We start from the raw sequence: 57,671 nt of genomic DNA, 5'->3' as shown, positions 1-57,671 counted from the left end.
CTCGATGCGAACGGCAACGTGGTGACGGCCGGCGGTCGTGTGCTGACGGTGTGCGCGCTCGGCAAGGACATCGCCATCGCCCGCGCCAATGCTTACGGCGCGGTGGCGAAGATTCACTACGAAGGTGGTTTCTGCCGTCGCGACATTGCGCATCGCGCGCTGCATCGCGCCTGATATCGCCGCGCTTTTGTTCGCTTGAAGCCCCGGTCTTCCGGGGCTTTTTCTTGGTATTTACGGCCTCGTCGACGACGGCGATCCGCCGAAGCGCATCACGCCTGCTCCGAGATCCTCTTCAGGCCGCGCAATACATCGCCGAAATCGGCTGTGACTTCGGGCCCGATCACGTCCGCCTCGGGGCCGGTGATCCGCGTCGCATACGTCACCCTCGCCGTGCGTGGCGTGAGCGCCTCGATGCGGTGTTCCACGATCACGCGCGTCTCGTCGATCACCGTTTCATCGGTGAAGCCGCCCTGCTCCTCAACCGCAATCAATGTACTGACGAAGGCGTCAGTTCCCGGTGGCTGCATGGTGAAGGTGGTGCCCGTGATGAAAGGGCCGTGCAGCTCGATACGCTCGATGCCGGCGTTCCAGCGCCTCCACCCGGGCACATCCGCCAGCACGGACCATATCCGCGCGGGCGTGGCGTCGATCTCGATGCTCTCTTCATGCGTCCACATGACAACTCCTGTAAGTGGTGGAACGCGGGGCGTTCCGTGATGGCGGCTCAGCCGGGGATTTCGGGCTCGACCAACTGGGCCAGATGCAACAGCGACTCCTGCCAGCCGAGGTAGCAGCCGTCGACGGGAATCACGCTGGGAATGCCTTCCTGCACGATGTTCAACTCGGTGCCGCAGGTCACCCGCTTCAGGGTGATCGTGGTCTGCATCTCGCCGGGCAAGTTCGGATCATCGAAGCGGCAGCTGTAGCGAATGCGCTCACCCGGCACGAGTTCGTGGTACGTGCCGCCAAACGCGTGGCTTTGGCCATTGGTGAAGTTGGTGAACGACATCCGGTACGTGCCACCGACCTTGCCATCGAGTTGTTGCACGTTGCCGGTAAAGCCGTTCGGTGGCAGCCAGCGCGCCATCGCGTCGGCATCAAGAAAGGCGCGGTAGATCTTCTCGGGCGTGGCGCGAAGTACGCGATGCAGCTTGACGGTTCCGGTGCTCATGCGAAGGGCTCCTGGGCAGGGATCGGCGAGCCGCTGAATGGCCCGTCATCAATGCGACGAACGACGACACACCGTTTCGACATTCTTGTTCAATCGCGCCGACGCAGCGTGACATGCGTGGCGCGTTCACCGGCGACGCTGTCCGCGCACGCATAGCCCAGCGCCGGCAAGTCCAGGCCTTGGAACAAGGCTTCGCCATGACCCAGCAGCAACGGGCGCACGGCGAGATGCAGTTCGTCGAGCAGTCGCGCCTCAAGATACTGGCGGACCGTCGCCACGCCGCCACCTACGCGCACGTCGAGATCGCCGGCCGCGGCGCGCGCCTGTTCCAGCGCGGCATGGATGCCCTCGGTGACGAAGTGGAACGTGGTGCCGCCTGCCATGGTGAGCGGTGCGCGCGCGTGATGCGTCAAGACGAACACGGGCACGTGATACGGCGGCTCGTCGCCCCACCATCCCTTCCATTGGTCATCCGGCCACGGACCGCGAACCGGTCCGAACATGTTGCGTCCGAGGATCCACGCGCCGATGCCGTTGAAGCCCTGTTCGGCCATGGCGTTGTCCACGCCGGTCTCGCCGTCGCTGCCGCCGTGCATCCGCTGCCAGGCACGCGTGGGAAAGAACCACTCCATCAGCGCCATGCCGCCGACGCCAATGGGATTGTCCAGGTCCTGGTCGACGCTGGCGCCGTAACCATCGAGGGAAACGGCAAAACTCTGCACGCGAAGTTTCGACATGATCTGCGGCCCATGGGGAAGTGATCGAGCATGCGACGCATCACAGGCGGCGATTTCGACACGGTTCGGCGCAAGCGGCCATCGCGGCGCGCAGCATGACAGAAAGCGTGTCAACGACGTGAAAGGCGTAGCGGGTAACGCCGTGAATGCCGAACAGCCTGCTCCGGTCTGGCGCACGTGACGGCGGCCTGGTCCCCGCCGCGACGACTGCTATGCTGCCCGCGAGCCGCCACATCAAGACTGCGCATGAGCCAATTCAACCTGCTGGGAAGCCGACGTTTCGCGCCATTCTTCTGGACGCAGGCGCTGGGCGCGTTCAACGACAACGCGTTCCGCAATGCGATGGTCATGCTGGTGGCGTTCCAGATGGGACTGGATGACAAGACGGTGTCGCTGTACACCAATCTGGCGCCCGCATTGTTCATCCTGCCGTACTTCCTGTTTTCCGCCACGGCTGGCCAGCTGGCGGAGAAGTACGAGAAGTCGTGCATCATCCGCTACGTGAAGTTGTTCGAGATTGCCGCCATGGTGATTGCGGCCGTGGGCTTCTACACGCACCACACCACGCTGCTGCTGGTGGTGTTGTTCCTGATGGGGCTGCACTCCACCACCTTCGGGCCGATCAAGTACGCCATCCTGCCGCAGGCGTTGAAGCCGGAAGAGCTCGTCGGTGGCAACGGCCTGGTGGAGATGGGCACCCAACTGGCGATGCTCATCGGCATGATCGCCGGCAATTCGCTGATGCTTATCGCCGGCTACGGTCCCATCGCCGCATCGGCCACCACCATTCTCGTCGCGGTGCTTGGCTATCTGGCGAGTCGCCGCATTCCGCCCGCGCCGGCCACCGCGCCGGACTTGGTGTTCAACTGGAATCCCATCACCGAAACCGCGCGCGTGCTTGGCATCACCAAGAGCGATCGTCGCGTGTTCAACGCGGTGCTCGGCATTTCGTGGTTCTGGTTCTTCGGCACGGTGTTGATCGCGCAGTTGCCGAACTACACACGACTCAACCTGGGCGGCGACGGCTCGGTCAACACGTTGGTGCTCACGCTGTTTTCTCTCGGCACGGGCGTCGGTGCGCTGCTGTGCGAGCGCATGTCGGGGCGTCGCGTGGAAGTAGGCCTGGTGCCGCTGGGCGCGTTTGGCCTGACGGCGTTCGGCGTGGATCTTTATCTCGCGCATCCGCACTTGTCCACCGTGCATGGCCTGGACTGGATGGGCTTCGTGCGCAGCGCCGGAAGTTGGCGCGTGATGATGGACCTCACGCTGATCGGCGTGTTCAGCGGTTTCTACGTGGTGCCGCTGTTCGCCTATGTGCAGGCACGCACGCCGCGCGATCGCCTGTCGCGGGTCATCGCCGGAAACAACATCCTCAATGCGCTGTTCATCTGCGTGGCGTCGGGTTTCGGTCTGGCACTTGGCGCGATGGGTTTGAGTGCGGTGCAGATCTTCCTCGCGGCTGCCCTGCTCAACGTGGCGGTGGCGGCGTACATCTTCACCATCGTCCCCGAATTCCTGATGCGCTTCATCACCTGGGTGCTGGTGAACACGCTGTACCGCGTGCGGGTCGACGGCCTGGAGAACATTCCGGAGGAAGGGCCGGCCCTGCTCGTGTGCAACCACGTGAGCTTCATGGACCCGCTGTTGTTGATGGCGAATCTTCGTCGGCCGGCGCGCTTCGTCATGTACTACAAGATCTTCAACATCCCGGTGTTGAAGTTCGTGTTCCGCACCGCCAAGGCGATTCCCATCGCGGGACAAAAGGAAGATCCTGCCGTATTGCAGCGCGCCTACGACGCGGTGGATGCCGCACTTGCTGACGGCGAACTCGTCTGTATTTTTCCCGAGGGCGGCTTGACTAAGGACGGCGCCATCGCGCCATTCCGTCCGGGCGTGGCGCGAATCCTGGAGCGCCGCCCGGTGCCGGTGGTGCCGCTGGCCTTGCGTGGGCTGTGGGGTAGCGTGTGGAGCCGGCGCGATTCGATGATGCACCGCGCGCGCCTGCCGCGTCGCTTCCGCGCACGCGTGGAACTGGTGGCCGGTGCGCCTTACGCGCCGGTGGACGTGCAGTTGGACACGCTGGAAGCGCGCGTGCGGGAATTGCGCGGCGACTTCGCCTGACGGTTTCGTTAACGCTCGCGCATAGGCTGCGCGAGCGCCTGTTTGCTCAGGCCATCCAGCCCGCGAGCACCATCAGCGCGACCACGCTGAGCCAGGCCAGCAGCGCGCGCAGCAGGGCGCCGCGCAGGCGGATCAGTTCGCCCAGGGTGTCGATGCGCTCCTCGGCGTAACCGTCGCCGGCTTCGATATCCACCTGCACGTCGGCACGCGCGGCGGCACCGAGAAAACCAGGGCCCTCCACATACCAGCTGTTGGGCGATTGCTGCTGGTGCCAGCGCTTCCACGCGCCGATCACCGCATCCCAGTGGCCCACCAGCGCCAGGGTGAAGACCATCAGTTGCGCAGGCAGCCAGTCGGCCACGTTGGCAAAGGCGCGCGCGGCGTTGCGTGCGGCGCCGTCCAGGTGAAGGGTCTGGTCGCGGCCGAGCGTTTGCGCGAGGCGATAGAGCAGCGCGCCGGCAGGGCCGAGCAGGAAGAACCACAACAGCACGCCGAAGCGCCGGCGCAGCGCGGCGTAGGCGGTGGCTTCGCCGAGTGCCACGGCGTTCCAGCTCACCGGATCGCCATCATCGGAAAGCGCCTGCGCGGCGGCCTCGCGCGAAGGCTGGTCGGGTGCCTTGATGATGGCTTCAAGATCCGCTTCGTACGCGTGCGGACCGAAGCAGTACAACAGCACCAGCAGCGAGAAGATCAGGCGAAACAGTTCGCTGCCCGGCAACAGGCTGATCAGCCAGATCGCCACCAGGCAGAGCACCACCGGCACGCCCAGCGTCACCGCGACGCGCGCAGGGCCGCTGGTGTCGCCCAGTTGCGCCACCCAGCGTCGGAATCCACCGTCGCCGCGCCAATGCACGAGCTGCGGCATGACATGCACCAGGCCCAGTGCGATGAGTGCGGATAGCAAACTGACAGCCATGAACGCGTTTCTCCCTGTCGACGGGCGCATTGTAGGACAACGCCGTGACGGCTCAGTGGGTGCGATGGCCGTCGTGTTTTAGCTCGTCGTTCCAGGCGGTGTCCGCATGACGGCCTGGAAAAGCTGAGCGGAATTTAGCGCGTGCGTTGCGCCGCCAAATCGTCCAGCTCCAACCCCGCCTGCTGACGCAGCCAGTGTTCAAGCAAGCGATAGGACACCGACAGCGGCGGCGAGGGCAGGAAGCTGCCGTCGGCAATGCCGTCGACGATGTCCTGCGGCGTAAACCAGCGCGCTTCTTCCAGTTCCTGGTCGCGCAGGCGGATGGTGCGCGACACGGCCTTCGCCGTAAAACCCACCATCAACGATTGGGGCAACGGCCATGGCTGGGACGAGTGGTAATGCACCTCGCCCACGACGACACCGGATTCCTCGGCCACTTCACGGCGCACGGCATCTTCCAGTGCTTCGCCTGGCTCCACGAAACCCGCGAGCGTGGAGTAACGACCCTTGGGCCAGCCGGCTTGGCGGCCGAGCAGGCAGGCGCCCTCGTGTTCCACGATCACGATGACGGCGGCGTCGGTGCGCGGGAAATGCATGCGCCCGCATTCGGCGTTGGTGCATTGTGCGCGGTGGCCCGAGGCGACCAGCACCAGTGGCGAGCCGCAGTACGGGCAATGGCGCGTTTCGCGCTGCCAATGCACCAGCCCCTTCGCGTAGGCGAACAGGCCCGCTTCATCGGCGGGCAGCAGCAGCCCCACATCGCGCAGGCCGGCGCGGCGCGCGCTCAGTGCCTGCTCCAGTGCGGCGGCGCGATGCTCGTCGTCCACCGCCAGAAGAAAGGTGGGGCGTTCGTCGTTCAAGCCGAGGAAGCTGGCTTTCACGTCGCCCAGCAGGTGTTCGCGCTCGGCGCTGTCGAGCCAGCGCAGAGCCGCACCATCCGTTTGCAGATAGGTCTGGCCCAGCGGATCGATCAGCACGTAGCGCGCGCGATCGGACACCGCCTGCTCGTTCACCCACATCGACTCATCGCGCCGCTCGGCGACGCGATCGAGGATCAGGCTGAGTCCCGCGAAGGTATTGGGTCGCGACAAGGTGATGCGATCCATGCGGTGACGGCTCTCAGGTGGAGAAGGAGGAGCCGCAGCCGCAGGTGGTCTTGGCGTTGGGATTGCGGATGACGAACTGCGAGCCGCTCAGGCTTTCCGAATAATCGATCTCGGCGCCGGTGAGGTATTGCAGCGACAACGGGTCGACCAGCAGCGTGACGCCTTCGCGGTCGATCGCGAAGTCGTCTTCGGCGCGCGCTTCGTCGAAGGTGAAGCCGTACTGGAAGCCCGAGCAGCCGCCGCCGGTGATGTACACGCGCAGCTTCAGCTCCGGGTTGCCCTCTTCCTGGATGAGCTCGTGCACCTTGCGGGCCGCAGCCTCGGTGAACACCAGCGGGCTGCCGGCGCTGCGGTAGTCGGGAACGATGGGGAGGGGGACGACGGTATCCATGATGCTCAAGTGGGGATGCGACAACGCGTACGCAAGGATACCGCGATCAGGCCGGTACGGCTTCCGCGTCCCTCAGGGAGGGCGACGGCAGTTCGCGCGGCAGCTCGCCGGCCTGGTGGCTGATGCGGCCGTTCACCTGGGCGCCGGCGGCCATTTCCAGCGTGTGGTAGTGAACGTCGCCGACCACGCGGGCTTCCGGCGCCAGTTCCAGGCGTTCGGTGGCGTGGATGTCGCCGCGCACATGGCCGTTGATGATGGCGTGGGGCACGCGGATCTCGCCCTGCACATGGCCGTTTTCGCTGAGCGTGAACACGGCGCCGGCTTCCTCCGCGAGTACTTTTCCCACGATCTGTCCATCCAGGTGCAGGGCGCCGCTGAAGCGCACGTCGCCTTCGATGAGGGTGCCGCGGGCGATCAGGCTGGTGTCGTGGCTGGTGGGCGCGCGCTCGCTGCGCTTACGGTTGAGCATCTTGTTCCCCTTGGCTGGGTGTGAGGTGGCCGGACAGCGCGTCACCCCAGGCGACCGTGCGTGTCACCGGGTCGTCCCCGGTGGGCTGGGCCTTGATGATCAGGCGAGTGGGCCGGAAATCGGCGGGCAGCACAATGGTGCCCTGCAATTGTTGAAAGTATTTGAAGCGGAACGGGATGCCGTCGTGCTGGGCCGAATCGCCCAGGGATGCCCAGTCGATCTGCACCACTTTGTCGCCGCGCAGGCCTTCGACGCTCACTATCGCGTTGCCGGTCACGTCGTCGCCGCGCTTGGCGTTCTGGGTAAGGCTGAGGGTGAGGTTCCAGGCGTGGGAGTTGTCCACTGGCTGCAGGCGCACTTCCTGCACCTTGAGCCCTTCTCGCTGGGCGTCGCCGCCGGTGAGGCGGGAGTAGAAGCCCAGGTCGGCGCGCAGGCCGCTGATTTCCTCTTCGCGCTCGGCCAATGTCTTGCGCAGGGAGCGGGTAGCGATGTCGGTCACTTGGCCGGCACGCTGCAGGTTGGTCACCTGCTGCTGGAGGTCGTCGTTCTGGCGAGCCAGCGCCTTGAGCTGGCGTTCCTCGCCGGCGGCCGGCGTGGTGTGGCGGGCGATGCCGCCGACCACCAGGGCCACCAGCACCAGGCTGACCAGCCAGGCCGCGCCCAGCCACAGCGCGCGACGCCGCCCGACGGACGCGTCGTGCGGACGTACCACGAAGCGCGGCGGTGGACGTGAAACCATGCGCGGCTTTCCCGGGGGAAAACCAACGTATAGCCCTGCCGTGTAGAAAGCGTCAAGGAACGGCGGCACGCTTTGGGCCGCCGTCCGGGAGTGCCGAATGGCCGATCAGCTGTCGATCTTGGACTGCAGGTAGCGCTCGGCGCTGAGGTCCTTGATCAGGCTGAACTGGGTTTCCAGCCAGTCGATGTGTTCTTCCTCGTCGTGGAGGATGTTCTTGAACAGGTCGCGGCTGACGAAGTCGGCAATGCTCTCGCTGTGGACGATGGCTTCGCGCAGATCCTTCACCGCGGCCATTTCCAGGTCCAGGTCGCCCTGCAGGCATTCCACCGGATTCTCGCCGATGCGCAGCTTGCCCAGGTGCTGCAGGTTCGGCAGGCCATCGAGGAACAGGATGCGCTCGACCAGGTTGTCGGCGTGCTTCATTTCCTCGATCGACTCCTTCCTCTCGTGCTCGGCCAGCTCGTCGTAGCCCCAGTCCTTGTACATGCGGTAATGCAGCCAGTACTGGTTGATCGCGGTCAACTCGTTGTAGAGGACCTTGTTGAGGAATTCGATGACCTTGGCGTCGCCCTTCATGGGAAGTCTCCTTGCAGCGCAGAAGACGACTATACGGCGTCTTTTTCAGCCTTGTCGGAACGAGAATGACTAAGAGTTGCGCATGCAAAAACGCGCAGCCAAGGCCGCGCGTTTCAGGAAAATCGTGAGGTCCGCCGGGTCAGGCGATGGCGACCACCGGCAGCGACGAAAGCACCTGCTGCACCGCCTTGTCCAACGTGGCGCGGGCTTCCTGTTCGCAGCAACCGCAGCAGTCCGAACAGCCGGTACGCGCCTGCAGCTCGGCAAACTGATGGACGCCCTCGGAGGCGGCTCGGCGGATGTCGCCGTCCGTGACGGCGTTGCACATGCAGATATACATGGCACATATGGGAACGCAAATGCGAATGATTGTCAACTCAATGCTCGGGGGTGGATCGGCGGGTGCGTTCAGGTGCCATCTGGGTTGGCCAACTAGCTGCTGCGGGCCAGATGGGCAAGCGCACTCAGGCCTCGCGGCCAAACCTTGGCTTGGCCATGGGTTTTTCGGGCAGGCCTTGCGATGTCGGCCGCCCGCTGGCGCGAGAAGCCATGACGTCCGAGGTCGTCGGCAAGGCGCTTCGCGCAAGAAGATTTCTAAGGACGATTCGGGCCAATGCGAAGAAACAGGAAAACCGCTAACGCAGCGCTTCTGGAGAGTGCGCGTGAGACGCCCGAAGGTTCGAAAGGCGGAGAAGGCAGGTCTCTTTAAGGCCTAAAGAGACATGGTGGCTATGGGTGGACTCGAACCACCGACCCCAGCATTATGAGTGCTGTGCTCTAACCGGCTGAGCTACATAGCCTTGGGTGCCGCCCGCCCTTGCATCGACGCGGTGTCGACCAGGCAGGGCCCGGCAGTGTAGTGGCCCCCGATCCCGGGTTCAAGGGGTGCGGTTGCTCCACCTTCCTGCGCTGTGCTTGAATCGACCATGAGCCATGGCGGTTCTGGTTGTTCGTCGTACCCGCCGGGTTTCAGGAGGCAACATGATCGACGTCGATGGTTATCGTCCGAATGTAGGCATCGTTCTGCTCAACGCAGACGGCCGGCTGTTCTGGGCGCGTCGCGTCAATCGGGATGGTTGGCAGTTTCCCCAGGGCGGCATGCGCAGCGATGAAACGCCGCTTGAAGCCATGTACCGCGAGCTGGAAGAAGAGACCGGCCTCGCCCCCCATCATGTCGAAGTGATCGGTGCCACGCGCGGCTGGCTGCGCTATCGCCTGCCCAGCCGTTACGTTCGCCACCACCAGCACCCGACCTGCATCGGCCAGAAGCAGGTGTGGTTCCTTTTGCGCCTCGTGGGCAATGAAGAAGCCTTGCGCCTGGATGCCTGCGAAAAGCCCGAGTTCGATCACTGGCGCTGGGTGGATTTCTGGTACCCGGCCGCACACGTCGTGAACTTCAAGCGACAGGTGTATGAGCGCGCGCTACGTCATTTTGCCCCCTTGGTGGAATCGCTCCTCAGCGTGCAGTTAGGCGATCTGCCGCATCGCGACGTCTCCGCTGCTGGCGATACCCCGCGCAAAGGCAAAGCCGCCGCCTGATCTTGGCCGGTTACCTCGGCACTTTCTCTTCCTCGTTCGTCAACAGCGCCAGTTCGCGTTGGAAATGTGCGTGCGGTATCTGAGCCGCCGCTGCCTTGCTGCGCGCCCCAAATAATCGACGCGCTATTCGCTGGTCATGGGACGGCTCCTTTGAGCCATCAACACGAACACGCCGTGCCGAATTTCCGTTGAGAACGGCTAGCGGAAGCCATGGAGATCTTCTGCGCGAATCGATAGTGCCGCAGGTTCCGAAGATTGTGGCCTCCCGGTTGCAGCCCAGTGATCCGTATGTGCGGCAAGACACATGGGTGCTGCCCATGCATTGATCCGGTATCGAGATCAGCGAAGCGGATGCTTGATTCCGGCCCATGTAATGGATCGATTCAATTCAATAAAGAGTGATGTCCCTCTGCAATGGCATGCCGCCCGCATTTTCATCAGACGTCTTCTCGGATTATTCCGATGCATTCGCCATTCGGAGCGAATTTGCCGCGAGAGCAAACGAATAATCATTAGAGCACTCCCGCATTTTCATAATTGCCCGCCAGCACGACGTCCTATTCACTACGCAAACGCCGAAGACTGATTAACCGACTGTTCTGCCACGTGCTCCAGCGAGCCAGGCTTCCAGCGTGACGAGAAACCGGGAGGCCGAGAGGCGTGAGCCATCGGCGGCAATATTTGCGGGAGGGGACAATCCATGAAAGACCGTATGCAATCACCGGTGCTGCAGCACCGGGTGTATCCGCTTGTGGGCGCAGCGCCGTCGCGCCGCCGGCTGGCAGCAGGTATCGCGCTGGGCCTGGCATTGATTTATATGCCGTCCACGGGCTTTGCGCAGGACGCTAATCAGCAGACGGAAATGTCTTCGTCGGCGTCGGCAAAGAAAGATGCCAAGGCTGATGAAAAGAAAAAGGTCGACGACAAGAAAGACGTCCAAAACCTCGATGGCGTTACCGTCACCGGCATTCGCGCCAGCCTTGAGTCGTCGCAGTCGTTGAAGCAGAACGCGAGCCAGATCGTGGATTCCGTCACCGCGACGGACATGAACGCCTTGCCCGACCGCAGCGTGACTGAAACCCTGCAGCGCATCAGTGGCGTGACGGTGGATCACTTCCTGGCCGACAACGATCCGGACCATCCCTCGTCCGAAGGCAGTGGGGTGCTCATCCGCGGTCTGCCCTACGTGGCCAGCCAGCTCAATGGTCGCGACAGTTTCTCCGCCAACAACGGCCGTTCGCTGGGTTTCGAGGACGTGCCGGCCGAACTGATGGCTGGCGTGGACGTCTACAAGAACCCGTCGGCGGAGCTGATCGAAGGCGGCATCGCCGGCACGGTGAATTTGCGCACGCGCATGCCATTCGATAACCCGGGCCAGGTGATCAGCTTCTCCACCGGCATCAATGAAGGCGACATGGCCAAGAAGAGCAAGCCATCGGCGTCGTTCCTGTACAGCAACCGCTGGAAGTCGGACAGCCTCGGTGAGTTCGGCGCACTGTTCGACGTGTCGTACTCGGAACTGGCGTCGCGCAACGACGGCATCCAGACCAACCCATATGTCATGCGGCCCAACGCGACGGACACGGCGTACTACGCGCCCAATATCGCCGCCGGTTCGCCTACCAGTACGGTGTACGTGCCGGGCGACATCAACTGGCTGGAAATGCAGATGCAGCGTCGGCGCATCGGCCTGTACGGCGCCCTCCAGTGGCGCCCCACCAACGATCTGGAGTTCTACTCGCAGTTCTTCCGCTCCGACTACAACCTGGAGTGGGACCAGCACAACGTGCAGACGAACGAGAGCGCGTACAACAACGTGCTGCCTGCGCCGGGCACGGCGTTCAACTACAACAGCCAAGGCATCTTCCAGAGCGGCACCATCGCGTCCAACGCGTGGCGCGGAGACCCGTCGATGGGCATACCCGACGGCTATGTGAACTACTACACCGATAACCGCATCCAGCACCAGCACACGCGCACCACGGACTGGTCGAACGGCTTCAAATACAACATCAACGACCACATGCTGCTGAGCGGCGACTTCCAGTTCGTGAAGTCGACCAGCGACATGCAGGACTTCTCGGTGTTCGGTCAGTTCTACATGCCGCCGGCCCAAGTGAGCGTGGCCGGCACGCCGAGCCTGACCCTGGCCGATCCCAGCTATCTCGCCAACCCGGGCAACTACTATCTCGGCGCGGCCATGGATCACCTGGAGTACGACTACGCCGTGCAGCGCACGGCGCGCCTGGACCTGGAGTACAACTTTCAGGACAGCCATTGGCTGCAGTTCTTCCGCGTCGGCGTGCGCGCCACCAACCGCGATGCGTCCAGCAACAACACCGGTGGCAATTACAACTGGGGTCCGATCAGCCAGATATGGAGCGCGTCGAACTACACATCGACGGGCCTTGACTGGTTCAACCAGATTCCTTCCTGGATGTCCCAGCAGTATTCGATGTCCAACTTCTACCGTGGTGCGAAGTTGCCGACCACGCTGTGGTTCCCGAGCTATGCGCTGGTGAGCAACTACGCGAAGGCCATCCAGGCGCTCTATGCAATCGAATCGCCCGGTGGCTGGCAGGCGCAGGTCCCGGGCCTGCCGGGCGAAAACAATCATCAGGACGAAGATACCAAGGCCATCTACGGCTCCCTGTATTTCGGCAGCGAGGACGCGTTGGGCATTCCCTTCGACGGCAATATCGGCCTGCGCTACGTGAAGACGGATGTGAGTGCCAACGGCGCCATCCAGTTTCCTTCGTCCAGCAACATCAGCGGCAGCACGGCCAATTTGACGCCCGCTCAACTGGCCCTGTTCAGCGGCGCCTACGTGCCGATTTCCGGCGAAGGCAGTTACCACAACCTGCTGCCCAGCCTGAATGTGCGCTTCAAGTTGACCGATGAATTGCAGCTGCGCCTGGCCGCGTCGAAGGCGATGACGCGCCCGGACATCAACCAGCTCAATTCGTACATGAAGCTTGGCGCCTCGTGGGGCGGCCCGGCGGGTCAGGAGCCGACCATCACCGGCTGGACCGCCAGCACCGGCGGCAATCCGAACCTGAAGCCGCTGGAGGCCAACCAGTTCGATTCCGCGCTGGAATGGTACTTCTCGCCCACCGGCATGCTGTACACGACGGTGTTCTACAAGAAGATCAAGAACTACATCACCAACGAAGTCACCACGGAGACTATCCAAGGCCAGGATTTTGCGGTGACCGGGCCGCGGAATGCCGGCGACGGCAACGTGAAGGGCGTTGAGGCCGGTTACTCGCAGTTCTTCGATTTCCTGCCGGGTGCATGGAAGGGTCTGGGCGTACAGGCCAACTACACCTTCCTGCGCAGCAGCAAGATCGCTGGCACCACTTCGTGCGATCCCGACCATGCCAACGGTTCGTGCGGCGCGGATTACATCGTCACCAATCCGCCGCTGCCCATGGCCGGCCTGTCCCAGAACAGCTACAACCTCATCGGCATGTACGAGTACGGCAACTGGTCGGCACGCGTGGCATGGTCGTGGCGCAGCCGCTACCTGATCACCGCGGAGGACTCGGGCGACACTTATTTGCCCATGTGGAACGACGCATATGGCCAGCTTGATGCGTCGGTGTTCTACCACATCAACAAGAACATGCAGGTGGGCCTGCAGATGAACAACCTCACCAACGCCACCACGCGCGTGTTGATGGGCCCGGCTTCCTACGTCAATGGCGTGGTGGATCCGAACCTGTACACCCGCGCCATCTTCGAGAACGATCGACGTTACGAGTTGGTATTTCGCGCAACCTTCTGAGTAGATGTCGTGGACAGGCGGTTGCGCGCCTGTCCACGATTGACCCGTTGCCGGCACGCCTGCGCGCTGGCAACGATGCGACGAATCGATGTCTTGCACGCGCGCAGGCGCGGCGACGGCTTCCTGGCTCGCTAGCGTGACAGACCTGCTGCTAGGCCTTCAGCCGGTCGAGATATTGCCGGGGCGTGCAGTTGAACTCGCGCCGGAACACCAGGTACATGTACTGGAGAGAGGTGAAGCCGCTGCGAATCGCCACGTCGGTGAGCGATATGGCCGGCTCCGACAACAGGTCCCGCGCACGTTCCAGCTTGTGTTCCAGGATCACCTGGTGCACCGACTTCTTGAGCTCGCGCTTGAAGTGTTCTTCCAGCAGCGTGCGCGAGACCCCGACATAACTGGCCACCTGCTCGGTCTTGATGCCCATGCAGGCATATTGGCGGATGTAATGCCGCGCGCGCATCACATGTGGGCTGCGTATGCACTGGTACTGGCTGCTGGCCTGCACGTTGATGCCGGTCGGCGCCACCAGCACGCGCGCGCTGGAACAATCCCCGCCATGCAGCATCTGATGCAGCAGCTGCGCGGCGGTGCGGCCCATCTCTTCCGCACCCTGCATCACCGAGGTCAGGCGTATGCAGCTGAGCACTTGTACGATCGGGTCGTTGTCGATGCCGATGATCGCCACCTGTTCGGGTACCGGCACGTCACCGACGATGCAGGCCTGCAGCAGTTGCCGTGCGCGGGCGTCCGTGGCAGCGATGATGCCGATAGGCTTGGGCAGCGAACGAACCCACTCCACCACTTCCTGTTGCGCGCGACCCCAGCCGCCCGCGCTGGTGGGCGAGCCGTGATAGACGATGCCTTCGAGTCCGTCGGCCGCGGTGAGGCGACGGAACCACATCTCGCGTTCGTTCGCCCAGCGGTTGTCCGCTTCGGGCGGCTTGCCGAAGAACGCGAAGCGCTGCAGCCCATGCTCGATCAGATGGCCATACGCCAGTTGCACCAGCTTCTTGTTGTCCGTGGCCACGTAGGGAACGCCCGCCGGATAATGCGATTCATCGGCGTAGGAGCCGCCGACCGCCACCACGGGAATAGGCAGCGCCGACACGGCCTCGGCCACGACGGGATCATCGAAGTCGGCGATGATCCCGTCGCCGCGCCACTGGCGTATGCCCACAATGCGACTGCGGAAATCTTCTTCCATGAAGAGGTCCCACTTTACGCGTGTAAAGGTGAGGTACTGACCGATGCCCGCGATGACCTGCCTGTCGTAGACCTTGTTGGCATTGAAAAGCAGCGCGATCCGATGCGGCAGCATTCAGCGATCCTTGGTGGTGACTCGTGGTGGAAACTATCGCCTCGTATGGGCGACGACACGTTGCGGCGCGTCAACCTATGCCAAGGCGGTAAGCGCCTGGCAGCGTGTGCAACGGGACGACGAAACGTGATTTGGACGGCCAAACTCCCGGTCCACGCCCGTTGTCGCGCAATCTACATCCGTCCGTGCCGCAGGTCTGTCAGGTGCCTGGGGTCGTTTCAGCCCGAGCGTCCAGCGGTTTTTTGCAATGCGACATGCATTTTTGCCAAGCGCTAGTACAGTCTGTCCCAGACGACCTCCTTCCGGCGACTGCGGGCCTTAAGCCACGGTTCTCCGCCTCGGAGGTTTTATTGGGTTACTGTATGGTAGCGCTAACATTTTAGGGGCGAGGCAAGGTATGGGCTTGGTCGTTGGACTCGATGTGGGCACCCAGAGCGTGAAACTGGTGGCCTACGATGCGCAGACGCGGCGCGTGGTCTCGACGCACGGTCATCCCCTGGAACTGATCGCTGGTGACGACGGTAGCCGCGAGCAGAAAGCCGAGTGGTGGATCGACGCGATCCGCGCCTGTTTCTCCAAGCTCGATGCGGCCTCGCGCGCGCAGGTGGTGGCCATCGGCGTGTCCGGCCAGCAGCATGGCTTTGTGCCGCTCGATGCGGACGGCAACGTGCTGGCACCCGCCAAGCTGTGGTGCGACACCAGCACGCAGCGCGAGTGCGACGAAATCACGGCCGCCGTGGGCGGTGCGCACCGCTGCGTGGAGATCGCCGGCAACCCCATCCTTGCCGGCTACACGGCATCCAAATTGCCGTGGACACGCAAGCACCGTCCCGATGTCTACGCCAAACTCGCGACCATCCTGCTGCCGCACGACTACGTGAACTTCTGGCTCACCGGCGAACGCTGGATGGAATACGGCGATGCCTCCGGTACGGGCTGGCTGGACGTACGCACGCGCCAGTGGTCGTCGGAGATGCTCAAGGCGACCGACCCCGATCGCGATCTCTCCGCATGCCTGCCGCCGCTGGTCGAGGCGGATGCCAGCTTCGCCATTGCCGCCGCCACGGCCGACGAATTGGGGCTGCCGCACGATGTGCGTGTCTCCGCCGGTGGCGGCGACAACATGATGGCCGCCATCGGCACGGGCAACGTCCAGGCTGGCGTGTTGAGCATGAGCCTGGGTACTTCGGGCACGCTGTTCGCGTTCGCCGAGCATGCCGTGGTGGACGATGCTGGTAGCTGGGCTGCGTTCTGCTCGTCCACCGGCGGATGGCTGCCGCTCATCTGCACCATGAACTGCACCATTGCCACCGAGAGCGTGGCGAAGGCGTTCAACTTCAGCACGCGCGACGGAGATGCCGTGATGGCAGGCACGCTGCCCGGTGCGGCTGGCCTGGTGATGCTGCCGTTCTTCAATGGCGAACGCACGCCAGACATGCCGTATGCGCGCGGCAGCCTGCACGGCATGGATCTCAACAACCTCACGCGCGCGAACATCTATCGCGCGGCGATGGAGGGCGCCACGTACGCGCTGCGCAACGGCTACGACGCGTTGCTGGCCGCGGGCCTCACCTTCGATGCCATTCGTCTCACCGGTGGCGGCAGCCACAGCGCTGCGTGGCGACAGATGGTGGCCGACATCTTCGACCTTCCGGTGGAAGTGCCGTTGCAGGCCGAGGGCGCCGCGTTCGGCGCCGCGCTGCAAGCACTATGGGCGCTCGATCACGCCAAGGGCGGCAACGCCGATCTCGCCGCCATCGCGCGAGAGCACGTACTCATCGCGCCCGGACTGTCCACGCGTCCGGACGCGAAAAACGTAGCGGCCTACCAGGGCCACTACCGCCAGTTTCTGCGCCATCTCGACGTGGCCAGATCGTTCTATGCGAATCCCCCGGCCTGACTTTGCCGAGTTTGCATTCACCACTTCCTCCGCCAAGGACTCGAATCCCATGAGCACCCCTTTCATCGGCAAACGCGAATTCTTCCCCGGCATCGGACGTATTCCCTTCGAAGGCCTGCAGTCGGACAACCCGCTGGCGTTCAAGCATTACGACGCGACCAAGAAGATCGGCGACAAGACCATGGCCGAGCATCTGCGCTTCGCCGTGTGCTACTGGCATACGTTCTGCAACGCGGGCCACGATCCGTTCGGCCCAGGTACGCGCGTGTATCCGTGGGATGCTGACGCGGCGCCGCTGGCGCGCGCCGAAGCGAAGATGGACGCCGCGTTCGAGTTCTTCACCAAGCTCGGCGTGCCGTACTACTGCTTCCACGACATCGACATGGCGCCCGATGCCGATGACGTGAAGGAGTACGAGAAAAACCTCAAGCACATGGTGGCGCTGGCCAAGGAGCGCCAGCAGGCGACGGGCATCAAGCTGCTGTGGGGCACGGCGAACCTGTTCAGCCATCCGCGCTACATGAATGGCGCGGCCACCAACCCGGATTTTGCCGTGGTGGCGCGCGCCGGCGTGCAGATCAAGGCGGCACTGGACGCCACGGTGGAACTGGGCGGCGGCAACTATGTGTTCTGGGGTGGCCGCGAAGGCTACGCCTCGCTGCACAACACCAACATGAAGCGCGAGCTGGAACACTTCGCGCGCTTCCTCACCATGGCGCGCGACTACGGCCGCAGCATCGGTTTCAAGGGCAACTTCCTGATCGAGCCCAAGCCGATGGAGCCGATGAAGCACCAGTACGATTTCGATTCGGCCACGGTCGCCGGCTTCCTGCAGGCGCACGGCCTGGAGAAGGATTTCAAGCTCAACATCGAAGCCAACCACGCCACGCTCGCGGGCCACACGTTCGAACATGATCTGCAGGTGGCGTCCGACCACGGCCTGCTCGGTAGCATCGACGCCAACCGCGGCAACGCGCAGAACGGCTGGGATACCGACCAGTTTCCGTCCGACCTGTACGACACCGTGGGCGCCATGCTGGTGGTGCTGCGCCAGGGCGGTCTTGCGCCGGGCGGCCTCAACTTCGATGCCAAGGTGCGTCGCGAATCCACCGATGCGGACGACTTGTTCATGGCGCACATCGGCGGCATGGACGCCTTCGCCCACGGCCTGGAAGTGGCGCATGCGCTGCTCACGAAGTCGCCGTTGGAGAAATGGCGCGCGGAACGTTACGCCAGCTTCGACAAGGGCGCGGGTCATGACTTCGCGCAGGGCAAGTTCAGTCTGGCCGAGCTGCGCGAGTTCGCCATCAAGCACGGCGAGCCGGTGAAGACCAGCGGCAAGCAGGAACGCTACGAGAACCTGGTGAACCAGTACCTCGTGCGTTGATGTCGCAAGGACGCGTGTCATGCGCGTCTGATCTGAGTGGTTGGCAGGGCACATGGGGAATGTGTCCCGCCAACTTGGGGAGGCGGAAACAGACATGAGACATCGACGGCATGAACAGCGTCCTGCTTGAAAGATCGGTCACCACGAAGAGCGCGGAAAACACCCGGCTCATCGTGCAGATCAGTTGCGTCGCCACGCTTGGCGGCTTCCTGTTCGGCTTCGACAGCGGCGTCATCAACGGCACCGTCGATGGCCTGAAACAGGCCTTCCACTCCAGCTCGTCGGGCCTGGGTTTCGAAGTGGCTTCGATGCTGCTCGGTTGCGCGCTGGGCGCGTTCTTCGCCGGCCGCGTTTCCGACTACTGGGGCCGACGTTCGGTCCTCATCATTTCCGCCTTGTTGTTCCTGCTCTCCGCGCTGGGCGCGGGTGCAGCGACCACATCGACGCTCTTCATCCTGGCGCGCATCACCGGCGGCTTCGCGGTAGGCGCGGCCAGCGTGATCGCGCCGGCGTACATCGCCGAAGTGGCGCCTGCGCGTTATCGCGGGCGACTGGCCACGGTGCAGCAGATCGCCATCATCAGCGGCCTGTTCACCGCGTTCCTCAGCAATTACCTGCTGGCGCGCGCGGCGGGCTCATCCACGGGTGCCTTGTGGCTGGGTCAGGACGCATGGCGCTGGATGTTCTGGATGCAGGCGCTGCCGTCGGCCTTGTTCCTGGTCTCGCTGATCTTCATTCCCGAAAGCCCGCGCTTCCTGGTGGTGCGCAAGCGCGATGCGGAAGCATCCGCAGTGCTCGCACGTCTCTATGGCGAAAGCGAAGGCCGCGCCAAGTTCACGGAAATCGGCGCGTCGCTGGCACAGGATCGCCATCGTCCGCGTCTGTCCGACCTGCTGGACAAGGCGACGGGACGCGTGCGCCCCATCGTGTGGGTAGGCATTGGCCTGGCTTCGTTCCAGCAACTGGTGGGCATCAACGTCGTGTTCTATTACGGCGCGGTGTTGTGGCAGGCCGTGGGTTTTTCCGAGGCCGATGCGCTGCTCATCAACGTGCTGTCGGGTGCACTGAGCATCGCGGCGTGCCTTGTCGCCGTGATGCTGATCGACAAGGTCGGCCGCAAGCCGCTGCTGTGGATCGGTTCGGTGGGCATGGCGGTGACGCTGGCGCTGGTCACCTGGGCGTTTGCCCACGCAGGCCTCGATGCCGCCGGCAAGCTCAGCCTCGCGCCGGCGATGGGCACGCTGGCGCTGGTGGCGGCGAACGCCTATGTGGCGTTCTTCAACATGTCGTGGGGCCCGGTGATGTGGGTGATGCTGGGCGAGATGTTCCCCAACCAGATCCGTGGTTCGGGCCTCGCCGTGGCGGGCGCCGCGCAGTGGACGTCCAACTTCCTCATCACCGTGACGTTCCCGATCCTGCTCACCGGCATCGGCCTGGCTGGCGCGTATGGCTTGTATGCGGCGGCTGCGGCACTGTCGATCGTGTTCGTGCGGCGCTGTGTGCACGAGACACGCGGCAAGGAACTGGAACAGATGGAGGGCTGAGGCGTGCACCACATCGCCCGCCCCCGTACTCCGTTGCGAACGCCCGCGTCAGCCGCGCGTCTTGCGGCCGGTGGCCACCGGCGGCGCGACGGAATCGCGCTTGACCAGTTGATGGGCGACCACATGATCCACCACCACCTTGGTATCGGTGTCCTTGCGGCGGATGGTGCGCAACAGGATGTCGATGGCCGAGTCGGCCATGCTAGCAATGGGCTGCCGCACGGTGCTGATCTCCGGCCACACGGTGGTGGCGGCGGACGTGTCGTCGAAGCCGACGATGGAAATGTCGCGCGGCACGTCGAGCCCGCGGCGATGCGCCACGGAAATCGCCGCCGAGGCCATGTCGTCGTTGCTCGCAAAAATGGCCGTGGGCGGCTGCTTGAGCGAGAGCAGCTTCTCCACCGCGTCCAGGCCCGAGCGGTAGGTGAAGAAGCCCTGCTGCACCAACGCCGCATCCGCCGCGATGCCGGCTTCCTTCAAGGCGGACTGATAGCCCTCGAAGCGGCGCGCACTTGCCGTCTGGTTGGGATGGCCCTTGATGAAGGCGATGCGCGTGTGGCCCATGCGGATAAGGTGCTCGGTGACTTCCTTGCTGGCGAGGAAATCGTCGATGCGCACGCTGGAAATCTCATGGTTGAAACGGCCCGAGGCGATCGCCACCACCGGCACGCCGGCCTCGACCAGTTCCTCGATGACGACCTTGGATTCGCACAGCGGCGGCGGCAGGATCACGCCCGATACGCTCTTGGCCAGCGCGCGCGCGGCCTTGCGATCACCGCCGGCATCCAGTTCGTCCCAGTCCTCGATGACCAGTTGCGCCGCGGTGCGCGCCGCGCCGCGCAGCGCACCGAGCAGCAGCTCGCGCAGGTAGGCCGCGGACGGGTTGGTGTAGATCAGCGCAATGCGCGCGTCCTGCGCGGCAGCAAGCGAACTGGCGGCAAGGTTGGGGATGTAGCCCAGTTCGCGCACCGCTTCCATCACGCGTTCGCGGGTGGTGTCGCGCACCTTGCTGTGGCCGTTGACCACGCGCGACACCGTCATCGGCGACACCTTGGCAAGCGCTGCCACATCGTCGATGGTGATGGAGCCGCCCTTGCGACGGACCGATTTCTTCCCTGTCTTCCTCATTGCCGTTTCCCCTCGGGCGGTACCGCCGCAGAGCCCGTGACCCCATGGCCACGGCGTCGTTTCGACCGTGATTCTGGCTCGAATATGGACTATTTTCGCACATGTTAGCGTTAACCGTTCTTCTAACATCGGCTGTCAGGAAGGTCTTCGCGTCCGCCCGTCGCCTTCCTGTGCGACACACGATGGCGCACTGCGCCCTGCTGCTGTGTGGCCTGCTGAGCGCCGGGATGGCACATGCGGAGGACGGCTACGATCTCTGGCTGCGCTATCACACGCTGCCCGCAGCGCAGGTCGATGCCTATCGCGCCCATGCGACGCAGTTGATCGCGCCATCGTCCTCGCCCACGCAGCAGGTCACGCGCCAGGAACTGCAGCGCGGCCTTGACGGCCTGCTCGGTCGCACCACGCCGCTGGCCGATGCGGTGACCAGTGACGGCGCCATCGTGGTCGGCACGGCGGCATCGTCGCCGCTCATCGCGCGCCTGCGGCTGGATACCAAGAACCTTGGCCACGACGGCTACCTCATCCGCAGCACCAAGGTGGACGGCCATGCCGTCACCATCGTGGTCGGCAACGATGACGTGGGCGCGCTCTACGGCGCGTTCCGTGTGTTGCGGCTGGTGCAGACGATGCAGCCGCTCGACCACGTCGACGTGCGCGAAGCGCCGAAGCTGCAACTGCGCGTGCTCGATCACTGGGACAACCTCAACGGCCACGTTGAGCGCGGCTACGCGGGCAATTCCCTCTGGAACTGGCAGAAGCTGCCCGACTGGCTCGACCCGCGCTACACCGACTACGCGCGCGCCAACGCCTCCATCGGCATCAATGGCACCGTGCTCAACAACGTTAATGCGCAGGCAGCCATCCTTACGCCGCTGTATCTGGAGAAGGTGAAGGCGCTGGCGGGCGTGCTCCGTCCGTACGGCATTCGCGTCTACCTCAGCGTGAAGTTCAGTGCGCCCATCGAGATCGGTGGCCTCAAGACCGCCGATCCGCTCGACCCACAGGTGCAGCGCTGGTGGCGCGAGAAAGCGGACGAGATCTACCAGCTCGTCCCCGATTTCGGCGGCTTCCTCGTGAAAGCCAATTCGGAAGGCCAGCCGGGCCCACAGGATTACCACCGCACGCACGCCGACGGCGCCAACATGCTCGCCGATGCGCTCGCGCCGCATGGTGGCGTGGTGATGTGGCGCGCCTTCGTCTACTCGCAGGACAACACCGACGACCGCGCCAAGCAGGCGTACACGGAGTTCAAGCCGCTGGACGGCAAGTTCCGCGCGAACGTGCTGCTGCAGGTGAAGAACGGCCCCATCGATTTCCAGCCACGCGAACCGTTCAACCCGTTGTTCGGCGCGATGCCGAAAACGCCGCTGATGATGGAGTTCCAGGTCACCAAGGAATACCTGGGCTTCGCCACGCACTTGGTCTATCTCGGCCCGCTGTTCGAGGAAGTGCTCGCGGCCGATACGATGGCGCAGGGCAAGGGCTCGACCGTGGCCAAGGTGATCGACGGCCAGCTCGATCATCACGCGCTGACCGGCATTGCCGGCGTGGCCAACATCGGCGCCGATCGCGACTGGAGCGGTTCGGACTTCAACCAGGCCAACTGGTATGCGTTCGGACGGCTGGCGTGGAATCCCGTGGCCTCGTCGCGCGACATCGCCAACGACTGGGCGCGCATGACGTTCACCAACGACGAGGCTTTCGTGAAGCCCGTGGTCGACATGATGATGCTGTCGCGCGAAGCCGTGGTCGATTACATGACGCCGCTGGGCCTGCATCACCTGATGGGCCACGGCCACCACTACGGCCCGGAGCCGTGGGACGCCAGCGGCCCGCGCGCCGACTGGACGCCGGTGTACTACCACCGTGCCGATCACGATGGTATCGGCTTCGACCGCAGCAGCACGGGCAGCAACGCCGTCGCACAGTACGCGCCGGCCGTTGCTGCGCAATTCAACGATGCCAGCCGCACGCCCGATGCATTCCTGCTGTGGTTCCACCACCTGCCGTGGACCTATCGCATGCCGTCGGGCCAGAGCCTGTGGGATGCGTTGGTCCAGCACTACACGCGCGGCGTGGATGATGTCGCACAGATGCGTGCCACCTGGGCGCGTCTGGATGGCCACATCGATGCGCAGCGCTACCGCAAGGCCGCCACCTTCCTCGCCGTGCAGCAGAACGAAGCGCAATGGTGGCGCGACGCTTCCATCGTGTATTTCCAGAGCCTCAACGGTCTTCCGCTGCCGGCCGGCTACCAGCCACCCGCGCATTCGCTGAAGTACTACCAGTCGCTTTCGTTCCCCTACGTTCCGGGCTACCAATGATGATCCCTCGCGTATTTCCCAAGATGTCGACGGTTCGCCTGGCAGCGGCGTCATTGCTAGCCTTCGCATGCGCGTCGCCGTTCGCGACGCGTGCGGCCGATGCCGAAGCGCCCCTGCTCAATCCGCTGTTCCAGGATCACGCCATCCTGCAGCGCGATCAGCCCACCCGCGTCTGGGGTGATGCGAAGGCAGGTGATCGCGTCACTGTGACGTTCGCGGGCAAGAAGGTGACGGCGAAAGCCGATGCGAAAGGTCACTGGGAAACATCGCTACCGGCTTCGCCTGCTGGCGGTCCTTATGTGCTGACCGCGAAGACGGGTGGCGGCCATGAGCAAACCATCAGCGACGTGCTCGTGGGCGACGTGTGGCTGTGTTCCGGCCAGTCCAACATGGTGCTGCAGGTGAAGCGCTCGCTGGATGCACGCGCCGAAGTGCAGAACGCGTCGAACGATCGCATCCGCATGCTCACCGTCGACAACGTGAGCAGCGTGACGCCGCTGGACAGCATTCCCGCCACCGATCACTGGCTGAAGACCACGCCGGAAAACGTGCCCGAGTTCTCCGCCGCCTGCTATTTCTTCGCGCGCGAACTGCAGAAGACCGTGGACGTGCCGATGGGCCTGGTGGTGGCCGCATGGGGCGGTTCGCGCATCCAGCCTTGGATGAGTGCACAGGCGTTGCGCAAGGTCGGCGGCTACGACGCGCCGCTGGATCTGCTCGAACTCTACGCCAAGGATCGAACCAAGGCCGGCGAGCAATTGGATGCGCAATGGCGGGCATGGTGGCACTCGCGCCCCGGCGTGGCCGCGAGCGATGAACCCTGGAATCCTGCGCATATCACGCAGGAAGGCTGGCAGCCGGCGCCACTCGACAAGGGCGCATGGCAGCGTTGGGGCAAGCCCGAGTTGGCCAACTTCACCGGCACCGTGTGGTATCGCACGGTGGTGACGTTGACGGCGGCGCAGGCTGCGCAGGCGGCCACGTTGCACTTGAGCACGGTGAACGAGGCCGACCAGACCTGGGTGAACGGCCGCTGGGTCGGCACGACCTATGGCGGCGATCCGCGTTCGTATGCGATCCCCTCTGGCGTGTTGCATGAAGGTGAGAACCCCGTCGCGATCAATGTGCTCAACACCTATCGCGATGGCGGACTCTACGGCGATGCATCGCAGCGTGCGCTGCATCTGGCCGATGGAGGCACCGTCTCGCTGGCCGACCACTGGCAGTATCGCGCGGTGCCGTCGAGCTATGGGCCGCCGCCGAGCGTGCCGTGGCAATCGACGCAAGGCCTGTCCACGATCTACAACGGCATGATCGCGCCGCTGGGCGATTTCACCTTCCGTGGTGCGCTCTGGTACCAGGGCGAATCCAACACCAGCGATCCGTCGCACTACCAGGCCTTGCTGGAAGCGTTGCGCAGCGATTTCCGCGCACGCTTCGGCGCGCAACTGCCACTGTTGATCGTGCAGCTGGCCGGCTATGGCGCGGCACCGACGCATCCACAGGAAAGCGGCACCGCTGGCATTCGAGAGGCGCAGCGTCTGGCGGCTGACGACGACGCACGTTCGGCCTTGGCGGTGACCGTCGATATCGGCGAACGCACGGACATTCATCCCGCGAACAAGCAGGAGCTGGGTCGCCGGCTTGCCCGCGCCGCGCGCCACGTGATCTACGGCGATACCGGGCTGCCGCCTTCCGGCCCCGTGCCGGCTTCTGTGCAGCGTGATGGCGATGCCGTCAGCGTGCGCTTCAAGGACGTCACCGACGCACTAGTGGTCTACGGCGCCGATCATCCGGTGGGCTTCGAACTCTGCACTGCGCAGGAGGACTCGTGTCGTTACGCGGACGCCGACGTGCATGGCGACACGGTGACCTTGCACGCATCACTGCCCGCCGCCGACATCGCGCGCGTTCGCTACTGCTGGGCCGACAGCCCGGTGTGCACGCTCTATGACCGCGCCGGCCTGCCTGCGGGTCCATTCGAATCGCCCGTTACGTCCCATCGTTCTGCCCAGGAAAGCCGTCCATGAGCACCCCGTTGTCGCATGAAGCCGCCTCTCACGCTTCGGCCCGCGATCGCGAGATCGTCGATGCCAAGGTCATCGTCACCTGTCCGGGCCGCAACTTCGTCACGCTGAAGATCACCACGCGTTCCGGCGTCACCGGCCTGGGCGACGCCACGCTCAACGGTCGCGAACTGGCGGTGGCGTCCTACCTGCAGGACCACGTGGTGCCCAACCTGATCGGCCGCGACGCGGGCCGCATCGAGGACATCTGGCAGTTCTTCTATCGCGGTGCGTACTGGCGCCGTGGCCCGGTGACCATGACCGCCATCGCCGCCGTCGACGTGGCGTTGTGGGACATCCTGGGCAAGTTCGCCAACCTGCCGCTCTATCAACTGCTGGGCGGCCGGTCACGCGAAGGCGCGCTGGTCTACGGCCACGCCAACGGCCGCGACATCAGCGAAGCGAGCGAGGAAGTCGGCCGTTTCCGCGAGAAGGGTTTCCTCGCCATCCGCGCGCAGTGCGGCGTGCCCGGCGTGAAGAAGGCCTATGGCATTTCCGTGGGCGGCAAGCCATACGAACCCGCGGAAAGCGAGCTGCCAGCGGAAACCGTGTGGTCCACGCCGCGCTATCTCGACGTGGTGCCGAAGCTGTTCGAGCGACTGCGCGCGGACCACGGCGATGAAGTGGAACTGCTGCACGACGTGCATCACCGGCTCACGCCGATCGAGGCAGCACGTCTCGCGCGCAGCGTGGAGCCCTATCGCCTGTTCTGGCTGGAGGACGCCACGCCTGCCGAGAACCAGAAATCGTTCGAATTGATTCGCCAGCAATCCGTCACGCCGTTGGCGGTGGGCGAAGTGTTCAATTCGATCTGGGATTGCAAGCACCTCATCGAGAACCAACTGATCGACTACATCCGCACCACCATCGTGCACGGCGGCGGCATCACGCACCTGCGTCGCCTGGCGGATTTCGCCGCGCTGCATCAGGTGCGCACCGGTTTCCACGGTGCCACGGATCTCTCGCCGGTCTGCATGGGCGCCGCGCTGCACTTCGATACCTGGGTGCCCAACTTCGGCATCCAGGAATACATGTTCCATTCCGATGAGACCAACGAGGTGTTCCCGCACGACTACACTTTCCGCGCGGGCCGGCTGCATTGCGGCGAAACGGCGGGCCACGGCGTCACCATCGACGAGAAGCTCGCCGCACGCTTCCCCTATGTGCCGAAGCAGTTGCCGATCGCGCGACTCGAAGACGGCTCGATGTGGGATTGGTGATGCGTTCGTTCCGGCGTCGCCTTCTGCTGCCGTGCCTGCTCGCCATGGTCGCCGCGTCGGCGCATGCGCAGGATGCGGTGCTGTTCGACTGGTTCGATTACCAGGGTCATGACCAGGCGTTCGAACAGCCGCTGCCGGCCGGCCACTATCGCAACCCCGTGCTTGCCGGTTTCTATCCGGATCCCAGCGTGATCCGCGCGGGCGACGCGTTCTATCTGGTGAATTCCAGCTTTGCCTACTACCCGGGTATTCCCGTGTTCGAGAGCCGCGACCTCGTGCACTGGAAGCCCATTGGCCACGTCATCGATCGTCCCGGCGAGATCGACTTCGATGGACTGGGCATGTCGCGCGGCCTGTTCGCACCGGCCATCGCGTACCACCAAGGCACGTTCTACGTGGTCAACACGTCGGTGGACCGAGGCGGCAATTTCATCGCGAAGGCGACGAACCCAGCGGGACCATGGTCCGATCCGATCTGGCTGCACGGCGTGGAAGGGATCGACCCGTCGCTGTTTTTCGATGACGACGGCAAAGCGTATCTGCTCAACAACGGTACGCCCGAAGGCAAGCCGCTGTACGAAGGACACCGCGCCATCTGGTTGCAGCAGATCGATCTTGCCAAAGGCGAACCGGTAGGCGCACGCAAGGTCGTCCTCAACGGCGGCACGGACATCGCAAAAAAGCCGATCTGGATCGAAGGTCCGCACCTGTACAAGCACGATGGCTGGTACTTCCTCATGTGCGCCGAAGGTGGCACGGGGCCGCAGCATTCCGAAGTGGTGCTACGCAGCCGCTCCCTCTGGGGCCCGTACGTGCCGTACGAAGGCAACCCCATCCTTACGCAGCGCGACCTTCCCGCTGATCGCGCCGATGCGATCACCAATGCCGGGCACGCCGACCTGGTGCAGGCAGCCGACGGAAGCTGGTGGGCCGTATTCCTCGCCAGCCGCAACTACAGCGGCTCGCACTACAACACCGGGCGCGAAACCTATTTGCTTCCGGTGACGTGGAAGAACGACTGGCCGACGATACTTCCGCATGGCAAGGCCATTCCGCAGGTGTCCGCGGGCCCGGCATTCATGCGGCGCGATGTGGCGCAGGCGCCGTTGACGGGCAACTTCGACGCGCGCGATGACTTCGACGCGCAAGAGCTCGGCGCCGAATGGTTGTTCGTGCGCACGCCCAAGCAGGCCTGGGCGGATCTCGCGTCGCATCCCGGCAAGCTCGCGATCCATCCTCTCGCCGAAGACATGGACGCGCTGCGAAATCCGTCCTTCCTCGCGCGCCGCCAGCAACACCTCGTCTTCGAGGCCAGCACCTCGTTCTCGGTACCGACTCAGCCGGACGTCGAGGCGGGCATCGCGGCGTTTCAGAACGAACATTATTGGTACGCGCTTGGCGTGCGTCGCGAGGGCGACCATCTGCTGCTGTCGCTGCGGCAGCATCGGGGCAACGAAGTGGCTGTCATTGCCAAGACGGTGCTTCCCGCCACGACGAAGGCGTTGAAGCTGAAGATCCAAGGCGATGCCGGCCTGTATGGATTTGCCTATGACGATGGCGCCGGTTGGACGTGGCTGGAACGCCACGCGGATGGCACGGTGCTGAGCACCGACGTGGCCGGTGGATTCATTGGCACGGTGCTGGGGCCGTATGCGCGCCAGCTGGGAAGCAAGTGACATGAGTGGTTTGCCGATGCGTGGAAAGGGGATGTCGATGAGCAGGAAGGAAACAGTGCGCGAGCACCGGCGCTTCACGTGGCGTAGCGCGATATGCGTGGCGTTGCTGGCCGCGGGCCTGCCCTGCCTTGGCCTGGCGATGACCGATGCAGCGACGAAGGCACCTGCGCCGAAGGCTGGCTACCTCGACCTCTCGCGCAGCTTCGAGGATCGCGCTGCCGACCTGGTGTCGCGCATGACGCTGGAAGAGAAGGTTGCGCAGATGCAGAACGCCGCGCCAGCCATTCCCCGCCTTGGCGTCCCGGCTTATGACTGGTGGAACGAAGCGCTGCACGGCGTGGCGCGCGCGGGCGAGGCCACGGTGTTTCCGCAGGCCATCGGCATGGCGGCTACCTTCGATACCGGCCTGATGAGCCAGGTGGCCGAAGCGATCAGCGATGAGGCGCGCGCAAAGCACCAGGAGTTCCTGCGCCGCGATATGCATGCGCGCTACCAGGGACTCACCTTCTGGTCGCCGAACATCAACATCTTCCGCGACCCGCGCTGGGGCCGTGGGCAGGAAACCTACGGCGAAGATCCCTTCCTCACTTCACGCATGGGCGTGACCTTCGTGCGCGGGCTGCAGGGTGACGATCCCACCTACCGCAAACTCGACGCCACCGCCAAGCACTTCGCCGTGCACAGCGGGCCGGAATCCGAGCGCCACCGCTTCGACGTGCATCCCAGCGAACGCGATCTCTACGAAACCTATCTGCCGGCGTTCCAGGCCTTGGTGCAGGAAGGCAAGGTCGACGCAGTGATGGGTGCGTACAACCGCGTGAACGGCGAATCGGCCTCGGCCAGCCAGCGCTTGCTGCAGGATGTGCTGCGCAAGGACTGGGGTTTCGCCGGCTACGTCGTCTCGGATTGCGATGCGGTGGAAGATATCTTCATGCACCACCAGATCGTGGCCAATGCGGAACAGGCCGCCGCGCTCGCGGTGAAGAAGGGCGATGACCTCAACTGCGGCCACACCTATGCCGCGCTCGTCAACGCGGTGCACCAGGGCCTGATCAGCGAAGCGGAGATCGACGTCGCGCTCACGCGCCTGATGCTGGCGCGCTTCCGCCTCGGCATGTTCGATCCCCCGGAACGCGTGCGCTGGGCGCAGATTCCCTACTCGGTCAATCAATCGCCCGAACACGACGCGCTGGCGCGTCGCGCCGCCGATGAATCCATCGTGTTGCTGAAGAACGATGGCGTGCTTCCCTTGTCGCGCGATCTGCATCGCATCGCCGTGATTGGTCCAACGGCTGATGATGTGACTGCCTTGCTCGGCAACTACCACGGCACGCCGGCATCGCCGGTGACCATCCTGCAAGGTATCCGCAGCGCCGTGCCGCAGGCGGAAGTGGTATACGCCAAGGGCGCCACACTGGTGGAAGGCTTCGACGACCAGAGCGGCTTTCCGCTGATCGATGCAAGCTATCTGCGCCCGTCGGCCGATGCCGCCGAGCACGGCCTCAAGGGTGAGTACTTCCGCGGCAACGACTTCGCCTCGGCACCCGTGATCACCCGTGTGGACGGCAAGATCGGTTTTCGCTGGGACCATAGCGCGCCCACGGACGAACTCGTCACGCGCGGCGAACTGCCTGCGGACCAGGCGCTCGATCCCACGCACTTCAGCGCGCGCTGGAGCGGCCAACTCGTGCCGCCTACATCAGGCCGCTATGAACTGAGCGCGGCAGCTGCCGAAGGTTATCGACTCTATCTCGATGGCCGTTTGGTGCTGGACGCGTGGAATCCCGCCACCGCCACGCATGCCGTCAGCGTTCCGATGGACCTGCAAGCCAACAAGGCCTACGACATCCGGCTGGAATACACCAAGGCCGACCACAACGCCGACGTGCGCCTTGCGTGGCGCATGCCGGGCGCCAAGCCGCCGTTCGAGGAAGCGATGGAAGCGGCCAGGCACGCGGACGCCATCGTCTTCGTCGGTGGCCTCAACAGCGATGTGGAAGGCGAGGAGATGAAAGTGAACTACCCCGGTTTCGCCGGGGGTGATCGCACCGACCTGCGCCTGCCGGCCACGCAGCAGAAGTTGCTGCAGGCCTTGCGCGCCACGGGCAAGCCGGTGGTGCTGGTGCTCACCTCGGGCTCGGCGCTCGCCATCGACTGGGCGCAGCAACACGTGCCTGGCATCGTGCTCGCATGGTATCCGGGGCAGCGTGGCGGCAACGCCGTGGCCGACGTGTTGTTTGGCCAGAGCAATCCCTCCGGCCGCTTGCCGGTGACCTTCTACAAGGCCAGCGAAACATTGCCCGCCTTCGACGACTACCGCATGGAAGGCCGCACCTATCGTTACTTCAAGGGGCAGCCGCTGTATCCGTTCGGCTATGGCTTGTCGTACACCACGTTCACCTATTCCGACATGCAGCTGGATCACTCGACGCTGAGCGCCGATGGCCACCTCACGGTGACGTTGAGCGTGAAGAACACCGGGCCGCGCGCGGGCGATGAAGTGGTGCAGCTCTATGTGCGTGCCACGCATCCTGGCCCCTGGCGTTCGAACAAGGAACTGCGGGGCTTCCGGCGCGTGAACCTGCAGCCGGGCGAGGAGAAGCGTGTGTCCTTCGACGTGTCGCCGCGCACCGACCTTCGCTACTACGACGATGTGCGCCACGCCTATGCGGTCGACCCGGGCCGCTACGAATTGCAGGTAGGTGCATCGAGCGCTGATATCCGCCTCACGGCGCCGTTCGACGTGCGCGATTGAGGAAGCTTGCCATGGCGCAACCCTCCCGCGTGGTCTTCTTTGGCGAACTGCTGTTGCGCCTGTCGCCGCCCGGCCACGAGATGCTGCTGCAATCGCCGCGGCTCGATGCGCGCTTCGGTGGCGCGGAGGCGAATGTCGCCTCATCGCTGGCCATCTTCGGCCATCACAGCGTGATGGTGAGCGCATTGCCCGATCACGCGATCGGTCACGCCTGTGCGGGCGAGCTTCGCAGACACGGCGTGGACACTGCCGCGCTGCATTACGCTGCAGGCCGCATGGGCATGTACTTCCTCACACCGGGGGCCATGCAGCGACCATCGGAAGTGATCTATGACCGCGCCGGCTCGGTGTTCGCGCAAACGCCTGCAGCGGATTACGACTGGCCACGCCTGCTCGAAGGTGCGCAGTGGCTGCATCTGTCAGGCATCAATCTCGCCTTGGGCGAAGGCACGGCAGAGGCGGCGATGGCGGCCGTGCATGCGGCGCATTCCCTCGGCGTGCGTGTCTCCTTCGATGGCAACTATCGCAGCAAGCTGTGGGGCGAACGGGCGAAGGATGCGCCGGCATGGATCCGTCGCATCATGGCCGAAGCCGATCTGATCTTCGGCAACGACCGCGATATCGCGCTGGCTCTGAACATGGCCTTTCCCCAGGCGCAGGCGGACGAGCGTTTCCACGCCGCCGCTTGCGCTGTCTTTGAAGCCTTCCCGCGGCTCTCGCACCTGGCGTCCACCGATCGGCGCCACAGCAGCGTGGATGACCAGTCACTGATCGGCTTGCTCGCCACGCGCGAACGCACCTACACCACGGCATCGCGAGCCTTGACCGGCATCGTCGATCGCATCGGCGGCGGTGACGCATTTGCAGCAGGGCTTTTGCATGGCTTCCTGCGCGGCATGCTGGAACAGGCATCGCTGGATTTCGCGCTTGCAGCGGCATGCCTCAAGCACTCCATTCCCGGCGACGTGAATCTGGCGCGCGAAGCGGAAGTGCGGGCGTTCCTCCAGCAGGAAGGTTTCGAGGTCAGGCGTTGATGGACTCGATGCAACACGGCACGCGCCTGTCGATGCACACGCTGGCCAGCGTGCCGGCATCGGTGGCGCGGCCATCGTATGACATCGAAGGCACGCGCATCGGCATCGTGCATCTTGGCGCGGGCGCGTTTCATCGTGCGCATCAAGCCGTATACATGGACGACCTGCTCGCTCAACATCCGGACTGGGCCATTTGCGGCGTATCGCTGCACAGTCGCGATGTGCGTGATGCCCTGGGGCCGCAGGATGGGCTTTATACGCTGGCGCTATTGGGGGAGCAGAGCCGCTTGCGCGTGGTCGGGTCGATTCGCGAGTTGCTGTGGGCGCGTGAAGAATCCGCTGCCGTGCTGGCACGGCTCGCCCAACCAGGTGTGCGTCTGGTCACGCTCACGGTGACGGAGAAGGGTTATTGCCTCGCGGGCGATGGGCTGGACCTTGCCCACCCCGATATCGTGCACGACCTGGCCATGCCGGATGCGCCGCACAGCGCCATAGGTTATGTCGCCGCCGGTTTGTATCAGCGCTGGCGGCAAGGCATCGCACCGTACACGGTGCTGAGCTGCGACAACCTGGCGGCGAATGGTCATCGACTGCGTCGCGCGGTGCTTCAGTTCGCCGAGTTGCGGGATACGGCCTTTGCTGCGTGGATCGAGGCCCGCGTTGCCTTCCCCTGTTCCATGGTGGACAGCATCACGCCCGCCACGGACGATGCGCTGCGTGAGCGCGTGCGACACGAATTGGGCTGCGACGACGCCTGGCCGATCCAGCGTGAGGAATACACGCAGTGGGTGGTTGAAGACCGTTTCTGCAACGACCGGCCACCGCTGGAGCAGGCCGGCGTGACCTTGAGCCAGGATATCGCCGGTTACGATCGCGCCAAGCTGCGTCTGCTCAACGGCGCGCATTCGACATTGGCGTATCTCGGCTCGCTGATGGATATCGACAGCGTGGGCGATGCCATGCGCAACGAAGCCTTGTCGGGTTTCGTGGCGTTGTTGATGCGCGAGCGTATCGCCACGGCCATCGCGCTTCCCGAAGGTCTGGGTGCGTCGACTTACATCGATGCCGTCTTGCATCGTTTTCGTAATCCCTCGATTCGCCACCGTCTTTCGCAAATCGCCTGGGATGGCTCGCAGAAGCTTCCCGTGCGCCTGCTCAGCACCATTGGCGAGGCACTGGCGCAGGGCAAGGACGTCGAAGCGCTATGCCTGCCCATCGCGGCGTGGATGCACTTTGTGCGTAGGCAGGCGTTGCGCGGCGTGGCCTTGGTCGACCCCATGAACGACGTGCTGTCGGCCCTTGGCCGCGCATGCACGGGCGAGGCGGCGAAGGATGTATCCGCTTTCCTCGTGCTGGCAGCCATATTCGCACCGCTGTCGGCCGATGAACGTTTTGTGGCGTCGCTCACCCACGCGTATGCGTCGCTCGGCGACGCATCGCCCGGGCAGGTCTCGCGCGTGCTGCTTGCGGCGAGCGCGGCGATCCGTGGCGCATGAGCGACGCCCCGTTGGAATCCGAACGATTGAGCGTGAGAGAACAACACATGCGCACGGCAAAGAAAGTCCAGCTCGCCTTGGCAGGGCTCGCCACATGGTTGGCGATGTCCGTGCAGGCGGCCGAGCTGCCTCGCGTGGTGTTGCACGATGACGCCAGCCAACTCATCGTCGATGGCAAGCCGTACCTGATGTTTGCCGGCGAACTTGGCAATTCCTCGGCGGGCACGGCGCCGCAGGCCGATACCATCCTGCCGCGCCTCGCCAGCCAGCACGTCAACACCGTGCTCATGCCCGTGGCGTGGGAACAGATCGAGCCGAGAGAGGGAAGCTTCGACTTTCGCCTGCTCGATCACTGGATCGACGTGGCGCGCAGTCACAAGCAGCATCTCGTGCTGTTGTGGTTTGGGACATGGAAGAACGGCTTTTCCGAATACGCACCGGGCTGGGTGAAGGCCGACGCAGCGCGTTTCCCGCGTGCTCGCGCCGTGGATGGTACGCCGCTGGAAATTCTCTCCACCTTTGGCGAGGAAACGCTGCGGCTGGATAGTCGCGCGTTCGCGGCGCTGATGGAGCACCTCAAGCAGAAGGACGCCCAGCAGACCGTGCTGATGGTGCAGGTGGAGAATGAAGTGGGCCTGGTGGGCGATCGGCGCGACCGCTCGGAGGCGGCGGAGCGCGCGTTCCGCGCGGACGTGCCGCCGTCGCTGATCGCCGCCCTGCAAGCGCAGCACGCGCAGCTGACGCCTGAGCTCTCCGCGCACTTCGATCCCAAGGGCCGAAGCTGGAGCGAGGTGTTCGGCGATGCCGCGGACGAAGTGTTCATGGCATGGCGTTATGCCACCTATATCGACAGCGTGGCGCGCGCAGGCAAGGAGAAGTACGCGTTGCCGATGTACCTCAACGTGCAGCTGCCGGCGTTCCTGGAGCGCGCGGGCGACTACCCCAGCGGCGGGCCGCACCCGTACTTCCAGCAGGTCTATCGCGCGGTGGCGACGCACATCGACTTCTACTCACCTGACATCTACTGGCCTGAATTCGAGTACTGGGTAAAGCGCTACCAGGCCTTGGGCAACCCTGTCTTCATCCCCGAGGCGAAACTCGATCCGGCACCGTACAACGCACTATTCGCCTACGGCGAAGCGCGGGCCTTTGGCTTCAGTCCGTTCGACATCGACAGCCTGCCCGCGCCCGGCAAGGACGCCAGCGACCAGCCGTTGATGATGCAGGTGTATGGCGCGCTGAGCTCGCTGGGCGAGCTGCTGCCTCAGGCGCAGAGCGCGGGCCGCACGCGCGCGTTGGTGCTGCACGCCAACAGCCCTCGGCACATCCAGACCGTGTCACTCGGTGGCTTCCTTTTCGAAGGCGCGCTCTCGCGGTCGTGGCCGAAGAAAGAGTTGCTGACCAACGACGGCGCGATGTTGGTGCTGCAGGTCAGCCAGGAGGAGTTCTATGTGGTGGGCAGCGGACTCACTGTCAGCATAAGGCGTGATCCCGACGTCGATGCGCGCGTGGCGGGTATCAGCAGTATCGAAGAAGTGTCCCGCCAGGGAGCGAGCTGGATGGTGGTGCGGCGACTCAACGGGGATGAAAGCAACCAGGGGCGGCAGTTGATGATGGATCCGAAGGGGTTTCATATCTATCGGATGAGGTTGCATGCGATAGCGCGTTGAGTGCTGCGTTTTCGCTGGCTTGCTCGCCTGCGGCGGGCCTCCGTCTTCCTGCCGCATCCCTGCGGCCACCCTGCGGGCTGATCTTCCGCCCGCCCGCCGCTGTCATACGGGGACCCCGAAGAGCCAAGAACAAAGCGCGAATTAGCTGCGCTTTCGCGAGCACCCGCCCCTCACCCCAACCCTCTCCCACAAGGGGAGAGGGAGAAGTGTGGTGCACGGAGAGGACGTGAGAGCGAAGCCAAAGCAAAGGCCGATGCGGAGCGAGGCTCCGCTTTAAGTCCTCTGCGATTCGGGCGCGTTGCGGAGTACCCGCTGTGTGGCCTCCCATGGGTGTCCCGCCACAACCATCCTCGAGCGTTCGGGCTTATCCCAACACGATGCTGCGAGCTCTTAAGGCCATTTTCTTTGGGTCACTTTTCTTTTGGGCCAGCAAAAGAAAAGTGACTCGAGCGGCGGCAGCCGATCGAAACGCACGCCGCGTAGGCGGCACGCTGGCGGCGGCGTTGCAGAGGAGCGAACCAAGGAATCGCGACAACCGTAAAGCAAAGTCACTGGATGACCAGCCTTCGGCTGTTGTAAAGCGCCTCCTGCCTTCGCAGGAATGACGAGCAAAAAAGCACGAGCTAAAAAAGCACAAGCTAGAAAAGCACAAGCTAGAAAAGCACAAGCTAGAAAAGCGCGACTTCCTTCCGCGCAAACCCTTCGCACATTCCAGCGTTCACAACTCCCCCGTCAAAGCCTATACGCCCTCTTAGGCAACCGATACGCCAAATCCACCGCCACCTCAACGGCCTCATCCTCCTCCATCCGATGCTCCGCCACGAGCTTCGCCAAAAACGCGCAATCCACACGCCGCGCCACATCATGACGCGCAGGAATGGAAAGGAATGCCCGCGTGTCGTCGTTGAAGCCCACCGTGTTGTAGAACCCGCCGCTGCTCAAGGTCTGCTCGCGAAACCGCCACATGCCTTCCGGCGCGTCGTGGAACCACCAGGCGGGGCCAAGGAACAGCGCGGGATAGTGGCCGGCCAGCGGCGCCAGTTCGCGGCTGTAGGTGCTCTCGTCCAGCGTGAACAGCAGCAGTTGGAAGCCCGGCTCGTTGCCGAAGCGGTCGAGCAGCGGCTTGAGCGCATGCACGTACTCGGTGCGCAGCGGCATATCGGCGCCCTTGTCACGCCCGAAGCGCTCGAACAACGCGCGGTTGTGATTGCGGAAGCAGCCCGGATGAAGTTGCATCACCAGTCCGTCGTCCAGGCTCATCGCCGCCATTTCAGTAAGCACCTGGCCGCGGAACAACTCCGCCTCCTCGGCGGTCACGTTGCTGCGCACGACCTTATCGAACAGTCGCGTCGCTTCGGCGCGCGAAAGATCGGCCGTGGCTGCACTTGGATGTCCGTGATCGGTGGAGGTGGCACCCATGCTTGCGAAGTACGCGCGTCGCTGGCGATGGGCGCGCAGGTAGCCGTCCCAGCTGTACACGTCCTCGCCGGTGATCTCGCCGAACGATCGCAGCGCATCCGGAAATTGCTCGTGCTCGGGATCGACCACCGGATCGGGTCGATAAGCCGTGATCACGCGTCCCCGCCAGCCGCTCTCGCGGATCTCGGCGTGGTGCTGGAGCGGATCGAGCGGTGATTCGGTGGTGGCAATCAGCTCGATGTTGAAGCGCTCGAACAAGGCGCGCGGACGGAAGGCCGGTGTCTGCAGTGCTGCCGTGATGTGGTCGTAGTACAGGTCGGAGGTGCTGGCGGCGAGGCGCGCGCGCAGGCCAAACACATCGTGGAACACATGGTTGAGCCACATCGACGACGGCGTGCCGCGGAACAGGTGAAAGTGGCTGGCGAACACGCGCCACGCTTCGCGTGGATCGACTTTTGCACGCGAGCCATCGCGACGGGGAATGCCAAGCGCATCCAGCGACACGCCCTGGCTATAGAGCGTGCGGAACACGTAGTGATCCGGCAGCAGCAATAGTTCGGTGGGGTTCGCAAAAGCTTCGTTTTTCGCAAACCAGGACGGATCGGTATGGCCGTGCGGGCTGATGATCGGCAACGTGCCGACATGAGCATACAGTCGCCGGGCGATGGCGCGCTGCACGGGATCTGAGGAGAACAGGCGATCGTCGTGCAGGGTCAGGGGATGGGGCGTGGTGGTCATGGTCGGGCCGCGCATCGATGGGAATACTGTGTCGGAGAACGAATGAATAGCGTAGTCATGGCGTTGGTGTGTCGTGCGTCTCGCGCACATAGCGACGCAGCCACGCCAGTGCGGGGCGCTCGCTGCCGTCATCGCGAACGAGATTGGCGCCCTGCTTCGTCCGCCATAGGCCCGGGCGAAAGCCCCACAGGGTGATGCCGCGAACGGCCGGGTGGTTCCAGAACACGGGGAAGACACGTTCATAGGAAGCGAGTTGACGCGCATCGTCGCGGCCGTCGATGTCGAATTCGGTCACGTAGATGGGCAGCCCCGTCGCTGCCAGACGGTCGAGATTGGATTGGTGCACCGACATGGCGACATCGTTGCCGGTTTCGAACGCATGTTCCTGCAGCCCGATGCCGTCGATCAGATGGTCCTTCTGCAGCAGCTCGATGATCTCTCGGTAGCGACGCGTGTGGCTGTCGCTGTGCGTGATGTCATAGTCGTTGATCAGCAGCTTGGCATGGGGAAAGCGCTCGCGCGCCAGCCGGAAGGCGGTGACGATCCAGTCCCAGCCGGTGGCGCCCTTGCCGCCGAGCGCATCGATGTAACCGCCGCTGTCCTTGCGCTTGCCGGTGGGCGGATGTTGCAGCGGTTCGTTCACCACTTCGACAAAATCGAGATCCGGGTAGCGCGCGGCAACGGCATCGAACCATGCCTCGATGGCACGGCGCTGCTCGGCGACGGGCAACGAGTGCAGCCACGCGGGTTGTTGTTCGCCCCACACCAGCACGTGCATATGGAACGGAAAGCCGTGCGCCTTCGCAAAGCGATAAGCGTCGTCGAGTGCGGACCAGTTCATCTGTCCGCGCACGGCTTCCACGCTGCCCCACTTACCGGCGTTTTCCGGCGTCACCTTGTTCCAGTACCGCGCGAAATCCGTTGCCTGCTTTTGGCTGTAGGCACTGCCGAGGAATTTCGATTGCCCGGCGGCCAGCGGTGTTTCATCCGCGCGGACGAGCACAGGTGCGATGACGAGCAACAACATCAAGAGCAGACGGCGCATGGTTCAGGTCTCCTTCGCGTCGACGGATAGCACGGCCGGCTCCAGGCGTGGCACCAGCAGTTGCACGACAAGCCACGCGACGAGGTACGCACCGCCGGCCAACAGGAACACCGGCACGTAACTGCCCGTGGCCTGCAGCAACAGGCCGATCACCGTGGAAATCAACATGCCGCCGACGGCGCCGGCAAAGCCGCCCATGCCGACCACCGAGGCAACGGCGTGGCGCGGAAAGAGATCCGACGTAAGCGTGTAGACATTGGCCGACCAACCCTGATGGCCCGCGGTGGCCAGGCCCACCAGCGCCACTGCCAACCACAGATGGCTGGCCTTGGCCGCGAAGATCACCGGCACCACCATCAGCGCGCAGATGAGCATCGCGGTCTTGCGTGCGCGATTCACGTTCATGCCGTGCTTGATGAATGCGCCGGCCAGCCAGCCGCCCGCAATGCTGCCCGCATCGGCCATCAGGAAAATGGTGATCAGCGGTGCGCCGAGTTCCAGCAGGCCCAGCCCGTACTTGGCGTGCAGGAACTTGGGCAGCCAGAACAGGAAGAACCACCAGATCGGATCGGTGATGAACTTGGCGGCCGCAAAAGCCCAGGTCTGACGAAAACGCAGCAGCTGCGACCATGGCACGCGCCGCGTGGGCGCTTCCGGTTCGGCGCCGATATGCGCACGCTCCTGCGGCGAGAGCCGCGGCTCCTGGTCAGGCGTGCGATAGGTGAGCAACCACACGATGAGCCAGATCGCGCTGAGCACGCCGGTGCACAAGAAGGCGGCCTGCCATCCCCATTGCGCCGCAACAATCGGCACCATCAACGGCGCCACGATGGCGCCGATATTCGAACCCGAATTGAAGATGCCGGCGGCGAGCGCGCGCTCGCGTTGCGGAAACCATTCGGCCACCGCCTTGATCGCGGCGGGAAAGTTGCCGGCTTCGCCGAGGCCCAGTGCAAAACGTGCCACCGCGAAACTGATCACGCCGGTTGCCAGCGAGTGGCTCATCGCTGCGAGGCTCCAGATGCCAATGGCCAGCGCGTAGCCAATGCGTGTGCCGAAACGATCGATCACGGCGCCTGCGCACAGCAGGCCCACGGCGTACGCGGCCTGGAACGCGGTGACGATGCTGCTGTATTGCAACTCGGTCCAGCCGATCTTTTCCTGCAGAAAAGGCGCCAGAACGCCCAGCACCTGACGGTCGATGTAGCTGATGGTGGTGGCCGCCAGCAGCATGGCGCACACGCGCCAGCGATAGTTGCCGATCTTCATGCGTGGCGTGGTGGATGCCTCGCCGGAAACCTGGCGCGAGCGATCGGCATCGCTGCCGCGAGGCGGCGACATCACGTTGCGTGTTTCATCCGATCGCGCCATTCCATCCCCGTTTGCGCAGCGCTGTATTTGGTAGCGCTACCATTATTGTCACCGTGTCTGGCGAATGTCACTTCCATTTCGTTGTGCATGTGCACATGACGAAAACTGCTTGTTTACAGCTTCTTTCAAGGCTTTTTTTGCGAGTGAAAAAAGCATGCTGCCCTGCAGCGTGCGGGCCGATATTGTTAGCGCTACCTTTTCTGTCGAGCCGAGACGGGGACCAGTGTCCGGCCAGCGACTTAAAGCACATGTAGGAATCGGCGAGTGCCGCAAAGGTGCTCGGGGGGCGATTCCGTCAACAGAATCGAGAGGGGAGTATGGTGCAGGCCCGAATCGCTAGAACCGTGTTGTCGCATGCGTTGAGTCTTGCCTTGCTGGGCGCCGTGGGGATTGCGCAGGCACAAGAAGCAACGGCATCGCAGACGCCGTCCCAGGACCCGACCAAGCCGCAGGCAAAGAAGCCCGCGCAGGCCGATGGCAAGACCACCAACAGCACCACCAACGGCACGGCGGCCACGCCCGAACAGAGCAAGACGCTCGGCGCCGTGAACGTGAGCGGCAGCTACCGCAACAGTATCCAGTTCCAGACCGATGCCAAGCGCGACGCCACCAACGTCACCGACTCGGTCTTCGCCGAAGACATCGGCAAGTTCCCCGATACCAACATCGCCGAATCGCTGAACCGCGTGCCGGGCGTGCAGCTCACGCGCGACGTCGATGGCGAAGGCGTGAACATCCAGATTCGTGGACTGGGCACGGACTTCACCAAGATCATGCTCAATGGCGACCAGCTCGCCGTGGCATCGGCCGGTGGCCTCAATTCGCAGAACCAGAATCGCGAGGTCGATCTTGACCTGCTGCCCAGCGAATTCTTCACCCAGCTGACCGTCAACAAGACGCCCACGCCGAGCATGACCGAAGGCGGCGTCGCCGGTGTGGTGGACATGCGTACCACGCGTCCGTTCGACAACCCAGGCACGCACCTGACCTATTCGTTGCAGGGCCAGTACAACTCCATCGGCAAGGACACCAAGCCGCGCGGCTCGCTGATCGGCAGCTGGACCAACAAGGAAGGCACGTTTGGCGCGACGGTGGGCTACACGGCCTCCAAGAACGACTACGATGTCCAGGGTTTCGAGACGATTGGCTGGACCACGCCGCAGCTCACCGCAGCGCAGTGCGGCACCGCGGCGGGCCATTGCAGTCCCGCCGGCGGCAGCTGGGTGATTCCCGGCACCATCCCGGCGAACGCAGGCTTCGGCCTGCCGGCGGGCCAGGTGATCGACAACGCGTGGCTGCTCGCGCACAACCCCGGCCTCAATACATCGCAGATCGCCAATGCGCTGATTCCGCGCCTGGGCCGCGACGCCTACACGGACGGCACCAACGATCACCAGTCCGCGATGGCGTCGCTGGAATGGCGCCCGAGCGAGGCCGCGCACTTCTACCTGGACACGCTGTTCTCGCAGAAGGAAAAGCACTTCGACCGACTGGACATGAATCTGATCGGCCGCAGCGGCCAGATGATTCCGACCAATATGCAGGTCGACCAGAACGACGTGGTCACGCAGGCGAACTTCGCCAATGCGCAGTACTTCCTGGAAGATCGCCCGTACGACCAGCACACCAAGTTCTACAACATCAATCCGGGCGGCACCCTGCTGCTGGGTTCCGGCGATGACCTCAAGTTGGACTTCCAGGCGTATACGCAGCGCAGCTGGTATCGCCAGTACGCGCCGTCGATCGACGTGCAGACGCCGCTCAACCAGAACATCACGGTCAACTACAACAATACTGGTGGCAACGTTCCCACCATCACGCCCAGCGTTGACCTCAACAACCCGAACCTCGGTTGGCAGTATTACCGCGTCAACATCCAGAACGAAACGCGCACCACCGACAACAAGGGCACGCGTTGGGATCTGCAGTGGGGCGACGACAGCAACAACCTGCGCACCGGCATCGCGTACGACGACATCTCACGCGAGATCAAGGCGTACGACAACTCCCCTGCGTGGGCGACAGCGGTGAATGCGGCCGTGGCCGCCAACGGCTGGGCCCAGTACATCAAGCCGGGCAAGGATGGCTTCATCGCCATCGACAACGCCGCGCTGATGGCCGCCACCAACTACGACTACCTCAATGCCACCGCACCGCTCACTACGGCCGCAGCCAGCGGCGCCAACGCGGGCAATATCGAGGAGCGCACGTGGGCGTGGTACCTCGAGGGCAACGGCAAGTGGGACCTCGGCGGCCATGAGCTGCGCCTCAACGGCGGCGTGCGCCATGCGGAGACCGACCAGAGCATCGCCGGCCCGTCCACCATCGGTACGCAGCTGCAGTACATCACGCTGAAGAATACCTACGGCTACTACTTGCCGTCGTTCAACGCGGCGTTCAACGCCACCGACGATGTGGTGCTGCGACTGGCTGCATCGCGTTCGCTGACGCGCCCCGACCCGAGCGCGATGGTGCCCAACACCAACTTCAGCGACCCGGCGGCGGAAATCGCCACGCAGGGTAATCCGAAGTTGCAGCCGTACCTGTCGACCAACCTCGACTTCGGCGGCGAGTGGTACACCGGCAACGAGGGCTATCTGGCGCTCGACCTGTTCGGCAAGCGCATCAAGGGCTTCACCGTCAGCGGCACCAACCTGGTTCCGTTCGACCAGATGGGCATCCCGTTCGACTCGTTGACTGCGACGCAGCAGCAGGCGATCAACCTGCGCGGTGGTCCGGCGCAGGCGGAGGTGCAGGTATCGCAGCAGGTCAACGCCGACGGCACGCTGTTCCTCAAGGGTGCGGAAGCGAACTGGGTGCAGCCGCTGGACTTCGTTCTGAAGGGCCTGGGCGTGCAGGCGAACTACACCGTTACCTCGCAGAAGAGCATCGGCGGCGGTGTGCCGGCGCAGGCCATCGGCGTGTCCCCGCACACGTACAACGCCACGGCGTACTGGGAAAACTACGGCGCGATGGTTCGCCTGTCGTACACCTGGAACTCGGCGCAGATCAGCTCCACGGCCAACCAGAACGGCCTGCCCTTCGCGCAGATCAAGACGGACGCCCGCGGCCAGCTCGACCTGTCGGCCAGCTACGAGTTCGCGCAGTGGATGTCCAAACCGACCGTGACGTTGAACGTGGTGAATCTCACCAAGGCGAATTTCCGCCAGACCATCACGTACAACAACGCGGCGTATTCGTACTACACGCCAGGCTATACGATCATGCTGGGCGTGCGCGGGACGTTCTGATCGACGAACCGTTGCATGAAACATCCGCGGCCCGTCCGGCGTCCTCCCCCGCCGGCCGGGCCGCGACGTGTGGCGGGTCGGCACGGAGTGCCGCGTCACGTGGTCCTGACCTGCCGTGGTAACGACGCGCATGAACAGCAATTCGCAAAGCCTCTCCGTCATCGAGAAGATCGGTTACAGCCTCGGCGATCTCGCGGCGAACCTGATCTTCCAGACGCTGGTGACCTTCCTCGCGTTCTTCTACACCGACGTGTTCCGCATTCCTGCGGGCACGGCGGCGGGCATCATCTTCGCTGTGGGCATGCTCGGCGCGTTCGTGTTCACGCCGTTGATCGGCCTGGTGGCCGATCGCACGCACACGCGCTGGGGCCGGTTCCGGCCCTGGGTGTTGTGGACCGCGGTGCCGTTCGGTGCGCTCTCGCTGCTGGCCTTCAGCACGCCCTCGCTGGGGATGGAAGGCAAGATCACTTATGCGATGGCGACGTACACGCTGCTGGTGTTCGTGTATGTGGCGAATAACCTGCCGTATGCGGCGCTGAGTGGCGTGCTGACCGGCAGCATGGCGGAGCGGAACAGCCTCTCGTCGTATCGCTTCGTGGCCGTGATGATCGCGCAGTTCATCATCCAGGTGCTGCTGCTGCCGCTGGTGCTCATTCTGGGCGATGGCGACAAGGCGCGTGGTTTCCACAACACGATGACCATCTTCGCCGTCGTCGGCACGGTATTCTTCCTCATCACCTTCTTCACCACGCGCGAGCGCATTGTGCCGGCGAAGGAGCAATCGTCCAGCGTTCGCGAGGACCTGGGCGACCTGCTGCGCAATCGACCCTGGCAGATCATGCTGGCCATCACGGTGCTGCTGTTCGTCAACCTCGCGTTGAAAGGCGGCATGTACATCTACTACTTCAAGTACTACCTGAGCGATGCGGAGCTCGCCTCATTCCTTGATCGCGTCGGCTTCAACGGTTTCATCGCCGGGCTGAACCACGCGCTGGTCAGCATGGGGCTTACCGAGTTCCGCTGGCCGAAGGATGCGCCCACCTCGGCGTTCAGCCTGTTCAATGCGCTGGGCATCATCTTCATGATTGTGGGCATCGGCTTTTCGAAGCGCCTGGCCGATCGCTTCGGCAAGCGCGACGTGTTCGGCGGCGCCTTGCTGGCCTCCACGCTGTTCCTGCTGGCGTTCTACATGTATGCGCCCGATGCCATCGGCTTGGTGGTGGTGTCGTACATCTTCCACGGCTTCTTCTACGGCATCACCATTCCGCTGTTGTGGGCAATGATTGCGGACGTGGCGGACTACTCGGAGTGGCGCAACCGGCGCCGGGCCACCGCCATCATCTTCTCGGCGATGCTGTGCGGCTTGAAGGTGGGCCTGAGCGTGGGTGGTGCGCTGGTCGCCGGCATTCTTGCGCACTACGGTTACGTGGCGGAGGCGGCCTCGCAGTCGCCTGGCGTGGTCAATGGCATTCGCCTTACCGTGAGTGTGTTCTGCTCCATGCCGTTCCTGCTCGCGGTGGGTTTGTTGTTCCTTTATCGGATCGACAAGTCGCTGGAGCGTCGCATCGAGCAGGAGCTGGGTGAGCGACGCCTGGCCGCCGCTTCCTGACATCATTCTTTACGGAACCTATCCATGTCGGATGAAACGACTTCGCTCGATCTGTCGTCGCTGGCTGCCAGGGCGATTTCGAAGCCGCTGGTGACGCATATCTACACGGCCGATCCTTCCGCGCACGTGTTCGAGGGAAAGATCTACATCTATCCGTCGCACGACATCGAAGGCGGCGTGCCATTCAACGACAACGGCGACCATTTCTGCATGGAGGACTATCACGTCTTCCGCATGGATGCGCCCGATGGCGACGTGGTCGATTGCGGCGTGGCATTGCACGTCAACGATGTGCCGTGGGCGGAGCGCCAGATGTGGGCGCCGGATGCGGCGACCAAGGACGGCCGCTATTACCTGTACTTTCCCGCCAAACGCAGCAACGGCCTGTTCCAGATTGGCGTGGCGGTGTCCGATCGTCCCGAGGGTCCGTTCGCGCCAGAACCCGAGGCCATCGCGGGCAGCTATTCCATCGACCCGGCCGTGTTCGGCGATGACGACGGCGCCTTTTACATGGTGTTCGGCGGCATCTGGGGCGGGCAATTGCAGAAGTACCGCAACAACACCTACGCGGCGTCGAACGAGGAACCGCCGGCGCACGAGCCGGCGCTGGGTCCGCGTATCGCGCGACTGGGCGCGGACATGAAGCAGTTCGCCGAGTCGCCACGCGAAATCCTGATCGTCGACGAAGACGGCCAGCCGTTGCTCGCGGGCGATCACGATCGCCGTTATTTCGAAGGACCGTGGCTGCACAAGTATCGCGGCATGTACTACCTGTCGTATTCGACGGGCGATACGCATTTCCTCTGCTATGCCACGAGCGACAACCCGTACGGTCCGTTCGTCTATCGAGGCAAGATCCTTACCGAAGTGGTGGGTTGGACCACGCATCACTCGATCTGCGAGATCGCCGGCAAGTGGTACCTCTTCTATCACGACGCCATCCTGTCGGGCGGCGTGACGCATCTGCGTTCCATCAAGATGACCGAGCTGACGTACGACGCGAATGGTCATATCGAGTGCATGCATCCCTATGGCCGCTGATCGCGATCTGTCGGTGGCGCCTGTCGACCCTGCCCAGACGCCGATGGCGCCGGGCGAGTTGATCCATATCGGCCGCGGTGCGCTCAGTGTCGTCATCGCTCCCGAGGCGGGTGGGCGCGTTGCGCAGATTCGCCACGACGGCCTCGAATGGCTGGTCGGCCATGACGATGATCACCAGGCGATGATCGCGTGGGGCAGCTACCCGATGCTGCCGTGGGCGGGACGCATACGGCACGGTCAATTCGGGTTCGACGGCCAGCGCTATGCCTTGCCGATCAATCTCGGTGCGCACGCCATTCACGGCGTGGGCCTCGCCTTGCCGTGGCGAGTTGATGGGCATGGGCCGCACGACGCCGAACTCTCGCTTGACCTGCCGCAGGACGAGCGTTGGCCGTTCGGCGGTCGCGCGCATCAGCGCTTCGAAGTGACCGAGCGTGCGTTGCGCATGGAGTCGTCCGTCACGGCGGGCAAGCAGGGCATGCCGGTCACGCTCGGCTGGCATCCGTGGTTCCGAAAGCCCGATTGCCTCGACTTCGCGCCCACGCGTGCCTATCCGCGCGACGACGAAGGCATCGCGTGCCTGCCGCTGATCGATCCGCCCGCCTCGCCCTGGGACGATTGCTTCATCAATACGCGGCCGGTGGAGTTGCAACGCGCGGGACAGCGCCTGCGGCTTTCCTCCGACTGCGGCCATTGGGTGGTCTACGACGAGCCCGCGCATGCCACCTGCGTCGAACCGCAAAGCGGGCCGCCCGATGCATTCAATCTGGGGCTGGCGCGCTACCTCGCGCCGGAGGAATCCCTGTCGGCGTGGTTCCTGCTGGAGTGGCTGTAACCCGGGTGTGCGTCAGTGAGGCGCTAGAATGCGCGCATGCATATCTTCAAAGAATTCCATATCGAGGCGGCGCACCGCCTTCCGAACGTGCCGCCGGGCCACAAGTGCGCGCGGCTGCACGGCCATTCGTTCCGCATCGAGATTCATGTCGAAGGCGAGCCCGATCCCACGCTTGGCTGGGTGATGGACTTCGCGGACGTCAAATCCGCCTTCGCACCGCTGTTCGACCAGCTCGATCACCACTACCTCAACGATATCGAAGGCCTGGAGAACCCCACCAGCGAGATGCTTTCGCGCTGGATCTTCAAGCGCCTGCAGCCGGCGTTGCCGGGGTTGGACAAGGTGGTGGTGCACGAGACCTGCACGTCAGGCGCCAGTTGTAGCCGTGACAGCTTTTGACGCGTCGCAATAAGTCATCGTTTACGCGTAATGCGCTGTGAATATTGAATTTTTCGTGACACGACGGCGTGCCCAGTAAAAATATATTGCATTGCACAATTTGACTTGGTAGTTTAGCTACCACTACCCCCCAATCCCGTCGAGGGACCAAGTCATGACGCAGCAACTGAACGCTCAGATTTTCGCCTACGCCAAGCAGTTGGCCGATAGCGCCTTCAAGGCACAGTCGGTGGCCCTGAAGGGTCTGGAGCAGGTCGCCGAACTGCAGATTCGCGCGCTGGAAAAGCAGTCTGAAGCGGCTGCCGACTTCATCAGTGGCGCCCTCGAAACCCGTGATGTCGATGGTCTGCGCGTGCTGTGGGAAAAGGCTGCCACCGCCGGTCGCGAGAATGCCGAGCGCGCCGTGGCCGTGACCCAGGAAATCATCGCCGTGACGCAGAAGACCGCCGAGTCGCTCAGCGCGCTCGTGCAGGAACAGCAGCAGGCTGCCAATGACGCCGTGGCCGCTCCGGTCGCTGCCGTCAAGAAGGCCGCCGCCGCGGCTTCCAAGTAATACCGCTTACCAGACGCAGCGCTTCTTCCCCCCAGTTGCGTCAAAGGGCCGGACGGTTGTCCGGCCCTTTTTCTATTCGTGAGTTCTCACGATATGGCCCGGTTTTGTGAACAGATTGGCCGCTGGACAAGATGTCGCGCCGGGCGCGGCTTGTCGCTGTAAATGCCTCGCTGATATACTTTTTGGGATTGGACCGTGGCCCGCAGCTGGTTCGGTGCCGCCTAGAGCGAAGCCGCGCGGGAACGTCACGTGATCAACAGTCTTGCTTCCGGTCGTCGTCTGGCACTGCGCATTATTTTGCTGCAGGTGGCCGTGGCGGCGGCCTTGGCTCTCACCTTCCTGATGCAGGGGCCCCGCGAAGCGCTGGCGGCCGCTGCAGGCGCCACCCTCGTGGCGCTGGGCACCGCGCTCCTGGCGTGGCGCACCTTCAGTGGTCTTGGTGGCGGCGGCATGACCATGTGGCGCGTGATGTCAGGTATGGTCCTGAAGTGGATCGTGATCGGCGGAGGGCTCGTCGCGATCCTGGGTCAATGGAAATTACCGCCACTAGCTGCCATCACGGGGCTGGTGGCTGCTTACGCAATAAATCTGCTGGCGTTCAGATTCAAGGGCTAACACATGGCAAGCGAGCCGCAGGGCGGACTAACTGAATACATCCAGCATCACCTTCACCACAACACGGTGAGTCTGGGTGACAGCGCGTTCATGAAGATCCACGTGGACTCGATCCTTGTGGCCTTCCTGCTGGGCGCGGTGTTCTGCCTGTGGTTCTGGCTCAAGGCCCGCAAGGCGACCTCGGGCGTGCCGTCGAAGGGTCAGGCCTTCGTCGAGCTGATCGTGGAGTTCGTCGACACGCAGGTGAAGGACACCTTCCACGGCGACCGCCGCACGGTGACGCCGCTGGCGCTGTCGATCTTCATGTGGGTGACCTTCCTCAACGCGATGGACCTGCTGCCGCTGGACGCGCCGAGCTGGGGCGTGAAGACGCTCGCCGGTGCCGAGGCGGCGCATCACACCTTCTTCCGCTGGGTGCCGACCGCCGACATCAACACCACGGTGGGCCTGGCTTTGGCCGTGTTCTTCATCGTGCTGGGTCATGGCATCAAGGCCAAGGGCGGCCTGGGCTTCGGCAAGGAATTGATGACCGCGCCGTTCCATGCGCACAACCCGGTGGTCGTGGCCATCCTGGTGCCGTTCAATTTCCTGCTCAATGTCGTGGAATACCTGTCTAAGCCGGTGTCGCTCGCCATGCGACTGTTCGGCAACATGTACGGTGGCGAGCTGGTGTTCATGCTGATCGCGGGCCTGTTCGCAGGCTGGATCAGCTTCCTTCCGGGCGTGATCTTCAATACGGCGTGGGCCATCTTCCACATCCTGATCATCCTGCTGCAGGCGTTCATCTTCATGATGCTGACCATCGTCTACATCGCGACGGCGCGTGAGCATCACTGAGTTCTTGTTCCATCCGGTTTCGCTTCAAATCGCTTTGCCCTAATCACACCTTTAGAAAGATTCACAGGAGATTTCCATGAACCTCGTCGAACTCGTCGCTCACGTCCAGGGCCTCACCGCCATCGCCATCGGCATCATCATCGGCCTCGGCGCTCTGGGCGCTTGCTTGGGTATCGCCATCATGGGTTCCAAGTTCCTCGAGTCGGCCGCCCGTCAGCCGGAACTGGTTCCGCTGCTGCAGGGCCGCATGTTCCTGCTCGCCGGCCTGATCGACGCCGCGTTCATCATCGGCCTGGCCGTGGCGCTGCTGTTCGCGTTCTCGAACCCGCTGATCGCCGCGCTCAAGACCGCCGTCGCCGGCTGATTGTCGCGAATTGAGTCGTCGCAGCGGCCATCCGCTGCGACGATTGGCGGTTTAACGCGTTACCGGAGTTAATTGGAAAGCTCATGGATATCAATCTGACTTTCCTGGGCCAGATGGTCTCTTTTGCCATCCTGGTCTGGTTCACCACCAAGTTCATCTGGCCGCAGCTCAATCACGCGATTGAAGAGCGTCAGAAGAAGGTTGCCGATGGTCTGGCTGCCGCCGAGAAGGCGCGCGCCGAACTCAAGGACGCCGACGCCAAGGTGGCCGTCGAGATCAAGCAGGCACGCCAGCAGGCCAACGAGATCATCGAGCGTGCCCAGCAGCAGGCCAACCAGATCGTGGACAAGGCCCGTGCCGAAGCCGTGACCGAGGCCAACCGCCTGAAGGCGAATGCAGCCGAGGAAATCGTCAGCATGCAGCAGCGTGCGCGCGAAGAACTGCGTGGCTGGGTTGGCCGTCTGGCTGTCCAGGGCGCGGAGAAGATCGTGCAGCGCGAAGTCGACGCCAACGCCCACAAGGCGATGCTCGACCAGCTCGCAGCCGAGATCTAAGCCATGGCCCAGGCAATCACCCTCGCCCGACCGTATGCACGTGCCGCCTTCGAGGTGGCCCATGCGGCCGGCGCGCTTGGCGCATGGGCGCAGGCGTTGGCCTTTGCTGCGGAAGTGGCGAAGGATCCGCGCGTGGCCGGTTTCGGCAACGATCCGCGCGTGGCGCCGGAACAGCTCGTCGCGCTGCACCTGCCGCAGGGCATGGCGGCCGACGCGCCGTTCGCCCGTTTCCTGGGCGAGCTGGCCGAGCATCGTCGCATGGCGCTGCTGCCGGACATTGCCGCGCTGTTCGAAGAGTACAAGCGCGAATCGGAGTCGCAGCTGCTGGTGAAGGTGACCAGTGCGTTCGCTCTGGATGCCGCGCAGGCTGAACAGCTCAAGGCGTCGCTCAAGCGCCGCTTCAAGCGCGAGATCGAACTGGAAACCCAGGTCGATGCCTCGCTGCTTGGCGGCGTGGTGATCGACACCGGCAGCGAAGTGATCGACGGTTCGGCCCGTGGTCGTCTGGCGCGCATGACCCGCGCGCTGACGGCGTAAGCATTTAAGCGAAGTCCGTTTCGCGAAGAGCCGCCGGCAGCGGCAAGGCTCTTCAAAAAAGACTCAAATCTCAGGATATCGACCCATGTCCAGCTCCACCTTGAACCCGTCCGAGATCAGCGAACTGATCAAGACCCGTATCGAGCAGTTCAAGCTCGGCGCGGAAGCACGCAACGAAGGCACGATCATCAGCGTGTCCGACGGCATCGTGCGCATCCACGGTCTGGCCGACGTGATGCAGGGCGAAATGATCGAACTGCCGGGCAATTCGTATGCGCTGGCGCTGAACCTCGAGCGTGACTCGGTGGGCGCCGTGGTGCTGGGCGAATACCAGCACCTGCGCGAAGGCGACACCGCCAAGACCACCGGCCGCATCCTCGAAGTGCCGACCGGTCCGGAACTGCTGGGCCGCGTCGTCGACGCGCTGGGCAACCCGATCGACGGCAAGGGTCCGCTGAACGCCAAGACCAGCTCGGCGATCGAAAAGGTCGCGCCGGGCGTGATCTGGCGCAAGTCGGTCGACCAGCCGGTGCAGACCGGCTACAAGTCCGTCGACTCGATGATCCCGATCGGCCGTGGCCAGCGCGAGCTGATCATCGGCGACCGCCAGACCGGCAAGACCGCGCTGGCCATCGACGCGATCATCAACCAGAAAGATTCCGGCATTAAGTGCATCTACGTCGCTATCGGCCAGAAGCGCTCGTCGATCGCCAACGTGGTGCGCAAGCTCGAAGAGAACGGCGCGCTGGCCAACACCATCATCGTGGTGGCCTCGGCGTCCGAGTCGGCGGCGCTGCAGTACATCGCGCCATACTCCGGCTGCGCCATGGGCGAGTACTTCCGCGACCGCGGTGAAGACGCGCTGATCATCTATGACGATCTGTCCAAGCAGGCCGTGGCCTACCGCCAGATCTCGCTGCTGCTCAAGCGCCCGCCGGGCCGCGAAGCCTACCCGGGCGACGTGTTCTATCTGCACTCGCGCCTGCTCGAGCGCGCCGCGCGCGTCTCCGAGGAGTACGTCGAGAAGTTCACCAACGGCGAAGTGAAGGGCAAGACCGGTTCGCTGACCGCGCTGCCGATCATCGAAACGCAGGCCGGTGACGTGTCCGCGTTCGTGCCGACCAACGTGATCTCGATCACCGACGGCCAGATCTTCCTGGAAACCGACCTGTTCAACGCCGGCATCCGTCCGGCCGTGAACGCCGGTATCTCGGTGTCGCGCGTGGGCGGTGCTGCCCAGACCAAGATCGTGAAGAAGCTGTCCGGCGGCGTGAAGCTGGCCCTGGCGCAGTTCCGCGAGCTGGCTGCGTTTGCGCAGTTCGCCTCGGATCTGGACCCGGCCACCCGCGCCCAGCTGGACCGCGGCCAGCGCGTGACCGAGCTGATGAAGCAGGCGCAGTACGCCCCGCTCTCCATCGCCGAACTCGCGCTGTCGGTGTACGCCGCTGAAAAGGGCTACCTCGACGACCTGCCGGTGAACAAGGTGCTGCCGTTCGAGAAGGGCCTGCATGCCTTCATGCACCAGAACCACGGCGAGCTGATGAAGAAGATCGTCGCCACCGGTGACTGGAACAACGACATCGAAGCCACCTTCAAGTCCTCGCTCGACGAGTACAAGAAGACCGGCAGCTGGTAAGCAGTAACAGGGTGTACGGCCGTCTGGACGGCCGTACCGAACTCCGGTGAAGACCACCGGGATCGCACTAACCCACTAGGTTGAGGCAAACGTGGCAAGCGGACGCGAAATCAAAACCAAGATCAAGAGCACGCAGAACATGCGCAAGGTGACGCGCGCGCTCGAAATGGTCTCGGCCTCGAAGATCCGCAAGGCGCAGGATCTGATGAAGGCCTCGCGTCCCTATGCGCGTGCCATGCGCAAGGTGATCGCGCACGTGGCCCAGGCCAGCACCGACTTCAGCCATCCGTTCCTGCTGGAGCGCGAGAAGGTCCAACGTGTCGGCTTCCTGGTCATCAGCACGGATCGCGGTCTGTGCGGCGGCCTGAACTCGAACCTGTTCCGTCGTCTGCTGCCGATCATCAGTGAATGGCAGGAAAAAGGCGCGGAAGTCGACGTGATCGCCGTCGGCCAGAAGGCCAACCAGTTCTTCCGCCGCATCAAGGGCGTGAACCTGATCGGCAGCATCGGCCACCTGGGTGAAAAGCCGAAGGTGGAAAGCCTGGTCGGCGTGATCAAGATCGCGCTCGATGCGTACACCGCAGGCAAGCTCGATCGCGTGTTCCTGGCGCACAACGATTTCATCAACACCATGACGCAGAAGCCGGCGATCCACGCGCTGCTGCCGCTGCCGGTGGTGGCCCAGGAAATGGTGGGTGGCGAAGGCAAGCCGAACTCGCCGGATTTCCCGGTGGCCGGCCTCACGCTCGAGCAGAAGCACGACTGGGATTACATCTACGAACCCGATGCAGCCACGGTGCTGGAACACGTGCTGGCGCGCTACATCGAGTCGGTGGTCTATCAGGGCGTGCTGGAAAACCTGGCCAGCGAACATGCCGCGCGCATGGTCGCCATGAAGAGCGCATCGGACAACGCCAACAAGGTGATCGGCGAACTCACGCTGATCTACAACAAGGCGCGTCAGGCGGCGATCACCCAGGAAATTTCCGAGATTGTCGGTGGTGCGGCGGCGGTTTAACTGCGATCGTCCCTGATTGCCAGATTCAAAAAGCAACCATCCATGGTTGCACTACTTAACAAGAGCGACGCACTGGCGGCGCTTGTACTGAACCTAAAAGATCCATCCGGAGCACATCCATGAGCCAGGGCAAAGTTGTACAGATCATCGGCGCGGTTATCGACGTGGAGTTCGCACGCGACCAGGTGCCGCAGGTTTACGACGCGCTGAAGGTCGACGGCACCGACATCACGCTGGAAGTCCAGCAGGTGCTGGGTGACGGCATCGTCCGCACGATCGCCCTCGGTTCCACCGACGGCTTGAAGCGTGGCCTCGTGGCCCGCAACACCGGCGAAGGCATCAAGGTGCCGGTCGGCAAGGCCACGCTGGGCCGCATCATGGACGTGCTGGGCAACCCCATCGATGAAGCCGGCCCGATCGGCGAAGAAGACCGTTGGGTCATCCATCGCGAAGCGCCGAGCTACGACGACCAGGCTGCTGCGAACGACCTGCTGGAAACCGGCATCAAGGTCATCGACCTGGTGTGCCCGTTCGCCAAGGGCGGCAAGGTCGGCCTGTTCGGCGGCGCTGGCGTGGGCAAGACCGTGAACATGATGGAACTCATCAACAACATCGCCAAGGCGCACTCGGGTCTGTCCGTGTTCGCCGGCGTGGGCGAGCGTACCCGCGAGGGCAACGACTTCTACCACGAGATGAAGGACTCCAACGTGCTCGACAAGGTCGCGATGGTGTACGGCCAGATGAACGAGCCGCCGGGCAACCGTCTGCGCGTGGCGCTGACCGGCCTGACCATGGCCGAGTACTTCCGCGACGAGAAGGACGCGTCGGGCAAGGGCAAGGACGTGCTGCTGTTCGTGGACAACATCTACCGCTACACGCTGGCCGGTACCGAAGTGTCCGCACTGCTCGGCCGCATGCCGTCGGCGGTGGGTTACCAGCCGACGCTGGCCGAGGAAATGGGCGTGCTGCAGGAGCGCATCACCTCGACCAAGACCGGTTCGATCACCTCGATCCAGGCCGTCTACGTGCCCGCGGATGACCTTACCGACCCGTCGCCGGCTACCACCTTCGCTCACCTTGATGCGACCGTGGTGCTGAGCCGCAACATCGCTTCGCTGGGTATCTACCCGGCCGTGGATCCGCTGGACTCCACCAGCCGCCAGCTCGATCCGAACGTGATCGGCGCCGAGCACTACGACGTGGCCCGTCGCGTGCAGGGCACGCTGCAGAAGTACAAGGAGCTCAAGGACATCATCGCGATCCTTGGCATGGACGAACTGTCGGAAGACGACAAGCTGGCCGTGTCGCGCGCCCGCAAGATCGAGCGCTTCTTCTCGCAGCCGTTCCACGTGGCCGAAGTGTTCACCGGTTCGCCGGGCAAGTACGTGCCGCTGAAGGAAACCATCCGCGGCTTCAAGATGATCGTGGACGGCGACGTGGACCACCTGCCGGAGCAGGCGTTCTACATGGTCGGCGGCATCGACGAGGCCATCAAGAAGGCCGAGGAAATGGGCGCCAAGAAGGCGGCCTGATCCTCTGACGGCGCGCGGAGCAGTTGATTAAGAGTCAACTGCTCTACCGCCACTGCTTCAAACGCATCGGAATACCGTCATGAGTCATACCCTCCGTGTCGACATCGTCAGCGCCGAAGCCGAGATCTTCTCCGGCGACGCGCAGCTCGTGGTCGCCACCGGCGAGATGGGCGAACTGGGCATCGCGCCCCGCCATGCGCCGCTGATCACGCGCCTCAAGCCCGGCCACGTGGACGTGGTGCTGACCAGCGGCGAGCGTCAGCAGTTCTGGGTGTCCGGCGGCATTCTGGAAGTGCAGCCGCAGGTCGTCACCGTGCTGGCCGACACCGCTGCGCGCGCGTCCGACCTGGATGAAGCCGCAGCCCAGCGCGCCAAGCAGGAAGCCGAGGACGCCCTGGCCAATCGCACCGACGCGATGGAAATCGCCGAGGCGCAGGCCAAGCTGGCCGAGGCCATCACCCAGCTGCAGGCGCTGGAGCGCTTGCGCAAGACGCTCAAGCACTGAGCGTGCTCGCCGGGTGATCTCCCGCAGAACGCCGGCCCTGGGCCGGCGTTTTTGTTTATGCTGAGGCCAATCGACAACGGGCAGCGACATGGACGCGAAGCATCACGGTGGTTGGTCGCGATGGTTGCTGGTGACTCTCGGCATGACACTGGTCGGTTGCGCAAGCGTGCAGCCCTCTGCCCCGTCCAGGCCAACCACCGAAGGCGACACCTCTTATCGCGCCGTGGCCAAGGACGATATGCAGCACTACCAGCTCGCCCTGGGCGAAATTTCCACTGGTGCGGTTCCCTCGAGCCATCCGGCGCCGGTCTATCCGGTCGCCTTGCTCGACCAACGACTGCCGCCACAGGAAGTGGAAGCCGTTCTGGTCGTCGACGAGGCAGGCAAGGTGGCTGAGGTGCGCATCGCCGAGGAGCAGCAGGCCGATGCGCGTACCAGGCTCTTCGATGATGCCGTGCGCGCCGCCGCCATGCAGTGGACGTTCGAGCCGCTGCGCATCAGCCAGTGGGCGTCGGATGCCAACGGCAACACGCACGAGGTCGGCAGCGAGGCTCGTCCTTTCAGTCTCGATTACGTGTTCCGCTTCGCCTGGAAAGACGGCAAGCCGCTCACCGACGCCAGCGCCTCGCCATAGCCATACGGTCTACATCCTCAGGCCCTTAGGGCCACTTGCATCGGCTGCTATCCTCCGCCGCTAGTCGAAGAAGGTCCGCCTCATGCTCAAGACCACGCCATTGCACGTCATCGTTCTCGCCGCCGGCGAGGGCAAGCGCATGAAATCGAAAAAGGCCAAGGTGCTGATGCCGCTGGCCGGACGACCGCTGCTTGCCCATGTGCTGGAGGCGGCGCGTGCCTTGCAGCCGCAGGCGATCCACGTGGTCTATGGGCATTGCGGCGAACAGGTGCGGGCCGCCTTCGACGGGCAGGACGACTTGCGCTGGGTCTTGCAGTCGCAGCGCCTCGGCACTGGCCATGCGGTACGCGAAGCCCTGCTGGACGTGCCGGACGACGTCACCGTGCTGGTGCTCTACGGCGACGTGCCGCTGACGCGTGCGCAGACGCTGGAGAAGCTGGTGCAAGCCGAAGGCACGGTGAGCCTGCTGGCCACCCGCGTGGCCAATCCCTTCGGCTATGGCCGCGTGCTGCGCGACGGCAACTGCTTCGTGCGTGCCGTGGTGGAGGAAAAAGATGCCGACGACGCGCAACGCGCGATCAATCTGATCAACACGGGCATCGTCGCCGCCGATGCGGTCGCACTGAAGCGATGGACGTCCAAGCTCGACCGCAACAATGTGCAGGGCGAGTACTACCTCACCGACATCTTCGCCATGGCTGCCGACGAGAATCGCGCCGCCGCCTGCGTGGAGTGCGAGGACGAATACGAAGCCGCGGGCGCCAACAATCCATGGCAGCTGGCGGAACTCGAAGCACAGTACCGCTCGCGTGCAGCCAAGGCGCTGGCGCTCGAAGGCGTGCGCATCGCCGATCCGCTGCGCATCGACGTGCGCGGCAAGGTCAGCGCCGGCATGGATGTCGAGATCGACATCGACGTGATACTCGAAGGCAACGTCGCGCTGGGCGACGACGTACAGATCGGTGCGTTCACGCGCCTGAAGGATGTCTCGCTGGCGGCCGGCACGGTGGTCCAGGCGCATTGCGATCTCGAAGGCGTAGTGACGCATGGCCCGTGCACCATCGGTCCGTTTGCACGCCTGCGCCCGGGGACCGAACTGGCATCGGGCGTGCACATCGGCAACTTCGTCGAGACCAAGAAGGCGTCTCTGGGTGAAGGCAGCAAGGCCAATCACCTGAGTTATCTCGGCGATACCGTGATCGGCGGCGGCGTGAACATCGGCGCCGGCACCATCACCTGCAATTACGACGGCGCCAACAAGCATCTCACCGTCATCGGTGACCGTGCCTTCATCGGTTCCAACAGCGCGCTGGTGGCGCCCGTGGTCATCGGCCCCGATGCGACCATCGGCGCGGGGTCCGTCATCGGCAAGGAAGCACCGGCCGGCGAGCTGACGATCGCCCGCGCCAAGCAGGTGACCTTGCATGGATGGAAGCGGCCGACCAAGCAGAAGTGATCTGCCGCTTCCGCTGCCTGCAGCCGTGGTGGCTTTGCACCTCAATCAAGGACAAATCATGCGCGTCAGGATGATGGCCGTTACTGCCCTGGGCCTGTTGTTGAGTGCGTGTGCGAGTGTGCCTGGCGCTGGCCAGGCTCCGGTGCAATTGTTCGGCGCGCAGGATGCACCGCGGTTTCACGCCTACCTGGCGTGCACCAGCCATACGGTCGACTGCACCATCGTGCAACGAGCCTTCGACCGCTGGGCGGACGAGCGACATGTCGCGCTGGATGCCGTGGCGCCGGACAACGCGGCCTTCATGACGGGTAAGCCATCGCCTGCTACCGAGCAATCACAGCCTTATCGCGTCACGATGCGCTATGCGCCTGACCTCTCCGCACCCGCCAATCCCATGGGCGGCGGCAGCATGCGTCCCATGATCAGTTACACCGCGACGGTGCACGTGTTCGATGCCACAACGGGCCGCCTCCTGAAAACGATGTCGTTCAAGGACAAGGCCATCATCGATCAGGACGGCGGACCGGCGAATCCATACATCGATGCGCAGGTGCACGCGTTCCTCAAACAGCTCGACCCTGCCTACGCGAGGGCGTCCGCGTCCTGACCTGTCGTCGCTGCGCCGCCACGTGAGCAGTGGGTGCCCGAC

Annotated in this window: 48 protein-coding genes and 1 tRNA gene (1 of these 49 only partly in view); 33 read left to right on the top strand and 16 right to left on the bottom strand. The window is 63.9% G+C overall.

Translation table 11 applies throughout. The features are described 5' to 3' along the window. Window positions 1-174, top strand: partial view of a phosphoribosylamine--glycine ligase gene (purD, locus tag ABIC75_RS17320; RefSeq protein ID WP_354015138.1) — the 3' portion only. 1,110 nt of this gene lie to the left of the window's left edge; the window shows 174 of its 1,284 coding nt (coding positions 1,111-1,284); its start codon lies beyond the left edge, outside the window; the stop codon is at window positions 172-174. A 95-nt stretch (window positions 175-269) separates the two neighbouring features. Here purD and ABIC75_RS17315 read toward each other — a convergent pair whose 3' ends face one another. From ABIC75_RS17315 to ABIC75_RS17305, 3 genes are all read right to left on the bottom strand, one after another. Further along, window positions 270-677 (bottom strand): SRPBCC family protein, encoded by a 408-nt coding sequence (locus ABIC75_RS17315; protein ID WP_354015137.1) that lies wholly within the window; start codon window positions 675-677, stop codon window positions 270-272. 47 nt (window positions 678-724) lie between these two features. Then, window positions 725-1,171, bottom strand: coding sequence for an SRPBCC family protein (locus ABIC75_RS17310; RefSeq protein WP_354015136.1), 447 nt, complete (start codon window positions 1,169-1,171; stop codon window positions 725-727). 89 nt (window positions 1,172-1,260) lie between these two features. After that, window positions 1,261-1,908: a dihydrofolate reductase family protein gene (locus ABIC75_RS17305; RefSeq protein WP_354015135.1), complete on the bottom strand. Its 648-nt coding sequence runs from the start codon at window positions 1,906-1,908 to the stop codon at window positions 1,261-1,263. A gap of 246 nt (window positions 1,909-2,154) precedes the next feature. Between ABIC75_RS17305 and ABIC75_RS17300 the strand changes: the two genes are divergently transcribed. After that, a complete protein-coding gene (locus ABIC75_RS17300; protein ID WP_354015134.1) occupies window positions 2,155-4,029 on the top strand; it encodes an MFS transporter in 1,875 nt (624 codons plus the stop codon). A gap of 46 nt (window positions 4,030-4,075) precedes the next feature. On the opposite strand, the gene ABIC75_RS17295 is transcribed toward ABIC75_RS17300, so the two are convergent. The 8 genes from ABIC75_RS17295 to ABIC75_RS17260 all read right to left on the bottom strand — a co-directional run bounded on the left by ABIC75_RS17295 (window position 4,076) and on the right by ABIC75_RS17260 (window position 9,026). Beyond that, window positions 4,076-4,945, bottom strand: a complete 870-nt coding sequence (locus ABIC75_RS17295) for a cobalamin biosynthesis protein (RefSeq protein ID WP_354015133.1) — start codon at window positions 4,943-4,945, stop codon at window positions 4,076-4,078. 134 nt (window positions 4,946-5,079) lie between these two features. After that, on the bottom strand, window positions 5,080-6,051 hold the full coding sequence (gene nudC / locus ABIC75_RS17290) for an NAD(+) diphosphatase (RefSeq protein WP_354015132.1): 972 nt from the start codon (window positions 6,049-6,051) through the stop codon (window positions 5,080-5,082). A 13-nt stretch (window positions 6,052-6,064) separates the two neighbouring features. After that, the gene (gene erpA, locus ABIC75_RS17285) at window positions 6,065-6,442 is read right to left on the bottom strand and encodes an iron-sulfur cluster insertion protein ErpA (RefSeq protein ID WP_354015131.1); all 378 of its coding nucleotides are present in this window, start codon (window positions 6,440-6,442) and stop codon (window positions 6,065-6,067) included. 46 nt (window positions 6,443-6,488) lie between these two features. Then, window positions 6,489-6,911, bottom strand: coding sequence for a bactofilin family protein (locus tag ABIC75_RS17280; protein WP_354015130.1), 423 nt, complete (start codon window positions 6,909-6,911; stop codon window positions 6,489-6,491). Next, complete coding sequence (locus ABIC75_RS17275; RefSeq protein ID WP_354015129.1) at window positions 6,898-7,650, bottom strand: DUF6776 family protein; 753 nt, start codon at window positions 7,648-7,650, stop codon at window positions 6,898-6,900. The genes ABIC75_RS17280 and ABIC75_RS17275 overlap by 14 nt, the downstream gene beginning before the upstream one ends. A gap of 105 nt (window positions 7,651-7,755) precedes the next feature. Then, window positions 7,756-8,226: a bacterioferritin gene (gene bfr / locus ABIC75_RS17270; protein ID WP_204634695.1), complete on the bottom strand. Its 471-nt coding sequence runs from the start codon at window positions 8,224-8,226 to the stop codon at window positions 7,756-7,758. A 139-nt stretch (window positions 8,227-8,365) separates the two neighbouring features. Next, complete coding sequence (locus ABIC75_RS17265; protein WP_354015128.1) at window positions 8,366-8,566, bottom strand: (2Fe-2S)-binding protein; 201 nt, start codon at window positions 8,564-8,566, stop codon at window positions 8,366-8,368. 383 nt (window positions 8,567-8,949) lie between these two features. Next, window positions 8,950-9,026 (bottom strand) — tRNA-Met (locus tag ABIC75_RS17260). 181 nt (window positions 9,027-9,207) lie between these two features. Here ABIC75_RS17260 and ABIC75_RS17255 point away from each other — a divergent pair. Both ABIC75_RS17255 and ABIC75_RS17250 read left to right on the top strand, forming a co-directional pair. Beyond that, window positions 9,208-9,765, top strand: coding sequence for an RNA pyrophosphohydrolase (locus ABIC75_RS17255; protein ID WP_354015127.1), 558 nt, complete (start codon window positions 9,208-9,210; stop codon window positions 9,763-9,765). 712 nt (window positions 9,766-10,477) lie between these two features. Further along, a complete protein-coding gene (locus ABIC75_RS17250; protein WP_354015300.1) occupies window positions 10,478-13,552 on the top strand; it encodes a TonB-dependent receptor in 3,075 nt (1,024 codons plus the stop codon). Window positions 13,553-13,703: 151 nt separating this feature from the next. On the opposite strand, the gene ABIC75_RS17245 is transcribed toward ABIC75_RS17250, so the two are convergent. After that, a complete protein-coding gene (locus ABIC75_RS17245; RefSeq protein WP_354015126.1) occupies window positions 13,704-14,870 on the bottom strand; it encodes a XylR family transcriptional regulator in 1,167 nt (388 codons plus the stop codon). A 397-nt stretch (window positions 14,871-15,267) separates the two neighbouring features. On the opposite strand from ABIC75_RS17245, the gene xylB reads away from it, so the two are divergent. The 3 genes from xylB to ABIC75_RS17230 all read left to right on the top strand — a co-directional run bounded on the left by xylB (window position 15,268) and on the right by ABIC75_RS17230 (window position 19,701). Then, the gene (gene xylB, locus ABIC75_RS17240) at window positions 15,268-16,770 is read left to right on the top strand and encodes a xylulokinase (protein ID WP_354015125.1); all 1,503 of its coding nucleotides are present in this window, start codon (window positions 15,268-15,270) and stop codon (window positions 16,768-16,770) included. A 49-nt stretch (window positions 16,771-16,819) separates the two neighbouring features. Beyond that, window positions 16,820-18,157, top strand: coding sequence for a xylose isomerase (gene xylA / locus ABIC75_RS17235; protein WP_354015124.1), 1,338 nt, complete (start codon window positions 16,820-16,822; stop codon window positions 18,155-18,157). 110 nt (window positions 18,158-18,267) lie between these two features. Next, on the top strand, window positions 18,268-19,701 hold the full coding sequence (locus tag ABIC75_RS17230; protein WP_354015123.1) for a sugar porter family MFS transporter: 1,434 nt from the start codon (window positions 18,268-18,270) through the stop codon (window positions 19,699-19,701). A 48-nt stretch (window positions 19,702-19,749) separates the two neighbouring features. On the opposite strand, the gene ABIC75_RS17225 is transcribed toward ABIC75_RS17230, so the two are convergent. After that, complete coding sequence (locus ABIC75_RS17225; protein ID WP_354015122.1) at window positions 19,750-20,829, bottom strand: LacI family DNA-binding transcriptional regulator; 1,080 nt, start codon at window positions 20,827-20,829, stop codon at window positions 19,750-19,752. 182 nt (window positions 20,830-21,011) lie between these two features. Here ABIC75_RS17225 and ABIC75_RS17220 point away from each other — a divergent pair, with 182 nt between their 5' ends. The 8 genes from ABIC75_RS17220 to ABIC75_RS17185 all read left to right on the top strand — a co-directional run bounded on the left by ABIC75_RS17220 (window position 21,012) and on the right by ABIC75_RS17185 (window position 35,073). After that, window positions 21,012-23,156 carry an alpha-glucuronidase family glycosyl hydrolase gene (locus ABIC75_RS17220; protein ID WP_354015121.1) on the top strand — a complete coding sequence of 715 codons (2,145 nt, stop codon included), beginning with the start codon at window positions 21,012-21,014 and terminating at the stop codon, window positions 23,154-23,156. A 23-nt stretch (window positions 23,157-23,179) separates the two neighbouring features. Then, the gene (locus ABIC75_RS17215; protein WP_436407943.1) at window positions 23,180-25,186 is read left to right on the top strand and encodes a sialate O-acetylesterase; all 2,007 of its coding nucleotides are present in this window, start codon (window positions 23,180-23,182) and stop codon (window positions 25,184-25,186) included. Next, complete coding sequence (manD, locus tag ABIC75_RS17210) at window positions 25,183-26,442, top strand: D-mannonate dehydratase ManD (RefSeq protein ID WP_354015119.1); 1,260 nt, start codon at window positions 25,183-25,185, stop codon at window positions 26,440-26,442. The genes ABIC75_RS17215 and manD overlap by 4 nt, the downstream gene beginning before the upstream one ends. After that, a complete protein-coding gene (locus ABIC75_RS17205) occupies window positions 26,442-28,118 on the top strand; it encodes a glycoside hydrolase family 43 protein (RefSeq protein ID WP_354015118.1) in 1,677 nt (558 codons plus the stop codon). Before manD ends, ABIC75_RS17205 begins: the two co-directional genes overlap by 1 nt. Before the next feature lie 139 nt (window positions 28,119-28,257). Further along, the gene (locus ABIC75_RS17200) at window positions 28,258-30,873 is read left to right on the top strand and encodes a beta-glucosidase (protein ID WP_354015299.1); all 2,616 of its coding nucleotides are present in this window, start codon (window positions 28,258-28,260) and stop codon (window positions 30,871-30,873) included. A gap of 11 nt (window positions 30,874-30,884) precedes the next feature. Beyond that, complete coding sequence (locus ABIC75_RS17195) at window positions 30,885-31,907, top strand: sugar kinase (protein ID WP_354015117.1); 1,023 nt, start codon at window positions 30,885-30,887, stop codon at window positions 31,905-31,907. Between the two features lie 8 nt (window positions 31,908-31,915). After that, window positions 31,916-33,403 carry a mannitol dehydrogenase family protein gene (locus ABIC75_RS17190; protein ID WP_354015298.1) on the top strand — a complete coding sequence of 496 codons (1,488 nt, stop codon included), beginning with the start codon at window positions 31,916-31,918 and terminating at the stop codon, window positions 33,401-33,403. A 47-nt stretch (window positions 33,404-33,450) separates the two neighbouring features. Next, window positions 33,451-35,073, top strand: a complete 1,623-nt coding sequence (locus ABIC75_RS17185) for a DUF5597 domain-containing protein (RefSeq protein ID WP_354015116.1) — start codon at window positions 33,451-33,453, stop codon at window positions 35,071-35,073. Window positions 35,074-35,805: 732 nt separating this feature from the next. Here the strand turns inward: ABIC75_RS17185 and uxaC are convergent. From uxaC to ABIC75_RS17170, 3 genes are read right to left on the bottom strand one after another with little or no spacing between them, the layout of a single operon-like run. Then, a complete protein-coding gene (gene uxaC / locus ABIC75_RS17180; protein ID WP_354015115.1) occupies window positions 35,806-37,230 on the bottom strand; it encodes a glucuronate isomerase in 1,425 nt (474 codons plus the stop codon). Window positions 37,231-37,285: 55 nt separating this feature from the next. Further along, a complete protein-coding gene (locus ABIC75_RS17175) occupies window positions 37,286-38,275 on the bottom strand; it encodes an endo-1,4-beta-xylanase (protein WP_436407938.1) in 990 nt (329 codons plus the stop codon). Between the two features lie 3 nt (window positions 38,276-38,278). Beyond that, the gene (locus tag ABIC75_RS17170) at window positions 38,279-39,544 is read right to left on the bottom strand and encodes an MFS transporter (protein ID WP_354015296.1); all 1,266 of its coding nucleotides are present in this window, start codon (window positions 39,542-39,544) and stop codon (window positions 38,279-38,281) included. A gap of 422 nt (window positions 39,545-39,966) precedes the next feature. Here ABIC75_RS17170 and ABIC75_RS17165 point away from each other — a divergent pair, with 422 nt between their 5' ends. The 18 genes from ABIC75_RS17165 to ABIC75_RS17080 all read left to right on the top strand — a co-directional run bounded on the left by ABIC75_RS17165 (window position 39,967) and on the right by ABIC75_RS17080 (window position 57,629). After that, window positions 39,967-42,897, top strand: coding sequence for a TonB-dependent receptor (locus ABIC75_RS17165; RefSeq protein ID WP_436407942.1), 2,931 nt, complete (start codon window positions 39,967-39,969; stop codon window positions 42,895-42,897). A gap of 130 nt (window positions 42,898-43,027) precedes the next feature. Beyond that, a complete protein-coding gene (locus tag ABIC75_RS17160; protein ID WP_354015113.1) occupies window positions 43,028-44,506 on the top strand; it encodes an MFS transporter in 1,479 nt (492 codons plus the stop codon). A 24-nt stretch (window positions 44,507-44,530) separates the two neighbouring features. Next, entirely contained in the window at window positions 44,531-45,547 is a 1,017-nt protein-coding gene (locus ABIC75_RS17155; RefSeq protein ID WP_354015112.1) for a glycoside hydrolase family 43 protein, read from the top strand. Continuing rightward, a complete protein-coding gene (locus ABIC75_RS17150; RefSeq protein ID WP_354015111.1) occupies window positions 45,537-46,382 on the top strand; it encodes an aldose 1-epimerase in 846 nt (281 codons plus the stop codon). Before ABIC75_RS17155 ends, ABIC75_RS17150 begins: the two co-directional genes overlap by 11 nt. A 36-nt stretch (window positions 46,383-46,418) precedes the next feature. Continuing rightward, a complete protein-coding gene (gene queD, locus ABIC75_RS17145; protein WP_354015110.1) occupies window positions 46,419-46,781 on the top strand; it encodes a 6-carboxytetrahydropterin synthase QueD in 363 nt (120 codons plus the stop codon). Window positions 46,782-46,935: 154 nt separating this feature from the next. Continuing rightward, a complete protein-coding gene (locus ABIC75_RS17140; RefSeq protein WP_354015109.1) occupies window positions 46,936-47,334 on the top strand; it encodes a phasin family protein in 399 nt (132 codons plus the stop codon). A gap of 249 nt (window positions 47,335-47,583) precedes the next feature. Further along, complete coding sequence (locus ABIC75_RS17135; protein ID WP_354015108.1) at window positions 47,584-47,949, top strand: ATP synthase subunit I; 366 nt, start codon at window positions 47,584-47,586, stop codon at window positions 47,947-47,949. A gap of 3 nt (window positions 47,950-47,952) precedes the next feature. Then, window positions 47,953-48,786, top strand: coding sequence for a F0F1 ATP synthase subunit A (gene atpB, locus ABIC75_RS17130; protein ID WP_354015107.1), 834 nt, complete (start codon window positions 47,953-47,955; stop codon window positions 48,784-48,786). 76 nt (window positions 48,787-48,862) lie between these two features. Then, window positions 48,863-49,150, top strand: coding sequence for a F0F1 ATP synthase subunit C (gene atpE, locus ABIC75_RS17125; RefSeq protein ID WP_354015106.1), 288 nt, complete (start codon window positions 48,863-48,865; stop codon window positions 49,148-49,150). 83 nt (window positions 49,151-49,233) lie between these two features. Continuing rightward, window positions 49,234-49,704, top strand: coding sequence for a F0F1 ATP synthase subunit B (locus ABIC75_RS17120; protein WP_354015105.1), 471 nt, complete (start codon window positions 49,234-49,236; stop codon window positions 49,702-49,704). 3 nt (window positions 49,705-49,707) lie between these two features. Then, window positions 49,708-50,241 (top strand): F0F1 ATP synthase subunit delta, encoded by a 534-nt coding sequence (locus tag ABIC75_RS17115; RefSeq protein WP_354015104.1) that lies wholly within the window; start codon window positions 49,708-49,710, stop codon window positions 50,239-50,241. 85 nt (window positions 50,242-50,326) lie between these two features. After that, entirely contained in the window at window positions 50,327-51,877 is a 1,551-nt protein-coding gene (gene atpA / locus ABIC75_RS17110; RefSeq protein ID WP_354015103.1) for a F0F1 ATP synthase subunit alpha, read from the top strand. Between the two features lie 91 nt (window positions 51,878-51,968). After that, window positions 51,969-52,895, top strand: a complete 927-nt coding sequence (gene atpG, locus ABIC75_RS17105) for a F0F1 ATP synthase subunit gamma (protein WP_354015102.1) — start codon at window positions 51,969-51,971, stop codon at window positions 52,893-52,895. A gap of 119 nt (window positions 52,896-53,014) precedes the next feature. Further along, complete coding sequence (gene atpD, locus ABIC75_RS17100) at window positions 53,015-54,427, top strand: F0F1 ATP synthase subunit beta (RefSeq protein WP_354015101.1); 1,413 nt, start codon at window positions 53,015-53,017, stop codon at window positions 54,425-54,427. 79 nt (window positions 54,428-54,506) lie between these two features. Continuing rightward, window positions 54,507-54,932: a F0F1 ATP synthase subunit epsilon gene (locus ABIC75_RS17095; RefSeq protein ID WP_354015100.1), complete on the top strand. Its 426-nt coding sequence runs from the start codon at window positions 54,507-54,509 to the stop codon at window positions 54,930-54,932. An 88-nt stretch (window positions 54,933-55,020) separates the two neighbouring features. After that, window positions 55,021-55,566 carry a hypothetical protein gene (locus ABIC75_RS17090; RefSeq protein WP_354015099.1) on the top strand — a complete coding sequence of 182 codons (546 nt, stop codon included), beginning with the start codon at window positions 55,021-55,023 and terminating at the stop codon, window positions 55,564-55,566. Window positions 55,567-55,648: 82 nt separating this feature from the next. Then, window positions 55,649-57,022: a bifunctional UDP-N-acetylglucosamine diphosphorylase/glucosamine-1-phosphate N-acetyltransferase GlmU gene (gene glmU / locus ABIC75_RS17085; protein ID WP_354015098.1), complete on the top strand. Its 1,374-nt coding sequence runs from the start codon at window positions 55,649-55,651 to the stop codon at window positions 57,020-57,022. 58 nt (window positions 57,023-57,080) lie between these two features. Beyond that, window positions 57,081-57,629, top strand: coding sequence for a hypothetical protein (locus ABIC75_RS17080; protein WP_354015097.1), 549 nt, complete (start codon window positions 57,081-57,083; stop codon window positions 57,627-57,629). Window positions 57,630-57,671: the final 42 nt, after the last annotated feature.

The sequence above is a fragment of the Dyella japonica genome, assembly GCF_040545895.1.
Classification (GTDB): domain Bacteria; phylum Pseudomonadota; class Gammaproteobacteria; order Xanthomonadales; family Rhodanobacteraceae; genus Dyella; species Dyella japonica_D.
Note: the sequence above shows the minus strand (reverse complement) of the source record. Positions and strands in the feature narration are given on the sequence as shown.

What these genes read in the sequence shown, in the direction of transcription:
- bfr (WP_204634695.1), bottom strand. Translation starts at nt 8,226, where the DNA reads ATGAAGGGCGACGCCAAGGTCATCGAATTCCTCAACAAGGTCCTCTAC.
- ABIC75_RS17120 (WP_354015105.1), top strand. Translation starts at nt 49,234, where the DNA reads ATGGATATCAATCTGACTTTCCTGGGCCAGATGGTCTCTTTTGCCATC.
- uxaC (WP_354015115.1), bottom strand. Translation starts at nt 37,230, where the DNA reads ATGACCACCACGCCCCATCCCCTGACCCTGCACGACGATCGCCTGTTC.
- ABIC75_RS17215 (WP_436407943.1), top strand. Translation starts at nt 23,180, where the DNA reads ATGTCGACGGTTCGCCTGGCAGCGGCGTCATTGCTAGCCTTCGCATGC.
- ABIC75_RS17315 (WP_354015137.1), bottom strand. Translation starts at nt 677, where the DNA reads ATGTGGACGCATGAAGAGAGCATCGAGATCGACGCCACGCCCGCGCGG.
- ABIC75_RS17140 (WP_354015109.1), top strand. Translation starts at nt 46,936, where the DNA reads ATGACGCAGCAACTGAACGCTCAGATTTTCGCCTACGCCAAGCAGTTG.
- nudC (WP_354015132.1), bottom strand. Translation starts at nt 6,051, where the DNA reads ATGGATCGCATCACCTTGTCGCGACCCAATACCTTCGCGGGACTCAGC.
- ABIC75_RS17280 (WP_354015130.1), bottom strand. Translation starts at nt 6,911, where the DNA reads ATGCTCAACCGTAAGCGCAGCGAGCGCGCGCCCACCAGCCACGACACC.
- ABIC75_RS17205 (WP_354015118.1), top strand. Translation starts at nt 26,442, where the DNA reads ATGCGTTCGTTCCGGCGTCGCCTTCTGCTGCCGTGCCTGCTCGCCATG.
- ABIC75_RS17190 (WP_354015298.1), top strand. Translation starts at nt 31,916, where the DNA reads ATGCAACACGGCACGCGCCTGTCGATGCACACGCTGGCCAGCGTGCCG.
- ABIC75_RS17255 (WP_354015127.1), top strand. Translation starts at nt 9,208, where the DNA reads ATGATCGACGTCGATGGTTATCGTCCGAATGTAGGCATCGTTCTGCTC.
- ABIC75_RS17245 (WP_354015126.1), bottom strand. Translation starts at nt 14,870, where the DNA reads ATGCTGCCGCATCGGATCGCGCTGCTTTTCAATGCCAACAAGGTCTAC.
- ABIC75_RS17160 (WP_354015113.1), top strand. Translation starts at nt 43,028, where the DNA reads ATGAACAGCAATTCGCAAAGCCTCTCCGTCATCGAGAAGATCGGTTAC.
- ABIC75_RS17230 (WP_354015123.1), top strand. Translation starts at nt 18,268, where the DNA reads ATGAACAGCGTCCTGCTTGAAAGATCGGTCACCACGAAGAGCGCGGAA.
- ABIC75_RS17185 (WP_354015116.1), top strand. Translation starts at nt 33,451, where the DNA reads ATGCGCACGGCAAAGAAAGTCCAGCTCGCCTTGGCAGGGCTCGCCACA.
- ABIC75_RS17150 (WP_354015111.1), top strand. Translation starts at nt 45,537, where the DNA reads ATGGCCGCTGATCGCGATCTGTCGGTGGCGCCTGTCGACCCTGCCCAG.
- manD (WP_354015119.1), top strand. Translation starts at nt 25,183, where the DNA reads ATGAGCACCCCGTTGTCGCATGAAGCCGCCTCTCACGCTTCGGCCCGC.
- ABIC75_RS17195 (WP_354015117.1), top strand. Translation starts at nt 30,885, where the DNA reads ATGGCGCAACCCTCCCGCGTGGTCTTCTTTGGCGAACTGCTGTTGCGC.
- queD (WP_354015110.1), top strand. Translation starts at nt 46,419, where the DNA reads ATGCATATCTTCAAAGAATTCCATATCGAGGCGGCGCACCGCCTTCCG.
- ABIC75_RS17275 (WP_354015129.1), bottom strand. Translation starts at nt 7,650, where the DNA reads ATGGTTTCACGTCCACCGCCGCGCTTCGTGGTACGTCCGCACGACGCG.
- ABIC75_RS17115 (WP_354015104.1), top strand. Translation starts at nt 49,708, where the DNA reads ATGGCCCAGGCAATCACCCTCGCCCGACCGTATGCACGTGCCGCCTTC.
- ABIC75_RS17170 (WP_354015296.1), bottom strand. Translation starts at nt 39,544, where the DNA reads ATGAAGATCGGCAACTATCGCTGGCGCGTGTGCGCCATGCTGCTGGCG.
- ABIC75_RS17200 (WP_354015299.1), top strand. Translation starts at nt 28,258, where the DNA reads ATGACCGATGCAGCGACGAAGGCACCTGCGCCGAAGGCTGGCTACCTC.
- ABIC75_RS17095 (WP_354015100.1), top strand. Translation starts at nt 54,507, where the DNA reads ATGAGTCATACCCTCCGTGTCGACATCGTCAGCGCCGAAGCCGAGATC.
- ABIC75_RS17175 (WP_436407938.1), bottom strand. Translation starts at nt 38,275, where the DNA reads ATGCGCCGTCTGCTCTTGATGTTGTTGCTCGTCATCGCACCTGTGCTC.
- erpA (WP_354015131.1), bottom strand. Translation starts at nt 6,442, where the DNA reads ATGGATACCGTCGTCCCCCTCCCCATCGTTCCCGACTACCGCAGCGCC.
- atpD (WP_354015101.1), top strand. Translation starts at nt 53,015, where the DNA reads ATGAGCCAGGGCAAAGTTGTACAGATCATCGGCGCGGTTATCGACGTG.
- ABIC75_RS17310 (WP_354015136.1), bottom strand. Translation starts at nt 1,171, where the DNA reads ATGAGCACCGGAACCGTCAAGCTGCATCGCGTACTTCGCGCCACGCCC.
- ABIC75_RS17300 (WP_354015134.1), top strand. Translation starts at nt 2,155, where the DNA reads ATGAGCCAATTCAACCTGCTGGGAAGCCGACGTTTCGCGCCATTCTTC.
- ABIC75_RS17080 (WP_354015097.1), top strand. Translation starts at nt 57,081, where the DNA reads ATGCGCGTCAGGATGATGGCCGTTACTGCCCTGGGCCTGTTGTTGAGT.
- xylA (WP_354015124.1), top strand. Translation starts at nt 16,820, where the DNA reads ATGAGCACCCCTTTCATCGGCAAACGCGAATTCTTCCCCGGCATCGGA.
- ABIC75_RS17305 (WP_354015135.1), bottom strand. Translation starts at nt 1,908, where the DNA reads ATGTCGAAACTTCGCGTGCAGAGTTTTGCCGTTTCCCTCGATGGTTAC.
- xylB (WP_354015125.1), top strand. Translation starts at nt 15,268, where the DNA reads ATGGGCTTGGTCGTTGGACTCGATGTGGGCACCCAGAGCGTGAAACTG.
- ABIC75_RS17155 (WP_354015112.1), top strand. Translation starts at nt 44,531, where the DNA reads ATGTCGGATGAAACGACTTCGCTCGATCTGTCGTCGCTGGCTGCCAGG.
- atpB (WP_354015107.1), top strand. Translation starts at nt 47,953, where the DNA reads ATGGCAAGCGAGCCGCAGGGCGGACTAACTGAATACATCCAGCATCAC.
- atpE (WP_354015106.1), top strand. Translation starts at nt 48,863, where the DNA reads ATGAACCTCGTCGAACTCGTCGCTCACGTCCAGGGCCTCACCGCCATC.
- ABIC75_RS17265 (WP_354015128.1), bottom strand. Translation starts at nt 8,566, where the DNA reads ATGTATATCTGCATGTGCAACGCCGTCACGGACGGCGACATCCGCCGA.
- ABIC75_RS17220 (WP_354015121.1), top strand. Translation starts at nt 21,012, where the DNA reads ATGGCGCACTGCGCCCTGCTGCTGTGTGGCCTGCTGAGCGCCGGGATG.
- glmU (WP_354015098.1), top strand. Translation starts at nt 55,649, where the DNA reads ATGCTCAAGACCACGCCATTGCACGTCATCGTTCTCGCCGCCGGCGAG.
- atpA (WP_354015103.1), top strand. Translation starts at nt 50,327, where the DNA reads ATGTCCAGCTCCACCTTGAACCCGTCCGAGATCAGCGAACTGATCAAG.
- ABIC75_RS17225 (WP_354015122.1), bottom strand. Translation starts at nt 20,829, where the DNA reads ATGAGGAAGACAGGGAAGAAATCGGTCCGTCGCAAGGGCGGCTCCATC.
- ABIC75_RS17295 (WP_354015133.1), bottom strand. Translation starts at nt 4,945, where the DNA reads ATGGCTGTCAGTTTGCTATCCGCACTCATCGCACTGGGCCTGGTGCAT.
- ABIC75_RS17250 (WP_354015300.1), top strand. Translation starts at nt 10,478, where the DNA reads ATGCAATCACCGGTGCTGCAGCACCGGGTGTATCCGCTTGTGGGCGCA.
- ABIC75_RS17090 (WP_354015099.1), top strand. Translation starts at nt 55,021, where the DNA reads ATGGACGCGAAGCATCACGGTGGTTGGTCGCGATGGTTGCTGGTGACT.